The organism is Agromyces sp. NSFZ (assembly GCF_056156205.1).
Window position 1 is genome coordinate 111,676 of record NZ_CM149585.1, and the last position, 56,930, is coordinate 168,605.

Annotated in this window: 50 protein-coding genes (2 of these 50 only partly in view); 26 read left to right on the forward strand and 24 right to left on the reverse strand. The window is 71.5% G+C overall.

Features of this window, described 5'->3' with window-relative positions; translation table 11 throughout:
* Nucleotides 1–403, forward strand: partial view of a TetR/AcrR family transcriptional regulator gene (locus tag ACVFI9_RS00540; protein WP_474764098.1) — the 3' portion only. The gene continues 233 nt to the left of window position 1, outside the view; 403 of the gene's 636 nt are visible here — the last part of the coding sequence; the start codon falls outside the window, past its left edge; the stop codon is at nt 401–403.
* 84 nt (nt 404–487) lie between these two features.
* Here ACVFI9_RS00540 and ACVFI9_RS00545 read toward each other — a convergent pair whose 3' ends face one another.
* The 4 genes from ACVFI9_RS00545 to ACVFI9_RS00560 all read right to left on the reverse strand — a co-directional run bounded on the left by ACVFI9_RS00545 (nt 488) and on the right by ACVFI9_RS00560 (nt 6,343).
* Nucleotides 488–3,304: an immune inhibitor A domain-containing protein gene (locus ACVFI9_RS00545; protein ID WP_474764099.1), complete on the reverse strand. Its 2,817-nt coding sequence runs from the start codon at nt 3,302–3,304 to the stop codon at nt 488–490.
* Between the two features lie 257 nt (nt 3,305–3,561).
* Nucleotides 3,562–4,248: an HAD hydrolase-like protein gene (locus tag ACVFI9_RS00550; protein ID WP_474764100.1), complete on the reverse strand. Its 687-nt coding sequence runs from the start codon at nt 4,246–4,248 to the stop codon at nt 3,562–3,564.
* Nucleotides 4,249–4,332: 84 nt separating this feature from the next.
* Nucleotides 4,333–5,028, reverse strand: a complete 696-nt coding sequence (gene nucS / locus ACVFI9_RS00555; protein ID WP_474764101.1) for an endonuclease NucS — start codon at nt 5,026–5,028, stop codon at nt 4,333–4,335.
* A 58-nt stretch (nt 5,029–5,086) separates the two neighbouring features.
* Nucleotides 5,087–6,343, reverse strand: coding sequence for an MFS transporter (locus tag ACVFI9_RS00560; protein ID WP_474764102.1), 1,257 nt, complete (start codon nt 6,341–6,343; stop codon nt 5,087–5,089).
* Nucleotides 6,344–6,629: 286 nt separating this feature from the next.
* Here ACVFI9_RS00560 and tdh point away from each other — a divergent pair, with 286 nt between their 5' ends.
* The 3 genes from tdh to ACVFI9_RS00575 all read left to right on the forward strand — a co-directional run bounded on the left by tdh (nt 6,630) and on the right by ACVFI9_RS00575 (nt 10,185).
* Complete coding sequence (tdh, locus tag ACVFI9_RS00565) at nt 6,630–7,673, forward strand: L-threonine 3-dehydrogenase (protein WP_474764103.1); 1,044 nt, start codon at nt 6,630–6,632, stop codon at nt 7,671–7,673.
* A gap of 2 nt (nt 7,674–7,675) precedes the next feature.
* The gene (locus tag ACVFI9_RS00570; RefSeq protein WP_474764104.1) at nt 7,676–8,863 is read left to right on the forward strand and encodes a glycine C-acetyltransferase; all 1,188 of its coding nucleotides are present in this window, start codon (nt 7,676–7,678) and stop codon (nt 8,861–8,863) included.
* 248 nt (nt 8,864–9,111) lie between these two features.
* On the forward strand, nt 9,112–10,185 hold the full coding sequence (locus tag ACVFI9_RS00575; protein WP_474764105.1) for a LacI family DNA-binding transcriptional regulator: 1,074 nt from the start codon (nt 9,112–9,114) through the stop codon (nt 10,183–10,185).
* 118 nt (nt 10,186–10,303) lie between these two features.
* Here the strand turns inward: ACVFI9_RS00575 and ACVFI9_RS00580 are convergent, their stop codons facing one another.
* Nucleotides 10,304–11,641, reverse strand: a complete 1,338-nt coding sequence (locus ACVFI9_RS00580) for an MATE family efflux transporter (RefSeq protein ID WP_474764106.1) — start codon at nt 11,639–11,641, stop codon at nt 10,304–10,306.
* Between the two features lie 95 nt (nt 11,642–11,736).
* Nucleotides 11,737–12,111, reverse strand: coding sequence for a YccF domain-containing protein (locus ACVFI9_RS00585; protein ID WP_474764107.1), 375 nt, complete (start codon nt 12,109–12,111; stop codon nt 11,737–11,739).
* 118 nt (nt 12,112–12,229) lie between these two features.
* Between ACVFI9_RS00585 and ACVFI9_RS00590 the strand changes: the two genes are divergently transcribed.
* Nucleotides 12,230–14,257 (forward strand): M13 family metallopeptidase, encoded by a 2,028-nt coding sequence (locus ACVFI9_RS00590; protein WP_474764108.1) that lies wholly within the window; start codon nt 12,230–12,232, stop codon nt 14,255–14,257.
* 46 nt (nt 14,258–14,303) lie between these two features.
* On the opposite strand, the gene ACVFI9_RS00595 is transcribed toward ACVFI9_RS00590, so the two are convergent.
* Nucleotides 14,304–15,125: a DUF4097 family beta strand repeat-containing protein gene (locus tag ACVFI9_RS00595; RefSeq protein ID WP_474764109.1), complete on the reverse strand. Its 822-nt coding sequence runs from the start codon at nt 15,123–15,125 to the stop codon at nt 14,304–14,306.
* A 329-nt stretch (nt 15,126–15,454) separates the two neighbouring features.
* Here ACVFI9_RS00595 and ACVFI9_RS00600 point away from each other — a divergent pair, with 329 nt between their 5' ends.
* Both ACVFI9_RS00600 and ACVFI9_RS00605 read left to right on the forward strand, forming a co-directional pair.
* Nucleotides 15,455–16,360 carry a serine hydrolase gene (locus ACVFI9_RS00600; protein ID WP_474764110.1) on the forward strand — a complete coding sequence of 302 codons (906 nt, stop codon included), beginning with the start codon at nt 15,455–15,457 and terminating at the stop codon, nt 16,358–16,360.
* A 125-nt stretch (nt 16,361–16,485) separates the two neighbouring features.
* A complete protein-coding gene (locus tag ACVFI9_RS00605) occupies nt 16,486–18,591 on the forward strand; it encodes a multicopper oxidase family protein (RefSeq protein ID WP_474764111.1) in 2,106 nt (701 codons plus the stop codon).
* Nucleotides 18,592–18,604: 13 nt separating this feature from the next.
* On the opposite strand, the gene ACVFI9_RS00610 is transcribed toward ACVFI9_RS00605, so the two are convergent.
* A complete protein-coding gene (locus ACVFI9_RS00610; protein ID WP_474764112.1) occupies nt 18,605–20,119 on the reverse strand; it encodes an alpha/beta hydrolase in 1,515 nt (504 codons plus the stop codon).
* Nucleotides 20,120–20,192: 73 nt separating this feature from the next.
* Between ACVFI9_RS00610 and ACVFI9_RS00615 the strand changes: the two genes are divergently transcribed.
* Nucleotides 20,193–21,992, forward strand: a complete 1,800-nt coding sequence (locus ACVFI9_RS00615) for a lipase family protein (protein ID WP_474764113.1) — start codon at nt 20,193–20,195, stop codon at nt 21,990–21,992.
* Nucleotides 21,993–22,013: 21 nt separating this feature from the next.
* Here ACVFI9_RS00615 and ACVFI9_RS00620 read toward each other — a convergent pair whose 3' ends face one another.
* A complete protein-coding gene (locus tag ACVFI9_RS00620; protein WP_474764114.1) occupies nt 22,014–22,421 on the reverse strand; it encodes an NUDIX domain-containing protein in 408 nt (135 codons plus the stop codon).
* Between the two features lie 82 nt (nt 22,422–22,503).
* On the opposite strand from ACVFI9_RS00620, the gene ACVFI9_RS00625 reads away from it, so the two are divergent.
* On the forward strand, nt 22,504–23,805 hold the full coding sequence (locus tag ACVFI9_RS00625; protein WP_474764115.1) for an alpha-hydroxy-acid oxidizing protein: 1,302 nt from the start codon (nt 22,504–22,506) through the stop codon (nt 23,803–23,805).
* Between the two features lie 14 nt (nt 23,806–23,819).
* Here ACVFI9_RS00625 and ACVFI9_RS00630 read toward each other — a convergent pair whose 3' ends face one another.
* Together ACVFI9_RS00630 and ACVFI9_RS00635 are read right to left on the reverse strand one after the other, a co-directional pair.
* Complete coding sequence (locus ACVFI9_RS00630) at nt 23,820–26,405, reverse strand: phosphatidylglycerol lysyltransferase domain-containing protein (RefSeq protein ID WP_474764116.1); 2,586 nt, start codon at nt 26,403–26,405, stop codon at nt 23,820–23,822.
* Between the two features lie 95 nt (nt 26,406–26,500).
* Nucleotides 26,501–26,875, reverse strand: a complete 375-nt coding sequence (locus tag ACVFI9_RS00635; RefSeq protein WP_474764117.1) for a hypothetical protein — start codon at nt 26,873–26,875, stop codon at nt 26,501–26,503.
* A gap of 115 nt (nt 26,876–26,990) precedes the next feature.
* Here ACVFI9_RS00635 and ACVFI9_RS00640 point away from each other — a divergent pair, with 115 nt between their 5' ends.
* A complete protein-coding gene (locus ACVFI9_RS00640; RefSeq protein ID WP_474764118.1) occupies nt 26,991–28,376 on the forward strand; it encodes a glycine--tRNA ligase in 1,386 nt (461 codons plus the stop codon).
* A 71-nt stretch (nt 28,377–28,447) separates the two neighbouring features.
* Here the strand turns inward: ACVFI9_RS00640 and ACVFI9_RS00645 are convergent, their stop codons facing one another.
* Nucleotides 28,448–29,962 (reverse strand): HNH endonuclease signature motif containing protein, encoded by a 1,515-nt coding sequence (locus ACVFI9_RS00645; protein ID WP_474764119.1) that lies wholly within the window; start codon nt 29,960–29,962, stop codon nt 28,448–28,450.
* A 109-nt stretch (nt 29,963–30,071) separates the two neighbouring features.
* On the opposite strand from ACVFI9_RS00645, the gene ACVFI9_RS00650 reads away from it, so the two are divergent.
* Complete coding sequence (locus ACVFI9_RS00650; RefSeq protein ID WP_474764120.1) at nt 30,072–30,722, forward strand: hypothetical protein; 651 nt, start codon at nt 30,072–30,074, stop codon at nt 30,720–30,722.
* A gap of 42 nt (nt 30,723–30,764) precedes the next feature.
* Here the strand turns inward: ACVFI9_RS00650 and ACVFI9_RS00655 are convergent, their stop codons facing one another.
* From ACVFI9_RS00655 to ACVFI9_RS00680, 6 genes are all read right to left on the reverse strand, one after another.
* Nucleotides 30,765–31,448 carry a GNAT family N-acetyltransferase gene (locus ACVFI9_RS00655; protein ID WP_474764121.1) on the reverse strand — a complete coding sequence of 228 codons (684 nt, stop codon included), beginning with the start codon at nt 31,446–31,448 and terminating at the stop codon, nt 30,765–30,767.
* Nucleotides 31,445–32,815 carry a glutamyl-tRNA reductase gene (locus ACVFI9_RS00660; protein WP_474764122.1) on the reverse strand — a complete coding sequence of 457 codons (1,371 nt, stop codon included), beginning with the start codon at nt 32,813–32,815 and terminating at the stop codon, nt 31,445–31,447. The genes ACVFI9_RS00655 and ACVFI9_RS00660 overlap by 4 nt, the downstream gene beginning before the upstream one ends.
* A gap of 59 nt (nt 32,816–32,874) precedes the next feature.
* Nucleotides 32,875–34,497, reverse strand: coding sequence for a bifunctional AfsR/SARP family transcriptional regulator/alpha/beta hydrolase (locus ACVFI9_RS00665; RefSeq protein ID WP_474764123.1), 1,623 nt, complete (start codon nt 34,495–34,497; stop codon nt 32,875–32,877).
* Between the two features lie 48 nt (nt 34,498–34,545).
* On the reverse strand, nt 34,546–35,604 hold the full coding sequence (locus ACVFI9_RS00670; protein WP_474764124.1) for a zinc-dependent alcohol dehydrogenase family protein: 1,059 nt from the start codon (nt 35,602–35,604) through the stop codon (nt 34,546–34,548).
* A gap of 119 nt (nt 35,605–35,723) precedes the next feature.
* Complete coding sequence (locus ACVFI9_RS00675) at nt 35,724–36,437, reverse strand: hypothetical protein (RefSeq protein WP_474764125.1); 714 nt, start codon at nt 36,435–36,437, stop codon at nt 35,724–35,726.
* A 240-nt stretch (nt 36,438–36,677) separates the two neighbouring features.
* Complete coding sequence (locus ACVFI9_RS00680; RefSeq protein ID WP_474764126.1) at nt 36,678–37,637, reverse strand: DMT family transporter; 960 nt, start codon at nt 37,635–37,637, stop codon at nt 36,678–36,680.
* A 132-nt stretch (nt 37,638–37,769) separates the two neighbouring features.
* Here ACVFI9_RS00680 and hemE point away from each other — a divergent pair, with 132 nt between their 5' ends.
* The 13 genes from hemE to ACVFI9_RS00745 all read left to right on the forward strand — a co-directional run bounded on the left by hemE (nt 37,770) and on the right by ACVFI9_RS00745 (nt 49,716).
* Nucleotides 37,770–38,924 (forward strand): uroporphyrinogen decarboxylase, encoded by a 1,155-nt coding sequence (gene hemE / locus ACVFI9_RS00685; RefSeq protein WP_474764127.1) that lies wholly within the window; start codon nt 37,770–37,772, stop codon nt 38,922–38,924.
* Nucleotides 38,921–40,474, forward strand: a complete 1,554-nt coding sequence (hemG, locus tag ACVFI9_RS00690) for a protoporphyrinogen oxidase (protein WP_474764128.1) — start codon at nt 38,921–38,923, stop codon at nt 40,472–40,474. Before hemE ends, hemG begins: the two co-directional genes overlap by 4 nt.
* A 132-nt stretch (nt 40,475–40,606) precedes the next feature.
* Nucleotides 40,607–41,065 carry a YtxH domain-containing protein gene (locus tag ACVFI9_RS00695; protein ID WP_474764129.1) on the forward strand — a complete coding sequence of 153 codons (459 nt, stop codon included), beginning with the start codon at nt 40,607–40,609 and terminating at the stop codon, nt 41,063–41,065.
* Between the two features lie 15 nt (nt 41,066–41,080).
* A complete protein-coding gene (locus tag ACVFI9_RS00700; protein WP_474764130.1) occupies nt 41,081–41,485 on the forward strand; it encodes a phage holin family protein in 405 nt (134 codons plus the stop codon).
* On the forward strand, nt 41,472–41,783 hold the full coding sequence (locus ACVFI9_RS00705) for a DUF3618 domain-containing protein (RefSeq protein ID WP_474764131.1): 312 nt from the start codon (nt 41,472–41,474) through the stop codon (nt 41,781–41,783). Before ACVFI9_RS00700 ends, ACVFI9_RS00705 begins: the two co-directional genes overlap by 14 nt.
* Before the next feature lie 21 nt (nt 41,784–41,804).
* Nucleotides 41,805–42,491 carry a GntR family transcriptional regulator gene (locus ACVFI9_RS00710; RefSeq protein ID WP_474764132.1) on the forward strand — a complete coding sequence of 229 codons (687 nt, stop codon included), beginning with the start codon at nt 41,805–41,807 and terminating at the stop codon, nt 42,489–42,491.
* Nucleotides 42,492–42,689: 198 nt separating this feature from the next.
* The gene (hemQ, locus tag ACVFI9_RS00715; protein ID WP_474764133.1) at nt 42,690–43,427 is read left to right on the forward strand and encodes a hydrogen peroxide-dependent heme synthase; all 738 of its coding nucleotides are present in this window, start codon (nt 42,690–42,692) and stop codon (nt 43,425–43,427) included.
* Nucleotides 43,427–44,716, forward strand: coding sequence for a ferrochelatase (locus ACVFI9_RS00720; RefSeq protein WP_474764134.1), 1,290 nt, complete (start codon nt 43,427–43,429; stop codon nt 44,714–44,716). Before hemQ ends, ACVFI9_RS00720 begins: the two co-directional genes overlap by 1 nt.
* Nucleotides 44,713–45,714 carry a hydroxymethylbilane synthase gene (gene hemC, locus ACVFI9_RS00725; RefSeq protein WP_474764135.1) on the forward strand — a complete coding sequence of 334 codons (1,002 nt, stop codon included), beginning with the start codon at nt 44,713–44,715 and terminating at the stop codon, nt 45,712–45,714. Before ACVFI9_RS00720 ends, hemC begins: the two co-directional genes overlap by 4 nt.
* Nucleotides 45,711–46,529, forward strand: a complete 819-nt coding sequence (locus ACVFI9_RS00730; protein WP_474764136.1) for a uroporphyrinogen-III synthase — start codon at nt 45,711–45,713, stop codon at nt 46,527–46,529. The genes hemC and ACVFI9_RS00730 overlap by 4 nt, the downstream gene beginning before the upstream one ends.
* Nucleotides 46,530–46,805: 276 nt before the next feature.
* Nucleotides 46,806–47,747, forward strand: a complete 942-nt coding sequence (gene hemB, locus ACVFI9_RS00735) for a porphobilinogen synthase (RefSeq protein WP_474764137.1) — start codon at nt 46,806–46,808, stop codon at nt 47,745–47,747.
* Nucleotides 47,748–47,860: 113 nt separating this feature from the next.
* Nucleotides 47,861–49,225: a glutamate-1-semialdehyde 2,1-aminomutase gene (gene hemL / locus ACVFI9_RS00740; RefSeq protein WP_474766344.1), complete on the forward strand. Its 1,365-nt coding sequence runs from the start codon at nt 47,861–47,863 to the stop codon at nt 49,223–49,225.
* Between the two features lie 101 nt (nt 49,226–49,326).
* Complete coding sequence (locus ACVFI9_RS00745) at nt 49,327–49,716, forward strand: hypothetical protein (protein ID WP_474764138.1); 390 nt, start codon at nt 49,327–49,329, stop codon at nt 49,714–49,716.
* 19 nt (nt 49,717–49,735) lie between these two features.
* Here ACVFI9_RS00745 and ACVFI9_RS00750 read toward each other — a convergent pair whose 3' ends face one another.
* The 4 genes from ACVFI9_RS00750 to ACVFI9_RS00765 all read right to left on the reverse strand — a co-directional run bounded on the left by ACVFI9_RS00750 (nt 49,736) and on the right by ACVFI9_RS00765 (nt 53,069).
* On the reverse strand, nt 49,736–50,116 hold the full coding sequence (locus tag ACVFI9_RS00750; protein ID WP_474764139.1) for a DUF1304 domain-containing protein: 381 nt from the start codon (nt 50,114–50,116) through the stop codon (nt 49,736–49,738).
* A 117-nt stretch (nt 50,117–50,233) separates the two neighbouring features.
* Nucleotides 50,234–51,340, reverse strand: a complete 1,107-nt coding sequence (locus tag ACVFI9_RS00755; protein WP_474764140.1) for a winged helix DNA-binding domain-containing protein — start codon at nt 51,338–51,340, stop codon at nt 50,234–50,236.
* A gap of 2 nt (nt 51,341–51,342) precedes the next feature.
* On the reverse strand, nt 51,343–52,173 hold the full coding sequence (locus tag ACVFI9_RS00760; protein WP_474764141.1) for an ABC transporter permease: 831 nt from the start codon (nt 52,171–52,173) through the stop codon (nt 51,343–51,345).
* Entirely contained in the window at nt 52,173–53,069 is an 897-nt protein-coding gene (locus ACVFI9_RS00765) for an ATP-binding cassette domain-containing protein (RefSeq protein ID WP_474764142.1), read from the reverse strand. Before ACVFI9_RS00765 ends, ACVFI9_RS00760 begins: the two co-directional genes overlap by 1 nt.
* Before the next feature lie 188 nt (nt 53,070–53,257).
* On the opposite strand from ACVFI9_RS00765, the gene ACVFI9_RS00770 reads away from it, so the two are divergent.
* Nucleotides 53,258–53,869 (forward strand): MBL fold metallo-hydrolase, encoded by a 612-nt coding sequence (locus ACVFI9_RS00770; RefSeq protein WP_474764143.1) that lies wholly within the window; start codon nt 53,258–53,260, stop codon nt 53,867–53,869.
* Here the strand turns inward: ACVFI9_RS00770 and ACVFI9_RS00775 are convergent.
* Nucleotides 53,866–54,639, reverse strand: a complete 774-nt coding sequence (locus tag ACVFI9_RS00775) for an isocitrate lyase/PEP mutase family protein (protein ID WP_474764144.1) — start codon at nt 54,637–54,639, stop codon at nt 53,866–53,868. The two genes, ACVFI9_RS00770 and ACVFI9_RS00775, sit on opposite strands and share 4 nt — an antisense overlap.
* Before the next feature lie 5 nt (nt 54,640–54,644).
* On the reverse strand, nt 54,645–55,880 hold the full coding sequence (locus tag ACVFI9_RS00780) for a cysteine desulfurase-like protein (RefSeq protein ID WP_474764145.1): 1,236 nt from the start codon (nt 55,878–55,880) through the stop codon (nt 54,645–54,647).
* 69 nt (nt 55,881–55,949) lie between these two features.
* Here ACVFI9_RS00780 and ACVFI9_RS00785 point away from each other — a divergent pair, with 69 nt between their 5' ends.
* Nucleotides 55,950–56,930, forward strand: partial view of a serine hydrolase domain-containing protein gene (locus tag ACVFI9_RS00785; RefSeq protein WP_474764146.1) — the 5' portion only. It continues 120 nt past the right edge of the window; the window shows 981 of its 1,101 coding nt (coding positions 1–981); its start codon is at nt 55,950–55,952; its stop codon lies off the right edge, out of view.

Consider the following 56,930-nt stretch of genomic DNA (forward strand, 5'->3'; position numbering starts at 1 on the left):
AGCTTGGCGCGAGCAGGTGCACGCCCACGCCGACGCCCTGCGCGAGAGGCTCGCCGAGCACGTCGGCGCGATCGTGCTCGTCACGAGCGGTCCCCTCGACGGACGGCACGCCCTCCGCCTCAACGAGTCGCTCGTCGCCGGTTTCGTGGGCGACGGGATGCCGCACGCCGACGCCGCGCGGGCGGCGCACGCGGTGCGCGCATACGTACTCGGGGTGGCCGCGCTCGACGCCGCTCGGCGGGCGGGCGACGACGAGGAGTCGTCCGCTGCGGCTGGGGAGAACACCCTCTGGTCGGATGCCGCGGCGTTCCCGCTCACCGAGGCGGCAGCCGGGGCCGCCGGCGACGCGTTCGGCTGGGGCCTCGACCGGCTGCTCGACGGGCTCGAACGCCACGCCGCCTGAGCACGGCCCGGGGCGCGACTCGGAAACGACGAGGCGCCGACCCCATGAGGGGCCGGCGCCTCGCCGTTCGCGCTGCGGGTCAGCTCATCCCGCGGTCGGCGCGGTGATCCGGATCACCGCCGCACGGTTGCCGTCGAGGGTCTCCAGCACCTGCACGACGGTGCCGTAGCCGACTCCCGCATCGGCGGGGTTGCCCGACCCGAACGGCCCGAGCCCGACGTCGAGCCCGTCGTAGGCCGGCAGGCGGTTGCCCTGCAGGTCGTACAGCGGCGTCGAGTACTGGGCGTTGCCGACCGACGGCACCACGGCCGAGGCGTCCCGGTCACGGTAGTACAGCTGACCGGTGGACTCGCGCAGGGCGAAGCCCGGGACCCAGCCCTGGTCGTCGGTGAAGGTGCTCACCGGCGACTGCGGCGCGATGTCGGTGCAGTACTCGACCGTGACGTCCGCCCCCGTGAAGCACTCCGTGAAGGGGTACGTCTCGGTGAGCCCGAACGCCGCGTTCGACGACTGCGCACGAGAGGGCATCGCGTTCATGGTCGATGGGTCTTCGTCGGCCGCCGCCCCCGTTCGCTGCAACGGGTTGAAGTGGCTGTCGACGATGAGCAGGCCGCCCTTGGCGCCGTAGCTCGGCAGGGCGGTCTCGTTCGCCGTGATCTGGTTGGAGTTGCCGTACGTCGTGTCGCGGTACCACACCAGGGCGCCGGGCGCGTTGTACGCGAGCTTCTCGACCTTCCACGCGTCGACGCTGTACACCGAGTTGTACGCGTACTTCAGGCCCTCGTCGAAGCCGTCGAAGTTGCGCCACTCGACCAGGTAGTACTGCGCCTTCACCGAGGTGCCGGTGTCCATGCGCCAGCCGGGCCCGGTCGTCGTGGTGAACGAGGCGACCTCGGTGGTCCAGCCGTTCTCTCCGCCCTCGACATCGTCGGTCCAGACCTCGGTGCCGCCGCTCGTGAGCGAGAAGTCGTCGCTGAACCATCCGCGGTCCTGGTACGCGGCGTCCGTCGCGAGACGCAGGCGCAGCTCGATGTCCTGGCCCGCGTAGGCCGTGAGGTCGACGTACTGGTGCGCCCAGCCGTGCGAGTCGCCCGTGAGGCCATACCTCTTGCCGCCGTAGTCGGCCATGCGACCGTTCGGGTCGGCGTAGCCGTCGGGCGTGGAGGCCTCGGTGCCGTCCTCGGCGTAGACCTTCAGCTCGGTCCAGGTGGACCCCCCGTCGGTCGAGACCTCGACGAAGCCGTAGTCCCAGTCCGCCTCGATCACGTAGTCGTTCCACATCCAGAACTTCGCGTCAGCCGGGACGTCGGCGATGGTGCGGCCCAGGCGGAGGTCCGCCCAGTCCTGGTCGGCCCCGGTGTACCACGCGTTCGCGCCGCTGTGCGGCTCGGTGAGCGTGACGACCTTGTCGGGGAGGTTGATCTTGACGCCGTCCTGCGTGCCCTTCTTCGGCCGCGAGGTCTGGCCGACCTTCACGTCACGCGTCTCGGCGCCCGGGTTCAGCACGAGCGGGTCGGCCCAGCCGAGCACCCACTTGTCCCACAGGCCCATGTGCGTCGGCATCGACTGGAAGATCGGGCCCGAGTGCGACCCCGAGGACATGAGGTCCCAGAAGTCGACGTCGGAGCTGCCGGCACCCGAGGTGTCGTACAGGTCGGGGAGGCCGAGGTCGTGGCCGTACTCGTGCGCGAAGACGCCGACGCCGGAGTCCTCGGGCTGCACGATGTAGTTCGAGAGCATGAGGTCGGTGCCGGGAATCGGCGCGCCGCCGGCGACCGCCGACGAGTGGGCCCAGATGGCGTAGGTGCCCTGTTCGCCACCGCCGCCGGACTTGTCTTCGCCGGCGTGCACGAGCACGACGTGGTCGATGACCCCGTCGGGCTCGAGGAAGTTCCCGTCGTCATCGTGGTCGCCCTGGTCCTCGATGTCGTACTCGTCCCACGGGAAGTCGGGCTGCGCATCGGCGAGCGCCGCGACCGCGTCGATGGGCAGCTGGCCCGGGCCGAGCGGGTTGTCGGGGTGACCCTGCATGTCCTGGATCGCGCCGGCCTCGTACTCGCCCGCCTCGTTGAGGAAGCAGAGGCTCGCACCGTAGTACGCCTCGGAGTGCGGCACGGTGACCCACGGGGTGGCCTCACCGGTCACGGTGTAGGCGCCGCGCGACATCTCCTCGTACATGGCCTTCATGGTGTAGCCCGAGATGTCGATGCCGGGCTTGCCGTCGGGGCCGGTGAGGTCTGGGCGCACACGCTCGGTGATGCCTTCGTCGGTGAAGAGCATCTTGTTGAAGTGCTCCGACGAGAAGTCGGGCACCCACATCGTGTTGTTGTCCTCGAGCGCGTACGAGGCCGGGTCGGGGATGTTGTTGTGGAGCGGGCCGCTCTGCAGGTTGCCCGGCTGGCACTCGCTCGACCCGAACTCCTTCGGCACCTGCAGGCCCGTGAAGTCGTCGCTCGCCGTGTCGTCGAACTCGACGAGGATCGTGAGGAGCTTCGCCTCCTGGGTCGACGTGGAGCCCTTGAGGTTCTTCAGCTCCTTCGGGCTCTTCCCGGTCTCGACCGACTTCGCTTCGAGCTTGGCGAGGCCGCGCGCCGCGACGGGGTTGCCCTGGCTGAACTTGCGGTCGAGGGCGTCGGCCTTCTCGAGGGCGGCGTTGCCCCCCTCGCCGCTCCGGCCGGACGCGATCGATCCCACGATCTCGTCGGTGCCGAAGGCGACTTCGGCACGTGGCGAGACGTAGTTCATGTAGTACTCCGAGTCGCTGATCACCGGGGTGGTGACCGGACCCGTTGCGACGGCTGCCCCGCTCGCACCCGCAGTCGCCAGACCGGCGGCCACGAGCGCGAAGACTGGGATCGCCGCCACCGCGCGCCTGCGCGCGCGTGTGGTCGTTCCAGACATGCATCTCCCTCCGAGTGCCTTCGCGGGGTCACCGCTCGGCACGAACGAACGCCCGCCTGATGGCGGCGGACGTACCCGGAATCCTCTCCCGCGTTTCGGCAGCTATGGAAGAGCTGTGAAGAAGTTCGGGTCGATCACGCATGTCCGTTGCGTAGGGTCGCCAATTTTCGTCGTCGGATGCCCCGGGGCGCTCGGATTCGACCGTTCGGCGCGCATGCACGGGCGCGAGCTTCGTCCGAGGGCGCGCGCGATCGTGCTCAGCCCAGGAGCAGGCCCCGCAGCTGGTCGGTCGAGTGCACGGTCGCGATGGCGTCGCCGGCCTCCTCAGGACCGCCGTAGCCCCACTCGACCATGATCGTGGGCACGCCGTTGGCGAGCGCGCCGAGCGTGTCGTACCCGCGGTCGCCGACCATGACCGCAGTACCAGTGTCGACGCCGAGGGCCTGCAGGCGGCGCAGCGCCTCGGCGACGACGTCGGCCTTGGTGCTGCGCTCCTCGTCGTCGCTGGCGCCCGCGATGACCGTGAAGTACGGGCTCAGGCCGTGGTGGTCGAGCACCGCCTTCGCCATGGACTCGGGCTTCGACGTGGCGAGGGCGACGGGAACGCCCGCGGCGTGCAGCCGCTCGAGCAGGTGCGCGACGCCGGGGAACACGGGGGAGCGGAGCACGTGATCGCCGTAGTGGTCGCGGTAGACGTTGAGCGCCTCCCAGGCCTCGGCGTCGGTGAATCCCGCCGTCATGCGCAGGCTGTCGAGGAGCGGCGGACCCACGTAGGAGCGCAGCACCTCCTCCGACGGTGCCTCGAGTCCCATCTCCGTGAACATGTGCGCGAGCGACGCCGTGATGTCCGACGCCGAGTCGACGATCGTGCCGTCGAGATCGAACAGCACGGCCGACCACGTGCGCGGCGGCGCAATGGTCTGGGTGGGGAGGGTGGAAGTCACCGTGACATCCTATGGGTACTTTCCCTGAGACTTTCTCAGGGAAGAGCACGCTCTCACGGCGTCGTCACGATGGCAAGGGGTTGCTCAGAAGAGGCGCGCGTGGCCGCTCTCGATGCCCCGCATCGCGTCGTAGTCGAGCACCACGCAGCGGATGCCGCGGTCTTCGGCGAGCGTGCGCGCCTGCGGCTTGATCTCCTGCGCGGCGAACACGCCGGTGACCGGCGCGAGCCGCGGGTCGCGGTTCATGAGCTCGAGGTACCGGGTGAGCTGCTCGACGCCGTCGATGTCGCCGCGGCGCTTGAGCTCGACGGCGACCGACGCGCCCGAGGCATCCGTCGCCAGGATGTCGACCGGGCCGATGGCCGTCATGTACTCGCGCCGCACCAGTCGGTGGCCCTCGCCGAGGAGCTCGATCTGCTCGGCGAGCAGCTGCTGCAGGTGCGCCTCGACCCCGTCCTTCACGAGGCCCGGGTCGGCGCCGAGCTCGTGGGCGGAGTCGTGCAGCACCTCGTGGATCGAGACCACGAGCTGGTCGGCCGTCTTCTTGTGCGTCACCTTCCACACCTCGGCGATGCCGGCGGCGCGCTGCTCGTCGTCGGGCTCGGCGGCCTCGAGCGTGCATGGAGGGCTCATCCAGTTGAGCGGCTTGTAGCTGCCCCCGTCGGAGTGCACGAGCAGCGAGCCGTCGCCCTTCACCATGAGGAGCCGGGTCGCGAGGGGCAGGTGGGCGGAGAGGCGCCCCGCGTAGTCGACGGAGCAACGGGCGATGACGAGGCGCACCTGTCGAGTGTACGGCGAGCGGCCGACGAGGGCGGATGCCCCGAGCGGATGCCTCGGCTCAGCCCCTGGTCTCGGCTCGCGGACCCGACTGCTCGCGGGCGGCCGGCGCCGCGATCCCGGCGATCGCCATGAGCACCAGGATCACGAGGAGCGCGTTGAGGATGCCGAACTGCTGCCCGAGGAATCCGAGGAACGGCGGCCCGACGAGGAACGCGCAGTACCCGATGATCGCCACCGCACTCACGCGGGCCGCCGAGAGGCGCCGCTCGGGCACGTCGGCCGCAGCCGACATGCCGACGGGGAACCCGAGCGAGGCGCCGACGCCCCAGAGCACGGTGCCGACGATGAGCATCCACGGCTCGGTGCCGTAGATGAACAGCGCGAGCCCGGCCACGCCCGTGGCGGCGAGCACCCGAAGCGTCGGCACCCGGCCGAATCGGTCGATCACCGGGCCGCCGAGCACCCGCGCGGCCGTCATGGCGATGGTGAAGACGGTGAACACGGCCGCGCCGACCGTGGCGTCGTACCCGTGTCCGTCGACGACGGCGAGGGCGAGCCAGTCGTTGGCGCTGCCCTCGGCGAAGGCCATGCCGAGCATGATCACGCCGATCAGCAGGAGCCGCGGGTCGGCCCACACCGCGAGGCTCTCGCGCAGGCGTTGCGCCAGCGGCGGCCGGGGGGCGTCGGATGCCTCGTCGTGCGGCACCGGCTGCGCCGGGACGAAGCGCACCGCCACTACCGAGACGATCGCCACGACCAGCGCCATGCCGGCGAGGTGCCACGAGAGCGGGATGCCGATGGCGGATGCCGCGGCCGCGAGTCCGGCGCCGGCCACCGTGCCGAAGCTGAAGAACGCGTGCATGAGCGGCATGAGCGTGCGTCCGATCTCGCGCTCGGCCTCGGCGCCCTCGACGTTCATCATCACGTCGACGGCGCCGTTGCCGAAGCCGAAGAGGGCGAGCCCGACGACCACGAGCAGCACCGAGGGCGTCGCCGAACCGCCGAGGCCGACGAGCACCATGCCGACCGACACGATGAGCATCACGCCGGCCATCGCGACTCGAGGGCCGAGGCGCCCGAGCAGCAACGGCGCGACCACGAGCCCCACGATGGAGGCGATCGATCCGCTGAGGATGACGAACCCGACGCCCTGCGTGGTGAGCTCGGTGTGGTCGCGGATGGTCGGGATGCGCGCCATCCAGCTCGCGAGGCCGAAGCCCGAGACGAAGAAGACCGCGAAGACGGCATTCCGCCAGGCGACGAGTTCACGGCGGGTGCGTTGCATGTTCGCGCTCTCACGCTGTGTTCCGGTCATCTGTCCTGCTTCGTCGTGTCGCCTGTCGGATGCTTGTCGAATCGATTCGAGCCGTCCGACGCCAGAACCCTACCGGTCGCCACCGTCGGCCGCAAGACGCCCCGGCGGGCGGGCGCGCGGAGCGGCCGACGGATGCCACGGGCCCGTCGCTGTTGTGGTGACGGCGGCCGGGACATCCGTCGCTAGCATGAAGGCACTGGCGCTCGGCGCGCCCGGACACGACCCGGGAGCCGACCCAGAGCCGGAACACCCCCCGGCTCGAGTACCAGAGACGACGAGGTTATCGATGAAGGCCCTCTTCAAACCCGCGCCCGGCATCGGCCTGGAGTACGTCGATCGACCCGAACCCGAGCCCGGCCCGGCCGACGTGAAGATCCGGGTGCTGCGCACGGGCATCTGCGGCACCGACCTGCACATCGAGCAGTGGGACGACTGGGCGGCGTCCGAGATCCGCACGCCGCTGATCCCCGGCCACGAGTTCTACGGCGAGGTCGTGGAGGTGGGCGAGCTCGTGCATGACGTCGCGGTCGGCGACCACGTCTCGGGCGAGGGTCACATCGTGTGCGGCATGTGCCGCAACTGCCGTGCCGGCCGCCGGCAGATGTGCATCAGGACCAAGGGCGTCGGGCTGCATCGCGACGGCGCGTTCGCGGAGTACATCGTGATCCCCGGCGAGAACGTGTGGGTGCACCACTCGCCGGTCGAGCCCGAGGTGGGCGCGATCTTCGACCCGTTCGGCAACGCCGTGCACACGGCGCTCGCCTTCTCGGTCGTCGGCGAAGACGTGCTCGTCACGGGCTGCGGTCCCATCGGCCTGATGTCGATCGCGGTCGCGCGGCACGTGGGCGCCCGGTTCATCGTGGCGAGCGACGTGAGCCCGGCGCGACTCGAGCTGGCGATGCAGATGGGGGCGGATGCCACGGTCGACGTGTCCCGCGAACGCATCCGCGACGTGCAGCCGCGCCTCGGCATGCGCGAGGGCTTCGACGTCGGCTTCGAGATGTCGGGCTCCGCCGCCGCGCTGCCCGAGATGATCGAGAACATGAACCACGGCGGGCGCATCGCCCTGCTCGGCCTGCCGAGCGAGCCGTACGCGATCGACTGGGGCAAGGTCGTGACGCACATGCTGACCCTCAAGGGCATCTACGGTCGCGAGATGTTCGAGACGTGGAACTCGATGAGCGCGATGCTGCAGACGAGCGCGGAGCTGCGCTCGCGGGTCGCGTCGATCATCAGCGATCGCTACCCGGCGCGCGAATGGCGCGCCGCGTTCGACGCCGCGGAATCAGGCGGGGTCGGCAAGGTCATCCTCGACTGGACGGAGGTCTGAACATGTACGGAACGGTGAAGGCGCAGCTGCGCGCGGAGCTCGACGAGATCGAGGCCGCCGGGCTCACGAAGCGCGAGCGGGGCATCCACGGTCCGCAGTCCTCCGAGATCGAGGTCGGCGGACGCGAGGTGCTGAACTTCTGCGCGAACAACTACCTCGGGCTCGCGAACGACCCGCGCATCGTCGCCGCCGCGCACCGCGGCCTCGACGAGTGGGGCTACGGGCTCGCGAGCGTGCGGTTCATCTGCGGCACGCAGGAGCTGCACCTCGAGCTCGAGCGGCGCGTGTCCGAGTTCCTCGGCTACGACGACACCATCCTGTTCTCGTCCTGCTTCGACGCGAACGGCGGTGTCTTCGAGGTGCTCTTCGGGCCGGATGACGCGATCATCTCCGACGAGCTCAACCACGCGTCGATCATCGACGGGATCCGGCTGTCGAAGGCGCAGCGGTTCCGCTACCGGAACCGCGACCTGGTCGACCTCGAGGCGCAGTTGGAGGCCGCATCAGGCGCACGCCGCCGCGTCATCGTGACCGACGGCGTGTTCTCGATGGACGGCTACCTCGCGCCGCTCGCCGAGATCTGCGACCTCGCCGACCGGTACGACGCACTCGTCTTCGTCGACGACTCGCACGCGGTCGGGTTCGTGGGGGAGCACGGCCGGGGCACGCCCGAGTACTGCGGGGTGGAGGGCCGGGTCGACATCACGACCGGCACGTTCGGCAAGGCGCTCGGCGGGGCATCCGGCGGCTACGTGGCCGCCCGCCAGGAGATCGTCGACCTGTTGCGCCAGCGCGCACGGCCGTACCTGTTCTCGAACACGCTCGCGCCGATGATCGTCGCGGGCACGCTCGAGGCGCTTCGCCTCGTGAGCGAGTCGGGCGACCTGCGCGCGCGTCTCACCGCGAACGCGGCGCTGTTCCGGTCGCTGATGACGGAGGCGGGCTTCGACCTGCTGCCGGGCTCGCACCCGATCGTGCCCGTGATGTTCGGCGACGCGGCGCTCACGGCGCGCATCGCCGACGCGCTGCAGGAGCGCGGTGTGTACGTCACGGCGTTCAGCTATCCCGTGGTGCCCAAGGGCAAGGCGCGAATCCGCGTGCAGCTGTCGGCCGCGCACTCCGAGGACGAGATCCGGCGCTGCGTCGCCGCATTCGTCGGGGCGCGCGACGCGGTGGTCGCGGTGGCGTGAGCTCGGCCGGCCGGCACGCCCTGTGGGGCGGGGCCGGCGGCCGCGGCGGGCACGCGGGCCGGCGCGGCGGGCACGCGGGCGGCCGCGGCGGGCACGCGGGCGGGCGCGGCGGGCGGGCACGTCCTTGGGGCGGGTCCGATCGCGCCCCAGACCCCGAGTCCCGAGTTTCTGCGGCCGCACCCGCACATTCTCGGGATTCGCCAGCGGGCACGCCCGCCTCGAATCGATTCGACCGTAGAATCGGAGACGTGACCCGCGAACCCGCCACGACCACCGGTGCGATCTCGCGCCCGACCCTCGCCGACGTCGCCGCGAAGGCTGGGGTCTCGGCGTCGACCGCCTCGCTCGCCTTCAGCGGCTCGGGTCCGGTGTCGGATGCCACGAAGGAGCGCGTGCTCGCGGCCGCGGCCGAGCTCGGCTACGGCGGGCCCGATCCCCGCGCTCGTTCGCTGCGGCAGGGACGCTCGGGCATCGTCGGCGTGGTGCTCGCCGAGCGCGTGCGCGCTGCGTTCCTCGATCCCGTGAACATCCAGATGCTCGACGGGATCACCGAGGGCATCGCACCGCTCGGCGCCGGCCTGCTGCTGCTCACCGACCTCGGGGAGGAGGGCGGCAACGCCGTCGGCATCGAGAGTGCTCCGGTCGACGCCGTCGTGCTCATCGGTTGCAGCCCCCGCCTGGGCCGCTCCGTCGAGGTGCTCCGGCGTCGCGGCATCCCGGCGGTCGCCATCGAGGGCGCCGTCGCCGACATCCCGGAGATCTCGATCGACAACCGGGAGGCGACACGCCGGGGCGCCGAATACCTGCGCGAGCTGGGGCACACGGAGGTCGCGATCGTGACGCTCCCGTTCGACGCCGCTCGAACGCGCGGCCCGCTCACGGCCGAGCTCGAACGGGGGAGCACCGCCGACACCGCGAGCGAGCGGCTGCGCGGCGCGCGCGACGTGTTTCCCGAGATCACCGGCCGTGTGGCCGCGACGAGTTCCGTCGAAGAGGGGCGCGAGGCCGCGAAGGTGCTACTCGCCGACGAGGCGCACCGGCCCACCGCGATCATCGCCCAGAGCGACCTGCTCGCCGCCGGTGTCGTGCTCGCCGCGGAGGAGCTCGGGCTCACGGTGCCCGGGGACGTCAGCGTGCTCGGGTTCGACGGCATCCGCGTCGACGGACTGCGACACGACCTCACGACGCTCGTGCAGCCGTCGGTCGCGAAGGGACATGCCGCGGGCGAGGCGGTCGTCAGACTGCTCGGCGGCGAATCGCCCGCCTCCCGCCGGTTCACCAGCACGCTCCATCTCGGCGACACCACCGCGCCGCCGCGGTGAGTGCGGCGCCGCCGCGGTGAGGGCGGCGCCGCCGCGGTGAGGGCGGCGCCACCGCGGTGAGGGCGGAGCCACCGCGGTGAGGGCGGAGCCACCGCGGTGAGGGCGGCGCCACCGCGGGTCAGGCTCGCGCGCCCGTCACCATCCACGCGGTGCCGCGCGCCCGCCACCCCAGCGTCACGGCGCGCGCCCCGAGGTAGCCGATCGCGTATGCGACCATGAGCCACGCCGGACCGGCTGCACCCGGCGGGGCGACGGCCGCCACCCACAGCGCCATGGGAACGAACACGATGAGGTTCACGAGTCCCGTCCAGGCGAGGTACCTGGCGTCGCCCGCTCCGATCAGCACGCCGTCGAGCACGAACACGACGCCCCCGAGCGGTGCCGAGATGCCGAGCACCACGAGGGTCGCGGGCAGGAGCGCGGCCACCTCGGACGAGCTCGTGAACACCGCGGGCAGCAGCCACGCCGTCGCGACCAGGGCCGCGCCGAGCACGGCACCGCTCGCGGCGCCCCATTGCAGGCACCGGCGCAGCACGGCGCGCACGGAGCTCACGTCGCCGGCTCCGAGGCCCAGACCGATGAGGGCCTGGGCAGCGATCGCGAGCGCATCGAGCGCGAACGCGATCGTGAAGTACAGCGTCATCGCCACCTGGAACGCGGCGAGCTCATTCGAGCCGAGCGAGGTGGCCGCCCACGTGGCGAGGAGCAGCGCGCCGCGGAGGCTCGCGGTGCGCAGCAGCAGCCATCCGCCGGAGGCGGCGCCGCGCAGCACGCCGGCGTGGTGCGGCCACGGGCTCGCGCCGACCCGCGCGGCATGGCGGGCGATGACCACCACGTACACGGCCACCATGCCCCACTGCGCGACGACGGTGCCGATCGCCGAGCCGGCGATGCCCCAGCCCGCGACGTAGATGAAGACATAGTTGAGCGCGATGTTCGCCGCGAACCCGATGCCCGCCACCCAGAGCGGGGTGCGCGTGTCCTGGAGTCCGCGCAGCAGGCCGGTCGCGGCGAAGACGACGAGCATGGCGGGAAGCCCGGCCATCGAGATCGAGAGGTACACGGATGCCTCGGCCGCGACCTCCTCGGCGGCGCCGAACGCGCCCACCAACGCGGGCGCGGCGAACCATCCGGCGACCCCGAGCACGGTGCCGAGTCCGAGTGCGAGCCAGACGCCGTCGATGCCGGAGGCCACGGCGCCGCGTTCGTCGCCCGTGCCGAGCCGGCGCGCCACGGCGGGGGTCGTCGCGTAGGCGAGGAAGATCATGAGCCCGATGATCGTCTGCAGGATCGCGCTCGCGAGGCCGAGCCCGGCGAGCGGCGTGGCACCGAGATGGCCGACCATCGCGGTGTCGGCGAGCAGGAACAGCGGCTCGGCGACGAGCGCGCCCAGCGCGGGCACGGCGAGGCGGAGGATGTCGCGGTCGACGGCGCGACGGGAGGCGGTGGTGCTCATCTCGTCAAGAGCCTAGGCGCGGCATCCGACAGCGCGGTCTCGAGACGGAGCTGCGCGCCTCCTCGACCGGCGGGGCCTGCGGTCGCGGCATCCGCTCAGCGCTTGTCGACGACCTCCTTGCCGAGCGGCGCGAGCGAGACGGGGATGAGCTTGAAGTTCGCGATGCCGAGGGGGATGCCGATGATCGTGAGGCACATCAGCACGCCGGTCAGCAGGTGCTCGAGCGCGAGCCACCACCCGGCGAAGATCACCCAGATCACGTTGCCGAGGAACGACCAGACTCCCGACGTCGGCTTCGAGATCACCTCGCGGCCGAACGGCCAGACGGCGTAGTTCGCGATGCGGAACGACGCGAGTCCCCACGGGATCGTGACGATGAGCACGCACATGATGAGGCCCGCCACCACGTAGCCGATCCACAGCCAGATACCGGCGAGCACGAACCAGATGACGTTCAGCAGGGTGTTCATGTCGGTCCCCATCCAACCACGTCGGCCATGGCCTCGGGAGGTGCCCACCCTGCGAGTGCGCCGAGAGGCGCGCGCCCGGGGCATCCGTTCGCGGGCACCGCCCACGTAGGCTGTGGGGATGACGAAGCGTCCCTCAGGCATCGCGGTGGATGAACTCGACGAGGGGGTGCGTCCCCAAGACGACCTCTTCCGGCACGTCAACGGCAAGTGGATCGAACGCACCGAGATCCCGGCCGACAAGGCCCGCTACGGGTCCTTCCTCGTGCTGCACGAGGAGGCCGAGCAGGCCGTGCGCGAGATCATCGAGGAGGCCCAGCAGGCCGAGCCCGGCACCGAGGCGCGCAAGGTCGGCGACCTCTACGCGAGCTTCATGGACGAGCAGCACGTGAACCTGCTCGGCGCGACGCCGATCGCGGGGCAGCTGGTCGACGTGGCGCTGATCGGATCCATCGAGAACTTCCTCGGCACCCTCGGGCGGCTCGAGCGTCACGGCGTCTCGGGATTCGTGCAGCTCTACGTCGACAACGACCCGGGCGACCCCGAGCGCTACCTCGTGTTCGTCGAACAGGGCGGCATCGGCCTCCCAGACGAGAGCTACTTCCGCGAGGAGCGCTTCGAGAGCATCCGCGAGGCGTATCGCGCGCACCTCGAGCGCATGTTCGGCCTCGCCCAGCTCGACGATGCGGCCGGGCGCGCGGCTCGCGTGTACGAGCTCGAGGCCGACATCGCCGAGGTGCACTGGAACAACGTCGACACGCGCGACAGCCACAAGACGTACAACCTGTACCGATGGGCGGATGCCGCAGCCGCGTTCGCTCCGCGCCCTGAGCCTGTCGAATCGGCCGCGTCGAAAGGCTCAGCGACCCGTGTCGACCTGCAGGTGTGGCGCGACTCCATGGGCGTGCCGGAGGGAGCCTTCGACGAGCTCGTGCTGCGCGAGCCGTCGTTCGTCGAGGGGCTCGGTGCGCTGCTCACCGAGGATCGCCTGCCGGCCTGGAAGGACTGGCTCGTCTGGCAGGTGATCCGCTCGAGCGCGGCGTACCTCTCGAACGACTTCGTCGAGGCGAACTTCGACTTCTACGGCCGCACGCTCAGCGGCACGCCCCAGTTGCGCGAGCGGTGGAAGCGCGGCGTCTCGCTCGTCGAGGGCGCCATGGGCGAGGCCGTCGGGCGCATCTACGTCGAGCGGCACTTCCCGCCCGCGGCCAAGGCCGCCATGGACGACCTCGTCGCGAACCTCGTCGAGGCGTACCGGCAGTCGATCTCCGCGCTGGAGTGGATGGGTGACGCGACCCGCGAGCGGGCCCTCGAGAAGCTCGAGAAGTTCACCCCGAAGATCGGCTACCCCGTGAAATGGCGCGACTACTCGTCACTCGAGATCGACGCGTCCGACCTCATCGGCAACGTGCGGGCAACCGCCGAGTTCGAGTTCAACCGCGAACTCGGCAAGATCGGCAAGCCCATCGACCGCGACGAGTGGTTCATGACGCCGCAGACGATCAACGCCTACTACAACCCCGGCTTCAACGAGATCGTGTTCCCGGCGGCGATCCTGCAGTATCCCTTCTTCGACGCCGAGCGGGATGCCGCGGCCAACTACGGCGCGATCGGTGCGGTCATCGGTCACGAGATCGGGCACGGGTTCGACGACCAGGGCTCGAAGTACGACGGCGACGGACGCCTGATCGACTGGTGGAGCGAGTCCGACCGGGCCGCATTCGAGGAGCGCACGAAGGCGCTCATCGACCAGTACGACGCGCTGAAGCCGGCACAGCTCGACGGCGACGACCACCACGTGAACGGCGCCCTCACCATCGGCGAGAACATCGGCGATCTCGGCGGACTCGCGATCGCCTGGAAGGCGTACCGGCTCTCGCTCGGCCCTTCGACGGGCTCAGGGGCCGAGCCGCCGGTCATCGACGGCCTGACCGGGGCGCAGCGGTTCTTCCTGTCGTGGGCGCAGGCCTGGCAGATGAAGGGTCGCGACGAGGAGGTCATCCGCCTCCTCGCCATCGATCCGCACTCGCCGAACGAGTTCCGGTGCAACCAGATCGTGCGCAACATCGAGGAGTTCTACGATGCGTTCGACGTCACCGACCGCGACGCCCTCTGGATCGACCCGGCCGAGCGCGTCACCATCTGGTAGGCGCGTCGGGCGGGCCGGAGCGCGGTCCGGGCCGGGGCGGAGCGGCTCAGTTCGTGATCTCGATGTCGCCGATGCCCGAGGTGAAGTCGTAGTGACGGGTCGCCGAGGGATCGTTCGCCACCTCCAGCTCGAGGTCTCCGATCGAGGTGTCCGCGCTGACCGCGTAGCGACCATCGGGCAGGTTCGCGATCACCTGGCCGGCCTCCGTCTCGACGTCGATGCCGTCGGGCAGCGACTCGAGCTCGAGCGTGACGTCGCCGATGCGGGACTGCACGGCCAGCGCTCCGTCGGTGCTCAGGCGGGTGACGTCGACATCACCCGCGGTGGTGCGCGCGTCGACGGATGCCGCGACGCCGTGCAGCTCGATATCGCCGACGTCGCTCCGAGCGGTCACCCCGCCGAAGTCGCCGGCCACGCGGATGTCGCCGATGTCGGTGCCGACGTCGAGGGTCACGTCGCCCTCGAGGGACTCGGGCAGGGCGAGTTCGAGGCGCGGGCCGCGCGCGTCGAGCCATGGCCACCACTGCGGCCACCCCACCTCGCGCACGTGTCGGAGCGAGACGTGCAACGTGCCGCCGCGCACCTCGTGGTCGAGGTCGAGCCGGGCGCGCGAGTCGCCCTGGCGGAGCGTGAGCTCGCTGCGGTCGAGGGCGTGGAAGGTGATGTCCACGTCGGCGAGGTCGCCGTCGAGCACCACGGAATCGAAGCGCTCGTCGATCTGCCACGTGCCCGAGGCATCCGGGCGGGTGACGGCGCGGACGGCACCCACGGTGAGCCAGACGATCAACGCGGCGATCACCACTCCCGCGACGATGAGGCCGACCGTTCGGCCGGTTCGGGAGGGGTTCGGGGGCACGGTCGTCGTCATGATCGCTTCCTGCTGCAGGCCGCCGAAGCGGCGTTCGATGGGATGTCTCCCACGCTAGGGACGCCGGTCGGGACGCGGGAGCCGGGCAGCCGCCCGCTCGCTCGGGGGTTAACCCCCGACGCGCTCGCCGGGTGCGTTCGGAGCGGCATCCGAGCGTTCTACACTGGCTTCGGAGTGACTCCCGATGACGCCCGTCGGTTCGATCCGGCCGAGCGGGCGACGATCTGGCAGCCCACCCGCCGCAACCGTCCAGTCCGTAAGTTTCGTGCGCGCCGCAGACCGCGGTGGGGGAGCGCCGACCGTCCGAGGAAGATCGTGCAACCACCGTGGTGACGTCGTCGCAGGAATCGGAGCGACGGGCGCGCCACGCGTCGATTCGGCACGGTCGGCACCGCACCGAGGACGCCAACGAGAACTTCGCGCGCGGGTTCAACGTGCTTGGCGAGCTCGCGCTCGCCGGAGTGCAGGTGTCGGCCCGGGCCACCGATCTCGCCACGGGCAAGGTGCTCTTCTCGGTCGATGACCACGTGGTGATGCCCACGGCGTCCATCGGCAAGGTGCTGCTCCTCGTCGAGGTGGCCACCCGCCTGTCGGGCACCACTCCCGAGTCGTTCACCGTGCTCGACCGGGCGCCGCGCGACGCGGTCGGCGACTCCGGCATCTGGCAGCACCTGCAGTCGCCGTCGCTGCCCATCGCCGATCTCGCGGCCCTCATCGGCGCGACGAGCGACAACCTCGCGACGAACGTGCTCATCCGCTACGTCGGGCTGGAGGCCGTGCGCTCCCGCACGGAGGCGCTCGGCCTCACGCGCACCGCACTCCTCGACCTGGTGCGCGACCACCGCGGCCCCGACGACGCCCCGCAGTTGTCGATCGGCTCGGCGAAGGAGCTGACCTGGCTGTTCGCGTCGCTCGCCCGCGGTGAGATCGTGAGCCCCGTGGTGTCGCAGCGCGTCGTGGGCTGGCTCTCGCTCAACGCCGACCTCTCGCTCGTCGCGAGCGCGTTCGGACTCGATCCGCTCGCGCACCGCATGCCCGACCACAACATCCTGCTCATGAACAAGACCGGCACCGACGGCGGTGTCCGCAGCGAGGTCGGCGTGCTGCGCGGGCCGCGGGCGGGTGTCGCGTATGCCGTCTCCATGTACTTCGCCGACACCATGCTGTCGTCGCGCCTGGCCGTGCTCGACGGCATGCGCCAGGTGGGGCTCGACCTGCTGGAGTACGTGCACTGAGCGGATGCCGCGGTCAGGTGTCACCCGGAACGGGTACTTGAGGCATCCGCCGTTATCACGGCAAACTGAGCAGGACTCGACTTGTGCGCGACGGTGCGCGCGAGGCCCGAGACGGGGGTGGATCCATGGACGATCTTCGTGCCGGCCGGCCGATCAGCCGCCGCGCCTTCATCGCAGCAGCCGGAGCCGTCGGGGCCGGATTCGTGCTCTATGCCGTGCTCCCGGGGGGTGAGCGTGTCGCGGTGGCGCAGATCCCGGGCGGCACGCTGTTGCCCGAGGCGGTGCCGAAGTTCCAGACGCCGCTGCTCATCCCGCCCGTCATGCCTCGGGCCGGCACGCTGGTGGAGCGTGGCGGCAAGAACATCGACACCTACGAGATCTCGATGCGCCAGTTCTCGCAGCAGATCCTTCCGGCAGGACTTCCGCCGACGACGGTGTGGGGCTACGGTGCCGTGACCGCGGCCAAGAAGGGCGGCCTCCTGCTCCACAACGCGCCATCGCTCACGATCGAGGCGAAGTGGAACCGTCCCGTCCGCATCACGTGGATCAACGAGCTCATCGATGCGCAGGGGAATCACCTGCAGCACCTCCTGCCCGTGGACCCGACGCTGCACTGGGCGAATCCGCCGGGCGGCGTCGAGGGTCGCGACTCGCGGCCGACGTTCGAGACGACCCCGGGCCGGTACGAAGGTCCGGTGCCGATCGTCACGCACGTGCACGGCGCGGTGGGCGTGGGCGATGAGAGCGACGGGTACGCCGAGGCCTGGTACCTGCCGGTCGCCGGCGACATCCCTGCGGGGTATGCGACCGAGGGGACGTGGTACGAGTTCTTCGCCGGAAAGGCCGAGGCGAAGTTCGGTGCGGAGTGGGGGCCGGGCTACGCGACGTTCCAGTACCCCAACGACCAGCGGGCGTCGACGATCTGGTACCACGACCATGCGCTCGGCATGACGCGCCTCAACGTCTACGCCGGTCCGGCGGGGTTCTTCCTCATTCGCGGCGGCCCCGATGGCGACGACGCCGTGGTCGACGGTCGCTCGGGTTCGACCGCGGTGCTTCCAGGGCCCGCGCCCAAGGAGAATGACACGTTCCCGCCGAACAAGACGTACTACGAGATCCCGATCGCCGTGCAGGACCGGGCGTTCAACGACGACGGATCGCTGTTCTACCCCGACAGCCGGGCATTCTTCGACGGCATCGTGGGCGAGTACGTCCCCGAGGGCGAGTTCTCGCCGATCTGGAACCCGGAGTTCTTCGGCAACATGCTCATCGCCAACGGCAATACGTGGCCGTACCAGGTCGTCGAGCAGCGGCGCTATCGGCTGCGATTCCTGAACGGGTGCCAGTCCCGGTTCCTGATCCTCGACTTCACCGGCATCCCGGGCGTCGAGGTCTGGCAGATCGGCAACGAGGGCGGCTTCCTCGCCGCACCGGTCGACCTCACGGGCGATCACGGCGGACGACTCCTCATGGGGCTCGCCGAGCGGGCCGACCTCATCGTCGACTTCACGAACGTGCCGGTCGGGAATCACGTGCTCGGAAACGTCGGACCCGATGACCCATTCGGTGGCGGGGTTCCCGGCGTGGACTTCACGGCCGCCGACCCCGACTCCACGGGGCAGGTGCTCGAGTTCCGCGTCGTGCCGGCGGTCGCTCCCGACCCGACGACGCCGCCGCAGTTCCTGGTGCTGCCGCCGATCACCCCGCTCCCGCCCGAGACGATGCATCGCCCGCTCGCGCTCATCGAGAAGATGGGCATGGGCCACGACGCGAACGGCGATCCCGTGGAAGGACCGGTCGAGGCACTCCTCGGCGAGGTGGTCGACGGGGTGCTCGTGGAGCGGCTCTGGATGGATCCCGTCACCCAGAACCCCGAGATCGGCGCCACCGAGATCTGGGAGTTCGTGAACACGACGGGAGACGCGCATCCCATGCACGTGCACGAGGTCGCCTTCGAGGTGGTGGATCGGGAGGGACTGCTGAGGGATCCCGAGGACCCTGACGACCTGCTCACGCCCCTCCAGCCCGACGGCGTGGTCACCCCGCCCGAGCCGTGGGAGACCGGTCGTAAGGACACGGTCATCGCGTATCCCGGACAGGTCACGCGCGTGAGGGCCACCTTCGACAATGCGGGCCAGTTCGTCTGGCACTGCCACATCGTCGAGCACGAGGACAACGAGATGATGCGTCCGTACCGGATCGGACCGGAGCAGCCCGGTCAGCCGGAGTGACGAGGGCTGCCGGTCACCTCGACCGGCGGGCTCGATCCTCTGCCGGCGGCGACGTCAGCATCGCGATGCCGTCGAGCACGGCGAGGGCGGTCTGGTGCGCGCCGAGGATGCGGAAGTGCCCGGCGACCGGCACGCGCACGTTGGTGGCGCCGTCGAGCACGCTGCCGTCGGGCACGTGCGGGTCGTAGGTGCCGAAGACCGACACGATGCGCGAGTTCACGCTCGCCGCGCTCCCGAGCATCACGATCGTCTCGTCGGACGGGAGGAGCGCCCGGATGCTCGAGTCGCGGAACAGCCGCGCCAGCCGCGCGCCGCCGAACGGCGTGCACACCGCCACGAGCCCACGGACGCCCAGCGCTTCGGCACGTCCGTCGAGCAGCAGGTGCTTGCCGATGAGGCCACCCTTGCTGTGCGCGACGATCACCCGGCCGGCAGGGGGAACGCCGACCCTGCCGAGTGCCCGCTCGACGCGCGCGGACGTCTCGACGATGGGCCGGCGGTTCGATCGCATGCCGTGCACCACCACGACCCGGTGCCCCGCGGCGTTCAGGGCATCGCCGAGTTGACGCAGGAACGACCAGTGCTCGTACACGCCGGGCAGCAGCACGACCTCGGCCTTGCCGGCCTCGCCGGTTCGCCAATTCGCGGGCTCGCGACGGGCGCCGAACACGCCGAGCTGGTGCACGACCGCGTAGGCGTAGTCGCGAGCGAGCCATCCCATCCTGCGCAGTCGGCCGATGCGGGTGGCGGCGAGCGGGTCCTCGGGAGCGCTGATGGTTCGTCCGGCGCCCTCCCCACTCGCGTGGCGCACGATCAACTCGCCGACCTGCCTGCCCGACACCACCATGGTGTCGTGGCCACGACCGGGCACCTCCGCGAACCGGCCGCTCGGCACGAGCGAAGCGGCCTCCTCGGCCCAGTACCGGGGCACGATGTGGTCGTGCTCGCCGCGCACCACGAGGGTGTCGGCCTCGATGCGCGGCAGCGTGAGCTCGATGCGATGCTCGAGCATCGGTCGCAGGTTCGCGGCGTACCAGCGCGGCCCGGCCTCAGCGTACGACGCGAGCCCGACCGCCAGCGTCCTCGGGTTCACGAATGCGATGTCCTGCAGGAACCGCAGCGTCTGCAGGCCGAGCGAGCGCTCCCTCGGATTCACGGTCGGGCCGATCAGCACGATGCGGTCGACGAGCTCGGGATGCCGCGCCGCCGCCTCGGACACGACCTGCGCGCCCGTGGAGTGGCCGATGAGCACGGGCCGGTCCAGTCCCTCGGCAACAAGCAGCTCGGCGAGCAGATCGCCCGACTCCGCCATGCTCAGCGGCTGCGGCGGCTCCGGTGCATCGCCGAATCCCGGCAGGTCGAGGGCATAGACCGTGCCGCTCTGCTCGAGCACGTCGCCGAGGCCGTCCCAGTACTCGTGCGCCATGCCGAGCCCGTGCACGAGCACGTAGTCTGGCCCATCGGCGACGGCCGACTCGCGGATGAGCACCACGCGGTCTCCGCTCCGGAACTCGCGGGTCGTCGCCATCACGGCAGTCTAGGCGCGCGCAATGCGACCTGACCGGCAGGATGGGGGTGGATCCGCGAGCGAGGGAGGCCGGATGCCGCAGGGGAACGCCTGGCGCCGGGTTCGGGCAGTGCCGGGCCTGCTCGTGCGCGCTCCGTGGTGGCTCCGGATCGTCGTGGGCGTCGCGGCCGTCGTGCTCGGCGTGCTCCTCATCACGCGCCCGCTGTCGTCGCTCGCCGTGCTCGCCGTCTACATCGGCCTCTCCCTCGTCGTCTCGGGGGTCACCGACGCGCTCGACGCGAGGGATTCGGCGACCCCGGCGCTCGGCGTCGCGCTCGGCGTCGCCTGGGTGCTGCTCGGCGTCGCGGTGCTCGTGTGGCTGGGGCGTTCGATCGACCTGCTCGGGCCCACGCTGGCCGTCGCCCTCATCGTCGGCGGGGGGATCCGCCTGCTGCGGGCCGTACGCGGCACGGTCGACGAGCGCCTTGCGACGGCGCTGCTCGCGGTGGCCGACCTGATCTTCGGCGTGGTCGCGCTGCAGTGGCCCGATGCGACGCTCATCGTCGTGGCCGTGCTGTTCGGCGCCCGAACGGTGTTCTTCGGCGTGCGCGAGGTCTGGCGCGGCCTCGCGACGGCGAGGGGCGGAGGGGAGGGAGCGGATGCCGCCCGCCTGCGCCCTGGCCGCCTCGCGCGCTTCGGCCGCGTGACCGCCGCCGTCGCCGCGCTCGCCGTCGCCGTCGTCGCCGCGTTCGTCGGCTCCGAGCTTCGCGCCGGTGCGCCGATCATGGATGCGTTCGCGACGGTCGGCGGGGTGCCCGACGAGCCCGGCCGGCTCATCCGGTCGGAGCCGTTCCGCACGGGCATCCCCGACGACGCGGTGGCGTGGCGCATCCTGTACACGACCACCGATCACACGGGCGAGCCGGCGCTCTCCAGCGGCATCGTGGTGCGGTCGGCCGAGGGCGGCCCCGACGGCCACGGCGAACGCCGACCGGTCATCGCCTGGGCGCACGGCACTACGGGCTTCGCCGAACCGTGCGCCCCGTCGATCGTGCCCGACGCGCTCGCCGCGGGTGCGCTGCCGGCCCTCGACCGCATCATCGCGGAGGACTGGGTGCTCGTCGCCACCGACTACGCGGGCCTCGGCACGCCCGGTCCGCAGCCCTACCTCATCGGCGAGGGCGAGGGCCGTTCGGTGCTCGACGCGGTGCGCGCGGCGCGCGAGCTGGAGACCGTGGAGCTCTCCGACGAGACGGTCGTCTGGGGTCACTCTCAGGGCGGGCACGCCGCACTCTGGACCGGCGAGATCGCCACGGAGTACGCCCCGGATGTCCCGCTCGCGGGCGTCGCAGCCATGGCGCCCGCGAGCGATCCGGTCGGCCTCACCGAGCACCTGCCGAACGTGACGGGCGGCAGCGTGTTCGCCTCGTACGTCGCCGCGGCCTACACGGCGGCGTATGGCGACGTGCGCAGCACCGACTACGTCACGCCGGCCGCACAGCGGCTCGTGCGCGAGATGTCGACGCGGTGCCTCTCGGAACCGGGCGTGCTCGTCTCGGTGCTCGCGGCGCTCTCGATCGAGCGCGACCGACCCGTGTTCGACCGGGATCCCACGACCGGGCCCTTCGGGGCGCGGCTCGAGCAGAACACGCCGCGTGGCGCGATCGACGCGCCGCTCCTCGTCGCGCAGGGACTCGCCGATCCGCTCGTGGAACCCTCGGTGCAGGACGCCTACGTGCGGGCGCGCTGCGACGCCGGGTTCGCAGTCGACTACCGCGGCTATCCCGGCCTCGGCCATCTCGAGCTCGTGGACGACGCGTCGCCCCTCATCGACGAGCTGATCGAGTGGACGAATGCCCGGCTCGCAGGGGCGGATCCGATCTCGACCTGCTGACCGCCCGACCCACCGCGTCGGTCAGTCGATGATTCCGGATGCCGCGAGCCGACGCAGCACCTCGGCACCCGCGGGCGGGCAGCGACGGGTGTCGGCCGTCGTCACCCAGTGCAGCGAGCTCACCTCGGCGGACGCGGCGGGGGAGGCATCCGTCTCGGCCCGGAACACCCGCATGCGCACGAGCCGGCCGTCGGGCTCGCCGTGCGCCTGGACGACGACCTCGAAGAGCTCCTCGAGCGCCTCGGGATCGAGGACGAGCGCGACCTCCTCGAACGCCTCGCGCGCGGCGGCTTCGGCCGCGGACTCGCCCTCGTCGACCTTGCCGCCCGGCATGTAGTAGACCTCGCGGTCGCGAGCGGTCACCATGAGCACCTGCCGGTCGCGCACGAGTGCGATGGCGGCGACGATCAGGTCGGGCAGGTGCGGCATCCGTTCCACCCTAGATGGCCGTGGCGGGGGCTACGCTGACTCGCAGCCGGTCGCGAGGAAGCGAGCGAGCGAAGGAGCGAGCATGAGCGACGAGAACCGCGGGTACGTGCGAGCCGTGCAGTCCGAGGTGTTCCGGGCGGGGGTGAGCGGGCGCAAGCCCTCGGTGCCCATCGACCCGGCGGCGCTCGAACGGGCCGCCCGCAAGGCGATCCCGGGCGAGGCGTTCGCGTACCTCGCCGGCGGCGCCGGCTCTGAGGCGACCATGGCGGCCAATCGCGCCGCATTCGACCGTTGGCGGATCTGGCCGCGCGTACTGCGCGACGTGGGGAACCGCGACCTCTCCATCGAGTTGTTCGGTCGACGCCGCGCGACGCCGTTCCTGCTCTCGCCCATCGGCGTCGCGGAGCTCGCGCACGCCGACGCCGACGTCGGGGTCGGCCGGGCCGCCGCCGAGCTGGACGTCCCCTACGTGCTCTCGAACCAGGCGTCGCGGCCCATGGAGGAGGTCGCCGCAGCGATGGGCGACGCCGCCCGGTGGTTCCAGCTGTACTGGAGCGCGTCGGACGAGCTCAACGCCTCGTTCCTGCGGCGTGCCGAGGCGGCGGGCTGCGAGGCCGTCGTGGTGACGCTCGACACGCATCTGCTCGGCTGGCGCACGCGCGACCTCGACGCGGCGTTCCTGCCGTTCACGCGCGGACAGGGCATCGCCCAGTACACGAGCGACCCGGTCTTCGCCGAACTGGTGCGCGAGCGGGTGCGTCGAGGCGGCGGCGGGGGTGCACGGCCGCGCGTGACGCCGACGCTCCTGGCGTCGGCGCTCGCGATCGCGCGCTCGGGCTCGGGCACCCTCCTCGTCGAGGGCGGCGTGCGCGACGCGTTGCGCTCCCCGCTGCCCCGCGCGGCCGTCGAGACCTTCCTCGACGTGTTCGCCGACCCGACGCTGACCTGGGACTCGCTCGCGAAGCTCCGCGAGTGGACCGCGCTGCCGGTGCTCCTGAAGGGCGTGGTGCACCCGGATGACGCGAGCCGGGCCCTCGACCAGGGCGTCGACGGCCTCGTGGTGTCGAACCACGGCGGTCGCCAGATCGACGGCTCGGTCGCGACGCTCGACGCGCTGCCGGAGGTCGTGGAGCGCGTCGCAGGCCGCGTCCCCGTCGTGCTCGACAGCGGAGTGCGCGGCGGCGCCGACGCATTCAAGGCGCTCGCCCTCGGCGCCACGGCCGTGGGGATCGGCCGGCCCTACGCGTACGGGCTCGCGGTGGCCGGTGCCGACGGGGTGCGCGAGGTGGTGCGCAACCATGTCGCGGAGCTCGACGTGACGATGGCGCTCGCGGGGCATCGCTCCGTCGGCGAGATCGGACGGGACTCGCTGCGAGCCGCCTGAGGCGGCGGCATCCGTCACCCCTTCGCGGTCGTGCCGCTCGCGCTCGCGGCTGCACCGCTCGAGAGGGTGCGCGCGAGCGCCACCGCCTCCTTCGGCGACATCTCGGGCAGGTACGCCCTGCCGATGGCGAGGGCGATGCCGGGCAGTGCGAGGGGGTCGGGGTAGGCCATCGAGATGGTCTCGTAGTCGGGATTGAACTTCGCCTTGAAGCGGAACAGGGATGAGAAACCGTAGGCGGGTTCGAGCGTTCGCGCGAGGAACTCGAGCAGTCGGGTCATGACGGTCGGCTCGGGCGGTGCTTCGCCGGCGGCCAGCGGTTTGGTCGCGAGCGGCGCGCCCGAGAGGCTCAGCAGTTCGGCGCCCTCCGCCTTCATGTGCAGGGCGGCGGACGCGATGAGGAACTCCATGATGCCGTTCATGCTGCCGTCGGCGCGGCGCATGAAGTCGATCGTCCAGCCGATGACGCCGCCGTCTCGGTAGACGGGGAGCCAGCTGGTGACGGCCTGCATCCGGCCGTCGGGATCGACCGCGAGCATGAGGCGCACCTCGGGGTCCTTCAACTCGTCCAGGCCGCCGAGCGTGAAGCCCATCTCCGGCAGTTCCTTCTCGGCGACCCACTCCTCCGAGATCGCGGTGATCTCCGCGACCGTTGCGAGGGGCAGGTCGTCCCACGTCGTCCAGACCGTGGTCATGCCCGCATTGATGCCGCGGTTCAGCGCCTGCCGTACCTTCTGCCAAGGCTTGCCGGTGAGTTCGAGACCCGTGGTGCGCACGATCGTCTCCTCGCCGACCGACATGTGCTGCCAGCCGAGCTCCTCGAACACGGGCAGGTGTTCCGCGTGGACGCTGTAGAAGACCGGAGTCCAGCTGTTCGCGTCGCAGAAGGCGGCGAACTCCCGGACCACCCGGCCCACGTCACCGGGTGAGCAGATCGGGTCCGACAGTGCGATCGCGACGCCGTTGATCACGCGATAGGCCACGGCGCCCTCGCGGTCCTCGCTGAACCAGTAGGCATTGCCCGGCCAAGTGGCCATGAACCCCAAGGTGCCGGCACCGGTGCGCCGCAGGAGCGCCCGCATGCGGAGGTAGTCGGCGAACCCCGTCTCCCGCTTCGTCCGCCGCATGAGCAGCACGGCAGCCACGATGAAGATCGCCCAGAACACCGGCCCGACGACCTGGTACAGGAATCCCGTGACGTCATGGCCGGGGAGCACGATCGGGTCGACCACGGCGAGGAAATGCGGCGGCACGAACCGCTTGAACGTGTCGAGGAGCACGTCCCACGGTGTCGCCGCGGGCCAGTACTCGCCGATCGTCGCGAGCCCGACGATGAAGTACAGCGCGCCCAGTGCGAGGAGAGCGCCGAGGACCGTCGCGACGAAGGGGCCGAGGGCCGTTCCCGGCGTTCGCAGCTGGAAGTGTCGCCTCGTCACCACGAGCATGGCGATGATGCCGATCGGCAGGGCGAGGCTCGCGACGATCCACGCGATGAGCTCGCCGACGTCGAACACCGACCAGGTGCCGTCATCGACGTCGGCGGTCGTGACCGTCACCTCGTACGCGGTGCGAGCGAACAGCAGGATCGCCGCGTTCACGGCGATCGCCAGTCCCCAGGCGAAACGGCGCCCGGCGCGCAGGCCCAATGCTGCGACGAGGAGCAGGAGCACCGGCACGAACGACAGCAGGAACATCCCGAACCCCTGCGCGCTCATGAGGGCGAGCTGCCTGAGGCACGGCTCGCCGAGCGGGCTCGCCACGGCGTCGCACTGCGAGGCGACCGTGTCGAGGTCGATCGGCTCGTCGGCGAAGAGGTACGAGCCGAAACTGAACGGCGTGAGCTCGGTGCGGTTGACGAGCGCGACGATCGGTCCGAGCGCCGTCACGGCGACGATCGCGGCGACGAGCGTGCGAGTCTCGGCATGCGAGCTCCGGTGGGCGCGCAGCGTCGAGGCATCGCCGGCGAGGAGCGCGCCGAGGAAGATGCCGGTGATCGCGGCGATGAGCCGGTACACGTTCGACGAGTCGCCGTCGTACAGCACGAAGACGAGGATGGCGGCGAGCGTCACGATGCGGATGCGGCGGCGCCACAGCACCCCCAGGAACGCCGTCGCCGACATCAGCGCGCCGACCACGCCGGTGAGCGGATCGAGCGTCAGGTCGGACGCCGTGCCGGTCGCCCACCACTCGCCCGCGAGGGAGCCGAGCCATTGCAGCAGTGTGCCGAGGGCGACGGCCACGATGCCCGTCGCGCCGAAGGCGCCCATCGTGCGCAACGATCCCATCGCTCGTTCCGCGATGCCCAGCAGGGTCACGGCTGCGAGCAGGCCGACCACGAGCTGGAACGGGTCGGACGGGATGAACAGCGCCGTCACGACCGTCCACCACTGGGCGTTCTCGACGGTCGTGGTGACGCCGGCCGCCCACGTTCGTGCCGTTGCCTCGGAGGCGCCGCCGAAGAGGGTTCCGGTCACCGTCGCCGTCGCGATGAGCGCGGCGCCGAGGGCGAGGCTGAACGGGACGCGACGGATGAACACGCCGAACGCCTCGGCGTTCGAACGCACGCGGCCCGTGGGCTCGGCGTCGACCCCGTCACTCGGCACGTCGCCCATACTGCTCGTCGCGGTCACGATGCCGCGAGTCCCAGTCGTGGGTACAGCAACGCGGACCCGGCTCCCAGCATCGCTCGATGCCGGATTCAGGAGAAGGCGGCGGTGCCGAGCAGCGCGGTGACCACGAACACGGGGATCGCGACAACGGCGATGAGCTTCCGCCACCACCTCGAGTGCCACAGGTTCCAGATGGCGAGCATGATGCCGGCGGATGCCGCGGGCAGCCACCACCACGCGGCATCCGGGATCGGGCGATCGAACAGGTCGAGCAGGTTCGCGGCGATCCAGAGCCCTGCGCCGCCGATCATCGCGCCCACGATGAGCAGCACGATCACCGTGAGCACCCAGGACCAGCCGTCACCGCGCCCGAGCAGGTAGACGACGAAGGCGGCCGCGATCACGTACATCGCGATCACGAACGGGCCATTCGCCACGTCGAGATCGAACAGGAGATCCCACACCTTCGCCCCCCTCGGCCCCGGCGTCGTCTTGGGGCACAGCGTAGCGCCCGTAGGATGGTGACACCGTGTCGTTTCCGGGCAATCCCCCGATCTCATCAGGACCATTGGAGCCACCGTGGCCGCACCCAGCCGTCTCGAATCCGTCATCGCACTCGCCCAGCACCGGGGCTTCGTCTTCCAGGCGGGCGAGATCTACGGCGGATCCCGGTCTGCGTGGGACTACGGTCCCCTCGGCGTGGAGCTGAAGGAGAACATCAAGCGGCAGTGGTGGCGCTACATGGTCACCAGCCGCGCCGACGTCGTCGGCCTCGACTCGAGCGTCATCCTGCCGAAGCAGGTGTGGGTGGCATCCGGTCACGTCGGGGTCTTCACCGACCCGCTCGTCGAGTGCCTGCACTGCCACAAGCGCTTCCGTGAGGATCACCTGCTCGAGGCGTACGAGGACAAGAAGGGCCGCGCGCCCGAGAACGGCATGGGCGACATCGTCTGCCCGAACTGCGGCACGCGCGGCCAGTGGACGCCGCCGCGCGACTTCAACATGATGCTGCAGACCTTCCTCGGTCCGGTGCAGGACGAGTCGGGCCTGCACTACCTGCGTCCCGAGACCGCGCAGGGCATCTTCACGAACTTCGCCAACGTGCTGCAGGCGTCGCGCATGAAGCCGCCGTTCGGCATCGGCCAGATCGGCAAGTCGTTCCGCAACGAGATCACGCCGGGCAACTTCATCTTCCGCACCCGCGAGTTCGAGCAGATGGAGCTCGAGTTCTTCGTCGAGCCGGGCACCGACGACGAGTGGTTCGACTACTGGGTCGACTACCGGTGGAAGTGGTACACCGACCTCGGCATCGACCCCGAGAACCTGCGACTGTTCGAGCACCCGCAGGACAAGCTGTCGCACTACTCGAAGCGCACGATCGACATCGAGTACCGCTTCGGCTTCATGGGCGGCGAGTGGGGTGAGCTCGAGGGCGTCGCGAACCGCACCGACTTCGACCTCTCGACGCACGCCGAGCACTCCGGCAAGGACCTCTCGTACTTCGACCAGTCGAAGAACGAGCGCTGGATCCCGTACGTCATCGAGCCGGCGGCGGGTCTCACCCGGTCGCTCATGGCGTTCCTCGTCGACGCGTACGACGTCGAGGAGGTGCCGAACGCCAAGGGCGGTGTCGACACCCGCACGGTGCTGCGCCTCGATCCGCGCCTCGCTCCCGTGAAGGCGGCGGTGCTGCCGCTCAGCCGCAACGAGCGCCTGTCGCCGCTCGCGCGGGAGATCGCGGCGACGCTGCGGAAGTACTGGAACGTCGACTTCGACGACGCCGGTGCCATCGGTCGCCGGTACCGTCGCCAAGACGAGATCGGCACGCCGTTCTGCGTCACGGTCGACTTCGACTCGCTCGACGACAACGCCGTCACGGTGCGCGAGCGCGACAGCATGCAGCAGGAGCGCGTGCCGATCGCCGAGCTCGAGGGGTACCTGGCGTCGCGCCTGATCGGCGCGTAGGGGTCGCCGAACGCGAGGCGTCGTCGGGCGCGTTGCCGCGGACGCACTCCTCCCCGAGACCAGGCAGAGTCCTACCCCGCGAGCAGGGCCGGTTCTCGCTCGCTCGCGTCTGCGGCACGTCGCGATGAGCTGGTCGGCACGACCGACTCGGGCAATCGGGCCGGATCGACCGGGTTCAGGATGTCGGACGGGGTCTTCGATCTCATCAACCGAGGAGTGCGGTCGGGATCGACCCCCCGTGGCGGGATGAGCCAGTACACGGCGCCCTCGCGGCGCACCTCCCACCCCTCGTTGTGATAGCGGAGGTGATCTCCGCGGCAGAGCAGGATGCCGTCGGCGAGGTCGGTGCGACCCTCGTCGCGATGCCAGTGATCGATGTGATGCGCCTCAGTCCAGGAGGGAGGCCGCGTGCAGTCGGGATCCATGCAGCCGCCGTCTCGCACGCCGAGGGCGACCTTCTGCCGTTCGGTGAAGAGCCGTTCGTCGCGCCCGAGGTCGAGACAGGCTCCGTCGTCGCTGAACTTCAACGGCACATCGCCCTCGCACAGCCCGGTGTGGACGTCGGTGAGCGGGATGCGGTCGGGGTGGCCCTCGATCATGCCCGTGCCTTCGCCGGTCGCAAGCGCATGGGCGTTCACGATGATGCGGACCGAGGGCTTGCGCTCGTCGAGGAGCCGCCCGGGATCGACGCTCGCACCGGCTCGCAGCAGCTGCACCAGACCCTCTGCGGCCTCGCGCTCGCGCGCAGCCCGCGCGGCGGCGTAGTTCGCGTCGCCGCGCGCGGCGTCGCCGAACCCGCGACGGGTCTTCGTGTCGAGGCGACGCGGATGCGTGAGCTGGTCGAACACCGCCTTCACGAGCATGCCGCCATGCGGTTCGAGCTCGAACTCGCCCCGCACCATGCCATCGGGTTTCACCCAGAGCCGCCAGTACTGATCGTGTCGCTGCCGCTCGGCTCGCGCGACGACGCTCGCAGCGTCGACTCGGTCGCGCGCCTGCCTCGCGGCACGGCGTGCGGCGTCTGCATGCAGTGACCGGCACTCGTCGAGCAGGGCCGGCAGCAGTGCGGCCAGCGCCGCCTCGTCGGCATCTCCACCGGGTTCGCCAAGGCCGGACCGGATCGCGGACGCCACCTCGACGGACACGACGCCGCTCGCGACGGCGGTGCCCAGTGCGGCGAACCACGGCGGGGGAGAGGCGGGGGCGGTTTCGGCGAGGAGGGGGTCAGAGCGACGCTGCGCCTCGAGTGCGACCGCGGCATCCGTTTCGGCGATCATCTGCCCGACGCGCACGAGCGCGACCGCCTCGCGCTTCGACGATCGCGTGATCGACTGCACCAGCTGACCGGTGCCCGCATGCCCGGAGCGCCGGGCGAGTCCGCGCACCCCGAACGCCACCCGCGATCGCCGGGCGACCTCGGCGACGGCGATCGCCTGACAGCGCTCGACCTCATGCCGCAGCGCCGTGAGCTCCTCGACGGCGACGAGGAGCGCGGCGTCATCGAGCGGGACGAACGTGCCCGACGACACCTCGCGCCCGACGAGGCGACTGGCGACATCGGCCAGGTCGGACGGGGAATCGGGCATGTCTGATTCTCGCCAGAGCTACCGACACTCGAACGCATGTTCCCACAGGTGTGGAGAGGTTGTGGAATCCGGGGTGCTGGGGAGGATCGGTCGCACATAGGGTGCCGTCATGCAGGTGATCAGCGTGGGCGACGGGGGCTTCTTCGACGACGAGGATGCGGCGGCCGCCAACCGCCCCGAACCCGAGCAGTTCCGCCCGCCCGCATGGCTGGAGGCGCCCGACGACGAACTGCCGGCGCGCCTCCTGCACGACGCGGTGCTCGCGCGGACCGCAGGGACGGTCGTTCTCCTTCGCGAGATCCGCGTGTTCAGCGTCGGCTTCGAGGTGCACGTCGACTGGTTCCTCCGCCGTCGCGATGAGGACTCCTGGGAATGGCGGCAGCTCACCGACTCCGCGATGGGAGGTCCCTGGCACGCTGCCCGCCGTCAGCCCGGAGAACGGGACACGCGCCTGCGATTCGGACTCGCGCTGCCGGACGGAAGCAAGGTGCACGCAGCTGACTTCTCGTTCGCCGAGCCGCACGCTGCGGCACCCGAACCGCCGACGATCATGCCACGGCACGGCGGAGGCAGTGGCGGAGACCGCACGTCGACCGGCTCGAACGGCCTCTGGGTGTGGGCACCGGATCCGCTGCGCGGCGATCTCACGCTCGTCGCCGAGTGGGCTCGGCTCGGCATCCCGATCACGACCACGACGCTCGACGGCGACGCGATCGTCGCGGCGTCACGTCACGTGCGGCCGCTCTGGGAGACGTTGTAGCCGCAGCTCTCAGCTCTCAACTCCACGCAGCCGCACCCCGCTTCAGCCCCGCGCGGCCGCCCACTCCCGACGCAGCACACCGTAGATCGCGGTGTCCTGCCACTCGCCGTCGTGGTACTCCTCCTCGAGGATGGTCGCCTCGCGACGCATCCCGAGCCGTTCGCAGAGTGCGGCGGATGCCCCGTTCCGCGCGTCGAGGAACGCCTGCACGCGGTGGGGATTCAGCGTCTCGAACGTGAAGTCGAGCAGCGCCTGCGCCGCCTCGCGCGCGAACCCGCGACCCTGGAAGTCGGGATGGAGCACCCACCCGAGCTCGAGCTGCGCGTGCTGCACGCTCGAGACGCGGATCATGAAATCCCCGATGATGCGGTCCCGCCCGGCATCGTCGGTCGCCGGCGTGCCGGGCAGCACGGCGGCGAAGAACACGAAGTCGCCGTCGGCGGCGAGCATCCGACCCGCCGCGCGCTTCGCCGTGTGCTCGTAGCCCTCGGCGCGCTCGCGCTCGGGCCATGGCAGGTAGCGGATCACCTCGGCCAGGCGCTGGTACTCGTAGACGTCGGCAGCGTCGGATGCCTCGAGCGGACGCAGCACGAGACGCTGGGTGCGCAGCGGCTGCTCGACGAGCCGCCTCGCGTCGTAGGGGAAGCGCAGGGCCGGCGGTCCGTCGGCGGCGGCAGCGGCCACCCGATCGGCGTCGGGGCCGGATGCCGCGCGCTCGGCGCTCACGACGCAGCGCCTGCGGCTCCGGCGGCCCCGGTCTCATCCGATTCATTGGCACGAGCGACGCGTTCGGTACGTTCGGTCTCGTGGGGCTTCACCCCGAACAGCGCCTCGAGGCCGTCGATCCAGGCCGTCTGCTCGCCGGCCCGGGCGAGCTCGCGCGAGCGCACCATGGGCGTGTGCAGGAGCACGCCGGCCATGTGCCGCAGCGCCGCCTCGGTGCGGCCGTCGTCGTCACCGCGCGACCTGGCCCGGGCGATCTCGCCGTCGAGGATGTCGTACACGTGCCGTCGCAGTGCGACGACCGCGGGGGCGAGGTCGCGTTCCTCGCCGAGGTCGCCGAAGTCGCGCGCGTCGCGGTTCACGATCTCGCGCGCGGCATCCGTGGCCCCGAACTCCTCGAGCGGCGCGTGGATCTTGATGGTCTCGAGGTCGAGCAGGTCGACGCCGGGTACCTCGACGACGTCGGGCGCGACGTTGCGGGGGAGTCCGAGGTCGATCACGAGCTGGCGCACGTCGCGCACGGGTGCGCCGCCGCCGGGCAGCAGGGCGACGGATGCCTCGAGCTGCTCGCGTCCGACCGCGATGAGCGTCTTGTCGACCACGTGGTGCTCGGCCGTGGTGCAGGTCACGATGATGTCGACGTCTGCGGCGGCCGTGGAGAACTCGCCGCGCGGCACCGCTTCGATGCCGTGGCTCGCGGCGAACTTCGCGCCACGGCCCGACGGGGAGTGCACCCGCACGTCGGTGACGCCGCGGTCGCGGAGCGCGGCGAGCGAGGCGCCGGCGAAGCGGCCGGTACCGACGAGCAGCACGCGGGTCGTGGCCCAGTCGGTGACGCGGCTCTCGGCGAGGTCGAGTGCGAGGCGCACGAGGGAGCGGCCCTCGCCGCCGATGCCGGTCTCGTTCTTCACCCGGCGCGAGGTCTGCGAGGCGCGCTGGAAGAGCCGCTCGAGGGCGGGCGTCGTGGTGCCCTCCTTGCGCGCGCGTTCGAGCGATCGCCGAACCTGCCCCGCGATCTCGCCCTCGCCGACGACGACCGATTCGAGGCCGGAGGCCACCGAGAAGAGGTGGCCCGCGACGGCGTTGCCGTGCACGAAGCCGAAGGTGGCGCGCAGCTCATCGGCCTCGAGGCCCGCGACCGTGCCGACGGCCCGGATCGCCTCCTGCACGGCGGGCACCGGGGACTCGCCTTCGGGAGCGTCGAGGTCGAGGTACGCCTCGAAGCGGTTGCACGTGGCGACGACGACCGCACCATGCACGGCGTCATGACCCTCGAGGATGCGCGGTGCTGCGTGTTCCGCGTTCGCCGAAAGACGCTCGAGCAGGTCGAACGCGGCATTCTTGTGACTCGCGGTGAGGCAGATGAGCACGATGGGATTCTACCCGCCGTCGAATGCGGCTCCGAACGAGGAGACCGATGATGACGGCCTCAGCCGACCTCCGCGAGGAACCGGTTCATCTCGGAGATGAAACGGGGCCACGCCGGCTCGGTGGCGAGCATCAGGTGGTTGTGCCCGTCCAGGGAGACGAATCGACTCCCGGGGATGGTCGAGGCGAGCAGTTGCCCCTCGCTGACCGGTGGCCCGAGGTCGCCGCGGACGTGGACGACGAGCGTCGGACAGGCCACTCGCCTCGCAGCGTCCGTGACATCGATCATGCTGAAGCCCCGCATGAAGCGCGCGGCGTTCGCGGGCGAGGTGGTACGTCGTTGCAGCTCGTTGAACTCGTCCCACTGCTCACGCGTGCCCTCGGGCATGAAGCGTGCGGCGAACACCTGCCGGAACGTGGGCTCGTCCCGGCCCCAGCCGAGTTCGGCCAGATCGGGCAGGAGCCGAGCGAAGCGGATCTCGTCGTCATTGCGGGCCCGAGCCGCCCTCCCGCGCAGGTATCCGCCGTACAGCACGAGGGCGCTGACCCGCTCGGGATGCCGGGCGGCGTACTCGACGGCCACCGCCGCCCCCTGCGAGACACCCAGCAGCGGGAAGCGGTCGTACCCTGCGGCGTCCACCACCGTAGCCAGGTCCTCCACCCACGTGTCGAGCGTGAAGGCGGTCGTGTCCCAATCCGACAGCCCGCAGCCGCGTTCGTCGTATCTCAGCACGCGGTAGTCGCTCGTGAGCGCGTGCAGCCAGTGCCGCCAGAGCATGCTCTCCCAGTCGTATTCCAGGTGCGAGAGCCAGTTCGCGGCCTTGACCAGGGGAGGACCGGAGCCGACGACGGCATAGGCGAGTCGCACCGAGTCGGAGGCGTGGCAGAAGCGCACCTCCTGCGTGGGCAGGTGGTCGGGTCGCGTCCGCCCGATGGCTCGCGGAGGAAGCGCGAGCGCCGCGCGATGCACCGCTGCAGCGTCGTCGCCGGGCTCGATGCCGAGCTCCTCGTCGAGCACCGCCGCGAGCTGCTCGTACTCGGAGAGCGCAGCGGCCCGGTCGCCGCGCTCGACGTGCGCACGCATCAGCGCGACGCGCGCCTCCTCGTCGGTCGGATCCTCGGCGACGAGCTGCAGCCATCGCTCGCCGACGCGGAGCAGCTGTCGATGCAGGTGGGTGACCGCCTCCCGTCGGGCGACGGTCCACGACTCGTATCGGTCCTCGGGGAGGAGTTCCCCGGTGAACAGCACGAGCGCCTCGTCCACACCCGTGCCGCTCTCCAGCGCCGCCCGGGCTGCGGATTCGAACCGGGTGACGTCGACCTCGACCTCACGGCCGGGCAGGAGGGCGAGCGTGTCTCCGACCCACGCGAAGGCCTCGCCGCCGAGGGCCCGACGCGCGAAGTGCGCCGCCTTGTGCAGGCGAGGCGCGGCGTCGGCGAGGGGGACATCCGGCCAGAGCATCTCGATCAGCTGCTCCCGATGCAACCGCCGGTCGGGCGCCAGCGCCAGCACCTTGACGAGGTTCGCGGCCGATCGTCGCCGCCAGTGCGCCGGATCGACCGTTCGCCCGCCGAGCGCGACGGAGAACGTGCCGAGCATGACGATGCGATCGACCGTCGGATCGCCGGGGTGCGGCGGCCGAGCGAACTCGTCGTCGTGACGCGCGGCGGGGCTGGGCACCACGGCTGCATCCTACTCGCGCCAGGCGAGCCCTCCTCGATCGGCGATCGATCAGCGAGTGATGAGCACCTTCAGCGCATTGTGCTGCGCCGCGTTGCCGAACACCTCGTACGCCTCGATCACCTCGTCGAACGTGAAGGTGTGGGTCACGAACTTGTCGGCCGGCAGCTTCTTGGCCGCGACGAGCTTGAGGAGCATCCCGAGCGTGTTCGTGTTCACGAGTCCCATGGCGATGTCGATGTTCTGGATCCAGAGACGGTCGAGCGGCAGCTCGACGCCGCGCCCGTGCACGCCGACGTTGGCCACGTGACCGCCTGGTCGCACGAGCTCCGTCGCCATCGTGAAGGTGCTCGGGATGCCCACCGCCTCGATGGCCACGTCGACGCCGAGGCCGTCGGTGGTGGTCGCGAGCACCTGCTCCTTCCAGTCGCCGGCGCCGGAGTTCACGGTGTCGGTGGCGCCGAACTCGCGGGCGCGAGTGAGGCGCGCGTCGTCGAGGTCGATGGCGACCACGCGCGAGGGACCGTAGAGCCGCGCCGTCATGACCGCGGCGAGGCCGACGGGCCCCGAGCCGATCACGGCGACGACGTCGCCGGGCTTGACCTGCCCGTACTGCACGCCGATCTCGAATCCGGTGGGCAGGATGTCGGAGAGCAGGATGCCCTCGGCGTCGCTCACGCCCTCGGGAACCTTGTACACCGAGTTCTCCGCGAACGGCACGCGCACGAACTCGGCCTGGGTGCCGTCGATGAGGTGGCCGAAGATCCACCCGATGCCCTCGGCGCCCTCGGGGCTCAGGCAGTGGCTGTACAGCCCCTGCCGGCAGTTCGAGCAGAGCCCGCAGGCACTGATGCAGGCGAGGATGACGCGGTCGCCCACCGCGAGCTGCGTGACGCCGCTGCCGACCTCGGTGATGACGCCGATGCCCTCGTGACCGAGCACCCGGCCGGGCTGCACCGCGGCGACGTCGCCCTTCAGGATGTGCAGGTCGGTGCCGCAGATGGTCGTCGCCTCCATGCGCACGATCACGTCCGTCGGATGCTGGATGACCGGGTCGGGCACGTCCTCCCAGCCCATCTTCCCCGGACCCTTGTAGACCAGCGCCTTCATGTGCTTCCCCCGTTCCGGCTCCTCGGTCGCGCCGAGGATCCGGCGTGACCGCACCAGTCAACGACCCCGCGGCGCGGGCAGGAGGGACGAACGTCCCGTCGAGGGCCTGACGCCCCCGCTCAGCGCCGGGCGCCGGCCGCCTCGGGACGGATCACCGGGATGGGCGCCGTGAGCGGCGGCAGCTCGAGGCCCTCGGCGGCGAGGGCGGCGCGGTGCTTCGCCTTCCAGCTGCGTACCACGGCGAAGAACGGCGCGTCGCTCATCGCGTACCGGCCGAAGCGCCCCGCCGAGAGGAGCACCGGCAGCTCCACGCTCGAACCGTTGTGGCGCACGCGCAGCACGAGCACGTGCTCGACCGAACCGCCCACGACCATCGAGTCGGCGCGGATGTTGCGCACCTCGCGCCACGGGAAGTGCACCGCGCGGCGGGGCCGGCCGGCGCCGTTCCAGAACGCGACGCCCAGCTCGTCGACGACGATCGAGTAGCGCGCGCCGAGGCGCACGGCACCCGTGTCGTCGAGCTCGTTCAGGCGCTGCACGAGCAGTCGGTTCCGGATGCCGCAGCTGAGCTCGCCGCGCACCGTCGACGCGAGGGCGTTCCGCCGCGCACGAGTGGCCGCCGAACGGCCGAGCTGCACGACGAGCGAGATCACGACCGTGAGCACGCCGACGGCCGCCAGGCCGATGCCGATGCTCGTCGTGGGTACCGCGGGAAGGCGGGGCATGAGCCGCTCGAGCTCGGGGGACGCGGCGGCGAGGCCGGCGATCACGGCGATGGACGCCAGGCCGACGAGCACGGTGACCGTGACGCGATGCGGGGTGGCGGCGTTCATCGGGCGGATCCGTGGGGGCGGGACATCCGGGCTCGTCGATGAGGGATGGGCGGCTGACTCGACACGATGTGCGACATGTCTTCTTCTCCGTGGGTGCGGAGGCGTGCCGCGGGCCGGCACGTCGTCATGCGGGGGAAACACGACGGGACCCACCGTACCGCGCAGGACATCACTTACGACAGAGGGAAACGCGCGTCGACGGGACATCCGGCGAACGATTCCGCACTCCGCGAGGACTCCTCAGATCTCCTTCGAGAAGGCGGGCTCGCCCACCGGCGCCTCCTGATCGGCGGATGCCACGACGGATGCCGCGGGCCGCCGACGCGACAGCGCGACCCCGACCACCGCGATCACGCCGCCGACGATCGCGAGCACGGCGGGCACCTCGGCGAACAGGATGAGGCTCAGCACGATGGTGACCGGTGGCACGATGTAGGTCGAGACGCCGAGCTGGCCGGCCGGCATCCGCGAGAGTGCGTACGACCACGTCGTGAAGCCGAGCGCGGTGGGGATCGCGCCGAGCCACGCGGCGCCGAGCCATCCTTCGACCGGGGCCGAGTGGAGGCCGGCCACGAGCTCGCCGGTGAACGGCGTGCAGACGAGCATCCCGATGACGGCGCCCGTCCAGACCACCTGCGCGTTCGGCAGCCGGGTGAGCACCGGCTTCTGGAACAGCACGCCGGCCGTGTAGGCCAGGGCCGCGATGAGCGCCCAGAGCACGCCGATCCCGGCGCCGACCACCGAGCCGCCGGAGCCGAGGCCGATGAGCACGACCCCCACGAAGGCGACGCCCGTGCCGATGAGGAGCCATCGGGGCAGGCCCTCGCCGAGGAGGACTCCGGCGCCGAGGGCGATCATGATCGGCGCGATGTTCACGATCATCGACGTCGTACCCGCGTCGAGGGTCTGCTCGGCGAGATTGAGCAGGATGCTGTACCCGCCGAACCACAGGGCGCCGAAGCCGATGAGGAGCAGCCATTCACGTCGGGTCGGCGCGACCCAGCGGTTTCGCAGCAGTAGGGGCGTGAGGAGCACGGAACCGACGATGAGCCGCGCGAGCGCGAGCGCGCCGGGGGTGAAGTGCGGCGCCGTGCTGCGAACGACGATGAACGCGCTCGCCCAGGCGAGGATCGTCACGGCGATTGCGAGGTAGACGAGCGGGGAGACCGAGGCTGCGCGTGGTGGAGTGGTGGTGCTCACAGTGCGACGCTAGTTCGGTGGGCAGATGCCCCGGATCGATGTGGCAGCGGATTGCGGGAGGAAGGCGGAAACACGACGGTCGCGGTCGCTCCGCTGCTCGTGCGCGGCATGCCCCCAGCCCGATGGGCGACAATGTCACGCGTGATCCTCTCCCCCCAGCACCCCCTGTCCGCCGGCCTCACGGGCGATTCACGGCTCATCCGCGCCTACCGAGGGGAGCGGAGCGACACCACCCCGGTGTGGTTCATGCGCCAGGCCGGCCGGTCGCTGCCCGAGTACCGCGACCTGCGCGTCGGCACGCGCATGCTCGACGCCTGCCTCGACCCCGCGATGGCGAGCGAGATCACGCTGCAGCCGGTGCGTCGCCACAGGGTCGACGCCGGCATCTTCTTCAGCGACATCGTGGTACCGCTGAAGCTCGTGGGCGTCGACGTCGAGATCCAGCCCGGTCGCGGCCCCGTCTTCAGCAGGGGCTATGCGGATGCCGCGGCCGTCGCCGAGCTCACGAGCATCGACCCGGCGCGGCTCGACGAGGCATCCGGCCCCATCACCGAGGCGGTCGAGCGCACGATCGCCGAGCTGAACTCGACGGCCCCTTCGGCGGGCTCAGGGCAGGCTGGCTCGGGCACCGCGACGCCGCTCATCGGATTCGCGGGCGCACCCTTCACGCTCGCCGCCTACCTCGCCGAGGGCGGACCCTCGAAGGACCACCTCGCCGCTCGCACGCTCATGCACGCCGATCCCGGCGCGTGGCGCGCCCTCATGGACTGGACGGCCGAGCTCACGGGCCGTTTCCTGCGCACGCAGGTGCTGGCCGGGGCATCCGCCGCCCAGCTCTTCGACTCCTGGGCGGGCGCGCTCTCGCTCGCCGACTACCAGACCCACGTGGCGCCCGCCTCGGCGAAGGCGTTGTCGTTCGTGCACGACCTCGAGTACGAGACGACGGCCGGCACCCGCCGTGTGCCCGTCGTGCACTTCGGGGTCGGCACGGGCGAGCTGCTCGGCGCCATGCACCGCATCGGCGTCGACGTCGTCGGGGTCGACTACCGCATTTCCCTCGACGTCGCCGCACTCCGGGTCGGACGGGGCGTTCCGCTGCAGGGCAACCTCGACCCGGCGCTCCTCGCCGCGCCGTGGCCCGTACTCGAGGCCGCGGTGCTCGACGTACTGTCGCGCGGGCGGTCGGCTCCGGCCCACACCTTCAACCTCGGGCACGGCGTGCCGCCCGAAACGGACCCGACCGTGCTCACCCGCGTCGTCGAGCTCGTGCACGAGGCCGGCGTATGAGCGAGGGCGATGCTCCCGAGCCGGCCGAGCCGATCGGCCCGGCCGGGCTCCCGGTCGAGCGTCGCGCCGCGGACGTCGTCGTGGTCGGCGGTGGCATCGCCGGCCTCGTCGCGGCGTTGGAGTGCGCCAAGGTGGGGTTGCAGGTCACCGTGCTCGAGCGACGCGACGGCATCGGCGGATGCGTGGGCCGCATCGCGCTCGACGGGCTCTCGCTCGACAGCGGCGCCGAGTCGTTCGCGACGCGGGGAGGCGCGGTCGCCGAGCTGCTCGAATCGCTGGGGCTGTCCGACGAGATCGAGAAGCCGAACCCGGCGGGCGCCTGGCTCGTGATGCGGGGCGCGAACGGCACTCCGGATGCCGCGCCGATGCCGCGCACCGGCATCCTCGGGATCCCCGCCAACCCGCTCGGCGACGACGTGCGCCGCATCATCGGCTGGCGCGGCGCGATCCGCGCCTACACCGACCGGGTCATGCCGATCCTGCGCATCGGCCGGTACACCAACCTCGGCCATCTCGTGCGCTCGCGCATGGGCCAGGCCGTGCTCGATCGCCTCGTCACCCCGATCTCGGCCGGCGTGTACTCGAGCGACCCGAACGTGCTCGACCTCGACGTGGTCGCGCCGGGCCTCAATGAGGCGATGACCCGGGCGGGCTCGCTCTCGGGGGGCGTCGCCCAGCTCGTCGAGTCGCGCAAGGCGGGCAGCGCGGTGCTCGGCCTGCGCGGCGGCATGCACCGGCTCGTCGACGCGCTCGCGTCCGAGCTCGACCGGTTCGGCGTGGAGGTCGTGACCGGCGCCGAGGTCACCTCGCTTGCGCGATCGGGCGTCGAGGAGGGCGCGCAGCGCACGTCTCGAGACCCGGATGCCCCCGCACCCGGCTGGATCGTCGACGCGACCCGCGCCGACGACGCGCCGCTCCGCTTCGACGCGACCTACGTGATCCTCGCCGCACCGTCCGACGCCTCGCGCCGGCTCCTCGACGAGGCGTCGCTCGGCTGGTCCACGGCCGCGGACTGGCCGCACGCGGCATCCGTCGAGCTCGTGACCCTCGTGCTCGACGCGCCCGCTCTCGACGCCGCACCGCGTGGAACGGGCGTGCTCGTCGTGCAGGGCACGCCGGGGGTCACCGCGAAGGCGCTCACCCACTCGAGCGCGAAGTGGCAGTGGCTCGCGGATGCCGCGGGCGGCCGTCACGTCGTACGCCTCTCGTACGGGCGGGCCGGCGAACCGAACCCGCTCGACGGACGCACCGACGACGAGGTCGCCGCGCTCGCGCTAGCCGACGCCGCCGCGCTGCTCGGAACGACCCTCGACGCCGACATGGTTCGCGCCTCGGGCCGCACCGCCTGGCGCGACGCGCTCTCGCACGCGACGATCGGCCAGCGCGATCGGGTGCGCACCCTCGAGGACGTGCTCGCCGCCGAGCCCGGCATCGAGGTGATCGGGTCATGGGTCGCCGGCACGGGACTGGCGTCAGTCGTGCCGCACGCCCTCGAGGCGGCCCGTCGCATCCGGCACCTGGCGGTGCGCCCCGGCGACGTCGGCCCATGATCGGGCGGCGCCGCGCATAGCCAGAACGGCATATTGGCCGCGCAACCCCCTTGCGTGCCGTTTCCCGGGGTCTACGCTGGAAAGGTCGCCGTGGCGATCACAGGCGCTGTACAGGGGAGATGGGGTGCACACATGAAGGGCAAGATCCTCTTCGTCGTCGGGCTCGGGGCGGGGTACGTGCTCGGAGCCCGTGCCGGCCGCGAACGATACGAGCAGATCCGCAGGGCGGCGCTGAACGTCTGGAACCAGCCTCAGGTGCAGCAGGGCGTCGACACCGTGAAGGACTTCGCGAAGACGCGCGTCGGCGACCTCAGCGGAACCGTGCTCGATGGCGTGAAGGGCCTCATCGGCAACGCCACGAAGAGCTCCGGATCCACGACGTCCGGAACGACGACGACCACGACGACCACGACCGCTTCGAAGCCCGCCGCTTCGACCGCCTCGAAGCCCGCCGCTTCGACCGCTGCGAAGCGCAGCTCGACGTCGCGCGGCCAGAAGCCGACCCCGCCGACCGGCACGGCGACGAATCCGGCCACGTCGCCCACCGAGTCCGGGTCCGGCGCCGGGTCTTCTGCGGCCTCGGGCGCCTGACCTGCGGAGGGGAACATGGTCCTGCCGTCGAATGACGAACGTTCGCTGTTCACACTGATCGGGGAGTTGCCCGACCGGGTCTCCGACCTCGTCCGTGCCGAGATCGACCAGGTCAAGGCCGAGCTCAGCTACAAGGCCAAGCACTTCGGCATCGGCGCCGGCCTCATCGCCGCGGCGGCCTTCGTCGGGATCTTCCTGCTCGGCACGCTGATCGCCACGGGCATCCTCGCGCTCGCGCTCGTGCTCCCGGCCTGGGCGGCCGCCCTCATCGTGTCGGGCGTGCTGCTCGTCATCATCCTCATCCTCGTGGGCATCGCGGCCCTCAACTTCAGGCGCGGCAGCGAACCGCTCGAATCGATCGAGAGCCTGCGCCGAGACCTCGACATGGTGAAGGGAACGGGCGAGTATGACCGCGACTGACGCCGGCCGCCAGCTGGCCACGCGCGACGCGAAGACGCGCGAACGCAACCTCACGCGCCTCGAGGCGAAGGCGAACTCCGAGCGCGCGCGCGCCGAGTTCGCCCGCACGCTGAACGCCCTCGAAGACAAGCTCAACGTGCCCAGGCAGGTGCGCATCAAGACCGCCCGTGCGAAGGTGCAGCTGCGCCGGTTCGCCGACGAGCAGCCGGCCGTGGCCGTGGCCGTCGCGGTCGGCGTCGTCGCCGTGGTCGGCGTGACGGTCTGGCTCGTCGTGCGGTCCGCCGTCGACGGCAAGTGACGCGATCGAGCGGATGCCGCGATGTCGCCGCTCGACGCAGGGCGCCGGTCGTCGGCCGGCCGACGCCCGGCGGTGCCGGCCCCGACGGCGGTCGACCGCGTCACCGATGCGCTGCGCGCTGAGATACTGAGCGGCGCCCTCGCCGCCGAAGAGCCCCTCCGTGAGGAGGCGGCATCCGAGCGATACGGGGTCTCGCGGCACACCGTGCGTGCCGCGTTCCAGCGCCTCGTCACCGAGCGGCTGGCCGTCGCGGTGCCGTATCGCGGCGTGCGCGTGGCGAGCTTCGATCGGCCCACGATCATCGCCCTGCACCAGCTGCGGTCGGCGCTCGAGGTCGAGGCGGTGCGGATCGCGGGGGAGCGGTACGGGACGAGTTGGCCCGACGCCGTCCTGGCCCCGGCTCGGGAACGGATCGAGCGGATGGCGGCGCTCGCGGACGAGCCCGAGGTCGACTGGCTCGAGGCGGAGCGCATCCACGCGGAGCTCCACGGCGCGTTGGTCGCGGCATCCGCGAGTCCTCGCATCATGGAGGCGCACGCGGCGCTGGGCAGCGAGCTCCTGCTCTTCCTCCTGCACGTGCGGCCGCACTACACGCTCGAGTCCCTCGTCGAGGAGCATCGGGCCCTGCTCGCCGACGTGCAGGCCCGCGGGCCCGACGCCATTCGAGCGCACCTCGAGCACTCGACCGCACTGCTGCTCGGCCGTTGACCGTTCAAGACCACCGCCCGGCCGCGGAAAAACACATGAACATCCACGTCATGGGGCCGCCATGGAGGTTGAAGGGCGGATTCTCATGTGTTCTTCCACATGTCGGAGCCGTACCTCGGACGGCGCCCGCGAGCGACCGACACCGGGGCATCCGTCAACGCTTTTGGACGTTCAGGGAGGAAGGGGGAGACTAGAGGTATGTCTTCCCCCGCTGCCGAAGCGGCAGCCGACGCGCTCCAGACCGAATCCGACGCCGAGCAGTCTCCCGAGGGCTTCACGGTGTTCGCCGTGCTCCGCCGGGACCCTGCACGCCCCGACGACCTCGACGGCCACGACGTGCCGCGCTTCGTGCGCGAGCTCGACGACATCATCCGGCTCGTCGAGAACGAGGGCGTGACCCTCCGCGGCATCTACGACGTGTCGGGCCTCCGCGCCGACGCCGACGTGATGCTGTGGCTGCACTCCGCCACGGCCGAGAGCCTGCAGTGGGCGCTGCGCGAGCTGCGCCGCAGCCGGCTGCTCCGCTCGCTGCTCCCGACATGGAACGCCATGGGCGTGCACCGCGACGCCGAGTTCAACAAGTCGCACGTGCCCGGCTTCCTCCGGGGTGTCGAGCCGAAGCAATGGCTCACGATCTACCCGTTCGTGCGCAGCTACGAGTGGTACCTGTTGCCGCCCGAGGAGCGTGGACGCATGCTCGCCGAGCACGGACGCAAGGGTGCGGCCTTCAGGAGCGTCACCGCCAACACGGTCGCATCCTTCTCGCTCGGCGACTACGAGTGGCTGCTGCCGCTCGAGGCCGACGAGCTCACCGACCTCGTCGACCTGATGCGCGACCTGCGTGAGACCGACGCGCGCCGCCACGTGCGCGAGGAGGTGCCGTTCTACACCGGCCGCCGCATCACGACCGCCGAGCTCGTGGAGGTGCTGCAGTAGTGGCGGCCGTGAACCTCGGCTCGACCGGCGCATCGAGCGCCGGTCATCCGGATGCCCCGGGCACCACGCACCGCGGACGCAAGCCCGAGCCCGCGGCATCCGCACCCCTCGCACCGGGCGCGGTCGTACCCGGCGCGACGCCCGCCGCGCAGGCCGGACCCGAGCACGTCTCCGAGCCGACCGCGTACGACGCGATCCTGCTCGCGGGCTTCGGCGGCCCCGAGGGTCAAGACGACGTCATCCCGTTCCTGCGCAACGTCACGCGTGGTCGCGGCATCCCCGACGAGCGCCTCGAGGAGGTGGCTCACCACTACCGCCACTTCGGCGGCGTCAGCCCCATCAACGAGCACAACCGGCAGCTCAAGGCGGCGCTCGAGGCCGAGCTCGCGAGCCGCGGCATCGATCTGCCGGTGATCTGGGGCAACCGCAACTGGGACCCGTACCTGAACGACGCCGTGGCCGAGGCGAAGGAGCGCGGCTTCCGCAAGCTCATCGCGATCGCCACGAGCGCGTACAGCTCGTACTCGAGCTGCCGCCAGTACCGCGAGGACTTCGCCGACGCGCTCGCCGACATCGGGCTCGGCGACGATCCCGACGCGATCCAGATCGACAAGGTGCGCCAGTTCTTCGACCACCCCGGGTTCGTCGCGCCGTTCGTCGAGGGCGTGCGCGATGGGATCGCGCAGCTGCTCGCCGAGCACCCCGGTCTCGAACGGTCGACCGCGATCGAGGTGCTCTTCGCGACGCACTCGATTCCGACGACGGATGCCGCGAAGTCGGGTCCCTCCGAGCGTGGGTTCGGCGAGGGCGGCGCCTATGCCGCGCAGCACCGCGCGGTCGCCGAGGTCGTCATGCGCGAGGCCGGCGTCCCCGACGTGCCGTGGCAGCTCGTGTACCAGTCGCGCTCGGGGCCGCCCACCCAGCCGTGGCTCGAGCCCGACGTGAACGACGCCATCGCCGAACTCCCGGGAGCGGGCCGCAAGGCGGTCGTCATCGTGCCGCTCGGGTTCGTGAGCGACCACATGGAGGTCATGTGGGACCTCGACGAGGAGGCCATGGAGACGGCCGAGGAGCACGGCCTCGCCGCCGTGCGCGTGCCGACCCCGGGCACGCACCCCGCCTACGTCGCGGGGCTCGTCGACCTCGTCCTCGAGCGCGTCGAAGGCACGCCCCGGGCCGAACGCCCGGCCATGACGTCGCTCGGTCCCTGGTACGACGTCTGCCGCCCCGGATGCTGCGAGAACGCGCGACTCGGCTTCAAGCCGGCCCTGGCGGGGATCGCGCCATGAGCGCCACGACGGGCGCGGCCTCGGGCACAGGCACGGGCACGGGCACGACGGGCACGATCCGCGTCGGCACCCGCGCGAGCGCGCTCGCGATGGCGCAGACCAGGCAGGTCGCCGAGCGCATCGCCAAGGCGGCCAAGGCCGAGATCGAGCTCGTCCCCGTCACCACCGAGGGTGACACGTCGCGCGCGTCGCTCGCCTCGCTCGGCGGCACCGGCGTCTTCGCCGCCGCGCTCCGCGAGGCACTGCTGCGCGGCGAATGCGACGTCGTCGTGCACTCGCTGAAGGACCTTCCGACGGCCGAGCACCCCGGCCTCCGGCTCGGTGCGGTGCCCAAGCGCGCCGACGCCCGCGACGCGCTCTGCGCCCGCGACGGACTCACGCTCGAGACGCTGCCCGAGGGGGCCCGCGTGGGCACCGGCTCGCCGCGGCGCATCGCGCAGCTGCGAGCGGCACGGCCCGACGTCACGGCGGTCGACCTCCGCGGCAACATCGACACCCGGCTCGGCAAGGTCGAGTCCGGCGAGCTCGATGCCGTGCTGCTGGCCGCGGCGGGTCTCGGCCGGATCGGGCGCATGGATGCCGTGACCGAACTGCTCTCGCTCGACGACTGGCCGACCGCCGCCGGACAGGGCGCCCTCGCCATCGAGGTGCGTCGTGAACGCGGCGACCGCGCGCTGGAGCGCGCGCTCGAGGCGATCGACCACGGCACCAGCCGCGCGACCGCGCTCGCGGAGCGCCTGGTGCTCGCCGGGCTCGAGGCCGGATGCGCGGCACCGGTCGGCGTCACGGCGTTCGTCGACGACGAACTTCTGTTCCTCAGCGCGAACGTGTACAGTGCCGACGGGACGCGCAGGCTCACCAGCTCGCATGCCGCGACCCCCGACAGCCGCTCGGCCGCCGATCTGGCGGATGCGGCACGCGACGTCGCCGATCGTGTCGTCGCGGAACTCCTCGGCAATGGCGCCGCCGAACTTGCACCACCTGAGGAGTCGCGATGAGCGAATTCGAAGCGGAAGCGCTGACGGGTGCCATCAACCTGCCGTACCACGACGGCAAGCCGCTGGCCGGATGGCGCGTGCTCGTGCCGCGTGGCGGTCCGTGGGGTGACGGCGTCGCCGCCGCGCTCCGCGCGAGGGGCGCGACGCCGATCGTGGCGCCGCTCATCAACTTCGCGCCGACCGACGACCAGCCGGCCCTCGAGGCGGCCCTCGCGAAGCTCGCCGCCGGCGGATTCGACTGGGTCACGGTGACGAGCGCGACGACCGTCGACGTGCTGTCGTCGTACGGCGCCGTGATCCCCGAGAACACGAAGGTCGCCGCCGTGGGCGAGACGACCGCGGCCGCGCTCGTGGCGGCCGGGTACAAGGCCGACATCGTGCCGTCGGAGGACAACTCGGCGCGCGGCCTGCTCGAGGAGTGGGAGGCCGCCACCGACGGCCAGCGCGGGCTCCGCGTGCTCGCCCTCCGCTCGGCCATCGCGAAGCAGATCCTCTCGGTCGGCCTCGCGCGCGCCGGCCACCAGGTCGAGGCGGTCGTCGCCTACCGCACGATCGGCGTCCCGGTCGCGCCGAAGGTCGTCGAAGACGTGCGCGCCGGCCGGGTCAACGCCGTGCTCGTGACGTCGGGCAGCGTGGCCGAGCAGGTGCAGCAGCAACTCGGCCCGATCCCCGAGGTGACGCTCGTCGCCGCGATCGGTCCGCAGACGAAGAAGGATGCCGCGAAGGTCGGCCTCCGGGTCGACGTCGTCGCTCGCGAACGCACCGCCGAGTCGCTCATCGACGCCGTGGTGGAGGCCGCGACCGCGCACGCCTGACGGGGTCTCATCCTCCCCACCCCCTCTCCTCCCCACCCCCTCTTTCGCCGACTGTTGACGTTCCGACCCGGATGGCCGCGGCGGACGTCATCACTCGGCAGTGGACGTTCACACTCGGTGAGAAGGAAGAGGGTCGACGAGGGTCGACGAGGGTGGAGGAGGGTCGAGGGGGTTCGAGGGGTCGGCGAGCGTCCAGCCGGCCACGCGTAGGCTGTTCGGGTGAGTTCCGCGCCCCTGCCCCGCGTCCGACCTCGGCGCCTCCGGGAGACTCCCGCGATGCGCCGCCTCGTCTCCGAGACCCGCCTCGATCCGGCCGAGCTCGTGCTGCCGATCTTCGTGCGCGAGGGCGTGAGCGCCCCCGTGCCGATCACGTCCATGCCGGGTGTCGTGCAGCACTCCCTCGAGAGCCTTCCCGAGGCGGTGGCGGATGCCGCGGCCGCGGGTGTCGGCGGGGTGATGCTGTTCGGCGTTCCCGAGCACCGCGATGCGCGCGGCTCGGGAGCGACCGACCCCGACGGGATCCTGAACGTGGCCACGCGGGTCGCGGTCGAGGCATCCGCGGGCCGGCTGCTCGTGCAGACCGACCTGTGCCTCGACGAGTTCACCGACCACGGCCACTGCGGCGTGCTCGACGATCGCGGTCGCGTCGACAACGACGCGACGCTCGTGCGCTACACGGCGATGGCGCTCGAGCAGGCGCGCGCCGGCTCGGAGCTCCTCGGTCTCTCGGGCATGATGGACGGCCAGGTCGCTGCCGTGCGCGACGCGCTCGACGACCAGGACTTCACGGATGTCGCGATCCTCGCGTACTCGGCCAAGTACGCGTCGGCGTACTACGGCCCGTTCCGCGACGCCGTCGAGTCGACCCTCGAGGGCGACCGCCGCTCGTACCAGCTCGATCCGGGTAACCGGCGTGAGGGGTTGCGCGAGGCGATGATCGACATCGAGGAGGGCGCCGACATCGTCATGGTGAAGCCCGCCGGCAGCTACCTCGACGTGCTCGCCGACGTGGCCGCGGCATCCGAGGTGCCCGTCTGGGCCTACCAGGTTTCCGGCGAGTACAGCATGATCGAGGCCGCTGCCGCGCACGGCTGGATCGATCGCAAGCGCGCCGTGATCGAGTCGGTCCGCGGCATCCGCCGCGCCGGAGCCGACGTGGTGCTCACCTACTGGGCGCCCGAGCTCGCCGGCTGGATCCGAAACGGAGACCTCGCGTGAGCCCCGCGGTGGAGGTCCCTGAGCCTGTCGAAGGGGCCAGCCCTGCACGGCTCGCTTCGACGAGGTCGGCGAACGCCACGAACGCGGAGCTCTTCGCCCGCGCGCAGGCGGCGATCCCCGGCGGCGTCAACTCGCCCGTGCGCGCGTTCCGGTCGGTCGGCGGCACGCCGCGCTTCCTCGTGTCGGCCCGCGGTCCGTACGTCACCGACGCCGAGGGGCGCGAGTACGTCGACCTCGTCGCGGGATGGGGCCCGGCGATCCTCGGCCACGCCGACCCGCGCGTCATCGAGGCGGTGACGGATGCCGCGAGCCGCGGCCTCTCGTTCGGCGCGTCGACGCCCGCCGAGACCGAGCTCGCCGAGCTCGTCGAGCAGCGTGTCGCGCCGGTCGAGCAGCTCCGACTCGTCTCGACGGGCACCGAGGCGACGATGAGCGCCATCCGGCTCGCGCGCGGCTTCACCGGCCGCGACGTGCTCGTGAAGTTCTCGGGCCACTACCACGGCCACTCCGACGGGCTCCTCGCCGAGGCGGGCTCGGGTCTCGCGACGTTCGCCCTGCCGGGATCCGCCGGAGTTCCGGCCGCGATCGCGGCGCTCACGCTCGTCGTGCCCTACAACGACCTCGACGCGCTGCGCCTCGTCTTCGCCGAGCACGGCGACCGCATCGCCGCCGTCATCGTCGAGGCCGCCGCCGCGAACATGGGCGTCGTGCCGCCCGAGCCGGGCTTCAACCGCGCGCTCGTCGATCTCGCGCACGAGCACGGCGCGCTCGTGATCTCCGACGAGGTGCTCACTGGCTTCCGCGTCTCGGAGGCGGGCTGGTGGGGCCTCGAAGCGCGGGGCGCCGGCGTCCGCGCCACTTCGGCGGCCGCTGCGCCAGTTGAACTGGCGCACGGGGTGTCGAACGGGCGCAGCGGCGTCGGCAGCACCGACACCGCCTACACGCCCGACCTCATGACGTTCGGCAAGGTCATCGGCGGCGGCATGCCGGTGGCCGCGCTCGGCGGCCGCGCCGAGATCATGCAGCAGCTCGCACCCCTCGGCCCCGTGTACCAGGCGGGCACGCTCTCGGGGAACCCGGTCGCGGTCGCGGCCGGTGTCGCGACCCTCAGGGCAGCGGATGCCGCGGTCTACGCGCGGCTCGATGCCACCGCCGCCACGATCAGCGCCGCCGTGTCCGATGCCCTCGCAGCCGAGGGTGTCGCGCACCGCGTGCAGCACGCGGGCAACCTCTTCAGCTTCGTGTTCGGCGAGGAGGCGGCGACGAACGGCGTGCGCGACTATGCGGGCGTGCAGCGTCAGGAGGCGTGGCGGTACCCGCCGTTCTTCCACGCGATGCTCGAGGCGGGCGTGTCGTTGCCGCCGTCGGTGTTCGAGGCCTGGTTCGTGACGGCGGCGCACGACGAGGCCGCGATCGGCCGGGTACTCGACGCGCTTCCGGCCGCCGCGCGCGCCGCGGCATCCGCTCGCCCGGACTGACCGCCCGTCCGGAATGACCGCCCGCCCAGACGCGTAAACCGTTACGCCATTGTGGGTTCCGCCACTCTGCGCTCGTCGGTCGGCTCGGGCAGGATGGAACCATGTCCCACCTTCGCGTGCACAAGGACCGGATCGAGGTTCACCTCACTCCGGCCGAGAAGTCGCTCGCGCTGCGCTCCGACGACATCGTGGTGCAGCGCGATGACATCCGGTCGGCGACGATCGCCGACGATCCGTGGGTGTGGGTGCGGGGCATCCGCAGGCGGGGCACCGAGATCCCACTGGTCGTGGCGGTGGGCGTCTGGAAGTACCACGGCGGTTCGGACTTCGTCATCATCAAGGGCAAGCGCCAGGCGGTCGTGCTCGAGTTGAACGCCGGCGAGTTCACGCGCATCATCCTGAGCACCAACCACGCCGCGGCGCTCATCGATCGGCTGAAGCTGACCGACGAGGCCGAGCCCGGGTCCGAATCCGAAGCGACCACCGAATAGTCGCCGCCGAACAGCAGCCTCAGGCGAAGAGGAAGAGCGCGAACCCGATGAGCGGCAGCGTGCCCTGGATGAGCGCGGCCCTCACGTAGCCGCGGCCGGTCGTGGTGAGCACCGCCGCCGCGAGCACCATGCACGCGGTCGTGAACAAGACGAGCGTGGTGCCCGCCGTGACGGCGCCCGACCAGAACAGCACGAGCCCCAATGCCGCGCCGAGGCCCAGGAAGAGGTTGTAGAACCCCTGGTTGTAGGCCATCGGTCGCGTGGCATCGGCATGCGCCTGGTCGGCGACGCCGAATCGCTTCCACGTCGCGGGACGTGTCCACCACACGCTTTCCATGAGGAAGATGTAGCCGTGCAGGAGCGCGGCGAGGGCGACGAAGATGCTCGCGATGACGGCCATGGCGCGATCGTAGCGGGATCGAGGCTCGGGGCCGGGTTTCGAGACGGCGCTGGCGCGCCCCCTCGACCCGCGGCGAGGCCGCCCTCCTCAATCCGCCGGCGGCGCTGGCGCGCCTCCTCAACCCCCGAGGCGCTCGACCGTGACGGGCACGTCGAGGAAGCGCCCGAGCTCGGCGACGGATGCCGCGAGCGCGCGTTCCTCCGCAGGCGAGAACTCGCGCCACGGCGCCAGCTTCACCGTCGCCGCCCGCGCCGCGACGACGGGCGCCCACCGGCCGACGAGCAGGCCGTCGACGACGAGCGCGTGCATCGGGAACTCGGGAGCCGCTCTGGGCGAACGGTCGGGCGGGAACAGGTAGTCGCGGGGCGGCGCGTAGCCCATGATGTACTCGTCGTACGCCTGCAGCAGGTCGACGCTCGGGCCCGGGGCATCGGTCACCGCACGATCGGATGCCGCGTCGACGCGGTGCGGCGTACCCTCGACGTCGACCGTTTCGAGGCGGCCGCCCGCGCGGCTTGCGGCATCCGCGAACGCCTGCCTGGCATCGGTGAGCGTGAATCCCGACCAGGCGGCGAAGTCGCGCTCGGTCGCCGGACCGCGAGACGCGATGAACCGCTCGGCCAGTTCGGCGAGGGCATCCTCGCGGGTGCGTGGCGGCGACGGCGGGACGCGCTCGTCGAACGCCGCATAGGTGCGCTGCTTCCCGGCGTTCGCCCCGCTGATCGCCACGCGCTCGAGCTCCGCGAGCATGAGCAGGTAGGTGAAGGCGAGGCCCGTCATCGGCATGCCGGCGTCGTCGAGGGCCGCCGTCAGGTGGGCGCGGGTGCGATGGCCGCCGGCCAGCGATTCGGCCACCACGTCCAACGCCCGCGCCGCGTCCTCGCCCTCCACGCCCGTGCGGCGGTAGTACAGGGCGTTCTGCCGGTGCACGCGTTCGGCGGAGAGCTCGATCAGCCACCGGGCATCCGCGGGATGCACGTAATGCCAGGTGGGGCGGAGCACGTGGGTGCGGAGCAGGTCGCCCGCGTCGATCGAGGCCGCGACGGCCGCGGCATCCGGTCGCCGGTCCTCGGGAACGCGCTGGGCGAGCCCCCACTGCGAGGGCAGGAACTCCTGCGCCTGCACCGCGACGAACCGGCGCACCACCTCGGGAGCCGAGGCGTCGAAGGGTGCGCGCACTCCCTGCACGCGCAGCCGGGCGGACCGCAGCGTCGCGAGGTCCACCGCTACGTCACGTCCCGTCGCCAGGTCGTGGCGCCGCCGATCACGGTGGCGGCGACTGCGAGACCGAGGAGTACGAGTCCGCCCTGCCACCACTCGAGGGACGCCGACGAGCCCATCGACATCATGTTGTAGAGCGAGGCGCCGACCAACGCGTCGCTCGCGGCGCCCGGAAGGAATCGGCCGATCTGGGCGGTGATGTCGCTGAACGATGCCGCGAGCCGGAGGATCGGCTCCACGAACTGCGTGAAGGCGATGACGATCACGATCGCCGCGACCTGGTTCGGCACGAGCGCGCCGAGGCCGACGCCGATCGCACCCCAGAGCGCCATGGCGAGCACGCCCCGGCCGATGAGTGCCCACGTGTCGCTCTGGTCGAGTCCGGTCTCGAGGCTGAACGCCGCCAGCGCGGCGGCACCGGAGCCCACCGAGGTCGCGAAGGCGGCGACGCCGAGCCCGGCCCCGAGGACGAACTGCGACACCAACTTGCCGGCCAGCACGACGGACCGGTGCGGCTCGGCGAGGAACGTGGGTGTGAGCGTGCGGTGACGGAACTCGCTCGTCACCGCGAGCGTGCCGAGCAGCACGGGGAAGACGTACCCGATCGAGGAGGCGAACGTGTAGATGAGCGGGGGGAGATCCATGCCGGGAGGGATCCCGGTGTTGCCGCCGGTCGCCGCCGCGGCCTCGGGGTTGCGCACCGCCCACCCGAGGAACGCGCCGAACCCGCCCGCGAGCACGAGCACGTAGCCGACGAGCAGCAGGCCGAGCAGCCACCACATGCGCGTCGTGAAGACCTTCTGGAACTCGGAGGCGATCGAGCGGAGGAACGACATCACTCCTCACCTCCGCCGACGAGCGAGAGGAACGACTCCTCGAGTCCGGATCTCAATCGATGCAGGGCGTTCAACTCGACACCGCCGAGGAAGGCCGCGTGGCCGACGCGAGCCGGGTCGGGTTCGTCGACGATGAAGCCGCCGCGGCCCTCGGTGTACGACATCCCCGCCTCGTCGAGTGCTTCGGAGAGCTTCTCGCGGTCGGGCGAATCCACGATCGTGCGCGGGGCGGCCTCGAGTTCGAGGCTCGAGAGGGTGCCGCTCTTCACCAGTCGCCCCTTCGAGATGATGACGACGTCGTCGACGCTCTGCTGCACCTCGCTCAGCAGGTGCGAGCTCACGAGCACCGTGCGGCCCTCGCGCGCGAGCGACCGCAGGAACCCGCGGATCCACTTGATGCCCTCGGGGTCGAGCCCGTTGATGGGCTCGTCGAGCACGAAGACGCCCGGATCACCGATGAGCGTGTAGGCGAGCGAGAGTCGTTGCCGCATGCCGAGGGAGTAGCCGCCGACGCGGCGGTCGGCGAACTCGGCGATGCCGACCGTCTCGAGGACCTGCTGCACGCGCTCGGCCGGCAGCCCGGCCGCCGTCGCATACACCTTCAGGTGATTCCGCGCCGTGCGGCCGGGGTGGAAGGTCGCTTCGAGCGCGGCGCCGACCGTCTCGAGCGGGCGCGGCAGGTCGTGGTACGGCGTCCCGCCGAACGTCGCGGTGCCGGCGGTCGCTCGCACGAGGCCGAGCAGCACCCGCAGCGTCGTCGTCTTGCCCGCGCCGTTCGGACCGAGGAATCCGGTCACCCGACCCGGCTCGACCGTGAAGCTGAGATCGTCGACCGCGGTGACCGGCCCGAACTGCTTGCTGAGCCCCTCGATCACTATCGGGATGCCGCCCGGCATGCGCGCTCCTCACGTCGGGGGGCGAGCAGAGCCGCGATGGGCCGCGCCCCGCCCGGCCCGGGCGGCCGCGCCGCCTCACGGCCACCCTAGCGAGCCGCACCGACGCGGGACATCCGTCGCGCGGGTGATTCGCCGAGCGGGAGCGCGCGGGGACCCGACTCACCGTAGGACGCTCGTACCATGAGTCCGTGGCCCGGTTGCGGTTGCGGCTCCTGGGCGTCGGCGCGATGGCCTCGCCGCGCTACGCGCCCGCGGGTCTGCTCGCCCTTGCGCCGTCCGGCTCGGTGATGCTCGACGGCGGGCTCGCCGCCGTTCCCGACCAGACGGCTCGACCGGTGCGTGCGTGGCTCGTGACCGACCTGCGCGCAGAGCTCATCGCCGACATCCGGCGCCGGGCGTCGGCGCTCGGGCTCCGGCCCGAGGTGGCATCGTACTCGGCCGCCGACCTCGCGATCGAGCCGTGCCCCCTCGAGCACACGAGCCACGAGACCTGGGGGTACCTGATCCGGTGGCAGGGGCGCACCGCCGTCTGGGCGCCCGAGTTCTGGCGCTTCCCCGACTGGGCGGCGGGCGCCGAACTCATGTTCGCCGATGCTGCGGGATGGTCGCATCCCATCCGCTTCCGCGGCGGCGTCGGCGGGCACGCGGCGGCATCCGACACGGCCGAGGCCGCCCGGGCCGCGGGCGTTCGGCGTCTCGTCTTCGCCCACCTCGGCCGGCCGACGATCCGGGCGCTCGACGCCGGACACGTGCCGCCGTTCGGCGAGATCGGACGCGAGGGCGGCGACTACCTGCTCTAGTTCAGCGGTCGGATGTCGCGGGGCAGCACACCCCCGCCGTAGAGCCCATCCGCGAGATCCTGCAGGGCGCCGAGCACGACCCGCTGCGTGTACGGGCCGTACGAGAGGCGCGCGACGCCGAGCTCCTGCAGGCGCGCCGGCTCCGGGATCTCGGGAAGCCCGATGAGGCTCACCCGGCGCTCGCCGATGCCGTCGACGAGTTCGGCGACGACGTCCGCGCCGAAGTTGCCCGGGACGAACACGCAGGTCGCTCCGGCGTCGAGGTAGGCGCGGCCGCGCTCGATGGCGCCGGCCACCCAGACGTCGCGCGGGCGGTCCTTGCCGCGCAGGAACGCGTCGGTGCGGGCGTTCAGGGCGAACGGCACGCCCTCGGCGTCGGCCGCGGCCACGGCGGCCTCGACCGCGGCCACGGAGTCGGCGAGGGGCTTCAGCTCGTCCTCGAGGTTGGCGCCGGCGACGCCGAGTCCGATGGCGCGGCGGATCGTCTCGCCAGGGTCGCCGTAGCCCGCCTCGAGGTCGGCGCTCACGGGCACGTCGACCGCGCTCGCGATGCGTCCCACCATGTCGAGCATCAGGTCCACGGGAATCTGCTCGCCGTCGGGATAGCCGTACGTCGCGGCGATGGAGTGGCTCGCGGTCGCGATCGCGCGCGTGCCGGGCAGGGCGGCGACGGCTCGGGCACTGACGACGTCCCAGACGTTCACGACCTGGAGGAGTTCGGGGGCGTCGTGCAGGCGGCGGAGTTCGGCGGCGGTCTCGGCGAGGGTCATGGGGTTCAGCCTAGGACGGCGGTCGATCGACCCGCGAGGACGGCGGCGAGCCCGTCGAGGAGTCGCTCGACGTCATCGGCATCGGTGTAGGGCGCGAGCCCCATGCGCAGGCCGCCCGCGTCGCCGAGGCCGAGGCGGCGCGACGCCTCGAGGGCGTAGAAGTTGCTCGACGGAGCGAGCACGTTGCGCTCGGCCAGCGACCGCGTCACGTCGGATGCCGCGTGGCCCTCGAAGGTCGCGAGCAGCGTGGGCGTGCGCCTCGACGCCCGCGACCACACGGTCGTGCCCGGCAGGGCAGCGAGTCCGTCCTCCAGCTTCGTGCGCAGGGCCTCCTCGTGCGCGTGCAGTGCGGCGTACGAGGCCACGAGGCGCTCGCGACGTGACGAGGCGGCGTCGGCAGCACGGCCGTCGAGACCGGCGAGCACGTCGACCGCGGCGGTGACGCCCGCGAGCAGCTCGTAGGGGAGCGTGCCGAACTCGAAGCGCTCGGGCACCACGTTCGTCGCCGGCAGCAGCTTGTCGGGCATGATCGTCTCGAGCAGGTCGGGCCGGGCGGCGAGCACACCGCAGTGCGGACCGAGGAACTTGTAGGGCGAGCACACGAAGAAGTCGCTGCCGAGCCGCGACACGTCGGGCAGCTCGTGGGCGGCGTAGTGCACGCCGTCGACGAACGCGAGCGCGCCGACCTCGTGCGCGGCCGCCGCGATCGCCGGCACGTCGGGCATCGTGCCGATGAGGTTCGACGCGGCGGTCACGGCGACGACGCGGGTGCGCTCCGAGAGCAGGGCGGTCACGGCATCCGTGGGCAGTTCCCCCGTCTCGGGGTCGAAGTCCGCCCACCGCACCGTGGCTCCGGCGTGCTCGGCCGCCTGCACCCAGGGACGCACGTTCGCGTCGTGATCGAGGCGCGTGACGACCACCTCGTCGCCGACGTTCCAGTCGCTCGACAGGTTCCGCGAGAAGTCGTAGACGAGCTGGGTCGCGCTCCGGCCGTGCACGACACCGCGCGGGTGGGCGTCGAGCAGGTCGGCCATCGCGAGCCGGAACCCGTGCACGGCGGCCTCGGCGCGCTCCTCGGATTCGCCGATCGTGCCCCGGTTCGACAGCGGACCGGTGAGCACGGATGCCACGGCGTCGCCCACGCTTCGCGGAGTCTGGGTGCCTCCCGGCCCGTCGAAGTGCGCCCACCCGCTCTCGAGCGAGGGGAACTGCGAACGGATGCGCGCGACGTCGTAGGCCATGGCGAGAGCCTACTTCGGCCCGTGCACGGGGGTCGTGACCGCCCCGGTGCGGAGCCATACGATGGGCCGATGCGCCACGCCGCCCCCACTACTCGCCTGCTCGGAACGATGCTGATCGCCGGATGCCTCGGGCTGACGGGTTGCGTCGCCGGAGGCGGTTCGACGAGCGCCCCGCCGTCGGCCGCGGCCGGGCCGGGTGGCGAGGACCGCACGGGCGATGCCGAACTGCTCCGGCTCATCCGACCGTCGTTCATCGATCCGGGCGATCGGGCGGCCGTGGCCGTGATCGACGGCGACGACGTGCGGACCGCATTCATCGACGCCGATGCGGCGACCGCGTTCGAGATCGGCTCCATCACGAAGGTCTTCACGGGCGAGCTGCTCGCGCAGGCGATCGAGCGCGGCGAGGTGCAGGCCGACGACCCCGTCGGGCAGTACCTCGACCTCGGCGATGCCCCCGTGGCATCCGTCACCCTCCGCGACCTCGCCGCGCACCGCTCCGGCCTGGCCACCTTCCCCTCCGACGCCGAGTTCGTCGAGCGGGTCACGGCCGACTACGAGGCGGGGCGCGACCCGTTCGACGAGAGCCTCGACGACGTGCTCGCCGCGGCCCGTGCCATGGAACTCGCCACTCCCGGGACGTTCTCGTACAGCAACATGGGCGCCACCCTGGTCGGCCAGGCCGTCGCCGCGGCGGCCGGAACCGACTACCCCGCACTGTTGTCCGAGCGCCTGCTCGACCCGCTCGGACTCGCCGGCGCCTCGGTGCCGCTCGACGATTCCGCGGTTCCCGACGGACATGCCGGAGGCACCGATCCCGAGGGCGACCCCGTCGAACCGTCGACGCTCGCCGCGTACGCGCCGGCCGGGGGCATCCACGCGACCATCGGCGACCTCGTGGCGTTCGCGCAGGCCGTGCTCGACGGGCTGCTCACGGGAAGCGCCGCGCAGACCGACACCCTCGAGGTGGGCGACGGCTCGACGATCGGCTACTTCTGGAACGTCCGCGAGACGGGCGACCACCGGATCGTGTCGCACAACGGCATGACC

What these genes read in the sequence shown, in the direction of transcription:
- ACVFI9_RS00545 (WP_474764099.1), bottom strand. Translation starts at nt 3,304, where the DNA reads ATGTCTGGAACGACCACACGCGCGCGCAGGCGCGCGGTGGCGGCGATC.
- ACVFI9_RS00560 (WP_474764102.1), bottom strand. Translation starts at nt 6,343, where the DNA reads ATGACCGGAACACAGCGTGAGAGCGCGAACATGCAACGCACCCGCCGT.
- tdh (WP_474764103.1), top strand. Translation starts at nt 6,630, where the DNA reads ATGAAGGCCCTCTTCAAACCCGCGCCCGGCATCGGCCTGGAGTACGTC.
- ACVFI9_RS00570 (WP_474764104.1), top strand. Translation starts at nt 7,676, where the DNA reads ATGTACGGAACGGTGAAGGCGCAGCTGCGCGCGGAGCTCGACGAGATC.
- ACVFI9_RS00580 (WP_474764106.1), bottom strand. Translation starts at nt 11,641, where the DNA reads ATGAGCACCACCGCCTCCCGTCGCGCCGTCGACCGCGACATCCTCCGC.
- ACVFI9_RS00585 (WP_474764107.1), bottom strand. Translation starts at nt 12,111, where the DNA reads ATGAACACCCTGCTGAACGTCATCTGGTTCGTGCTCGCCGGTATCTGG.
- ACVFI9_RS00590 (WP_474764108.1), top strand. Translation starts at nt 12,230, where the DNA reads ATGACGAAGCGTCCCTCAGGCATCGCGGTGGATGAACTCGACGAGGGG.
- ACVFI9_RS00595 (WP_474764109.1), bottom strand. Translation starts at nt 15,125, where the DNA reads ATGACGACGACCGTGCCCCCGAACCCCTCCCGAACCGGCCGAACGGTC.
- ACVFI9_RS00605 (WP_474764111.1), top strand. Translation starts at nt 16,486, where the DNA reads ATGGACGATCTTCGTGCCGGCCGGCCGATCAGCCGCCGCGCCTTCATC.
- ACVFI9_RS00610 (WP_474764112.1), bottom strand. Translation starts at nt 20,119, where the DNA reads ATGGCGACGACCCGCGAGTTCCGGAGCGGAGACCGCGTGGTGCTCATC.
- ACVFI9_RS00615 (WP_474764113.1), top strand. Translation starts at nt 20,193, where the DNA reads ATGCCGCAGGGGAACGCCTGGCGCCGGGTTCGGGCAGTGCCGGGCCTG.
- ACVFI9_RS00620 (WP_474764114.1), bottom strand. Translation starts at nt 22,421, where the DNA reads ATGCCGCACCTGCCCGACCTGATCGTCGCCGCCATCGCACTCGTGCGC.
- ACVFI9_RS00625 (WP_474764115.1), top strand. Translation starts at nt 22,504, where the DNA reads ATGAGCGACGAGAACCGCGGGTACGTGCGAGCCGTGCAGTCCGAGGTG.
- ACVFI9_RS00645 (WP_474764119.1), bottom strand. Translation starts at nt 29,962, where the DNA reads ATGCCCGATTCCCCGTCCGACCTGGCCGATGTCGCCAGTCGCCTCGTC.
- ACVFI9_RS00650 (WP_474764120.1), top strand. Translation starts at nt 30,072, where the DNA reads ATGCAGGTGATCAGCGTGGGCGACGGGGGCTTCTTCGACGACGAGGAT.
- ACVFI9_RS00670 (WP_474764124.1), bottom strand. Translation starts at nt 35,604, where the DNA reads ATGAAGGCGCTGGTCTACAAGGGTCCGGGGAAGATGGGCTGGGAGGAC.
- ACVFI9_RS00675 (WP_474764125.1), bottom strand. Translation starts at nt 36,437, where the DNA reads ATGAACGCCGCCACCCCGCATCGCGTCACGGTCACCGTGCTCGTCGGC.
- hemE (WP_474764127.1), top strand. Translation starts at nt 37,770, where the DNA reads ATGTCACGCGTGATCCTCTCCCCCCAGCACCCCCTGTCCGCCGGCCTC.
- hemG (WP_474764128.1), top strand. Translation starts at nt 38,921, where the DNA reads ATGAGCGAGGGCGATGCTCCCGAGCCGGCCGAGCCGATCGGCCCGGCC.
- ACVFI9_RS00695 (WP_474764129.1), top strand. Translation starts at nt 40,607, where the DNA reads ATGAAGGGCAAGATCCTCTTCGTCGTCGGGCTCGGGGCGGGGTACGTG.
- ACVFI9_RS00700 (WP_474764130.1), top strand. Translation starts at nt 41,081, where the DNA reads ATGGTCCTGCCGTCGAATGACGAACGTTCGCTGTTCACACTGATCGGG.
- ACVFI9_RS00705 (WP_474764131.1), top strand. Translation starts at nt 41,472, where the DNA reads ATGACCGCGACTGACGCCGGCCGCCAGCTGGCCACGCGCGACGCGAAG.
- ACVFI9_RS00710 (WP_474764132.1), top strand. Translation starts at nt 41,805, where the DNA reads ATGTCGCCGCTCGACGCAGGGCGCCGGTCGTCGGCCGGCCGACGCCCG.
- hemQ (WP_474764133.1), top strand. Translation starts at nt 42,690, where the DNA reads ATGTCTTCCCCCGCTGCCGAAGCGGCAGCCGACGCGCTCCAGACCGAA.
- hemC (WP_474764135.1), top strand. Translation starts at nt 44,713, where the DNA reads ATGAGCGCCACGACGGGCGCGGCCTCGGGCACAGGCACGGGCACGGGC.
- ACVFI9_RS00730 (WP_474764136.1), top strand. Translation starts at nt 45,711, where the DNA reads ATGAGCGAATTCGAAGCGGAAGCGCTGACGGGTGCCATCAACCTGCCG.
- hemB (WP_474764137.1), top strand. Translation starts at nt 46,806, where the DNA reads ATGCGCCGCCTCGTCTCCGAGACCCGCCTCGATCCGGCCGAGCTCGTG.
- ACVFI9_RS00745 (WP_474764138.1), top strand. Translation starts at nt 49,327, where the DNA reads ATGTCCCACCTTCGCGTGCACAAGGACCGGATCGAGGTTCACCTCACT.
- ACVFI9_RS00750 (WP_474764139.1), bottom strand. Translation starts at nt 50,116, where the DNA reads ATGGCCGTCATCGCGAGCATCTTCGTCGCCCTCGCCGCGCTCCTGCAC.
- ACVFI9_RS00760 (WP_474764141.1), bottom strand. Translation starts at nt 52,173, where the DNA reads ATGTCGTTCCTCCGCTCGATCGCCTCCGAGTTCCAGAAGGTCTTCACG.
- ACVFI9_RS00765 (WP_474764142.1), bottom strand. Translation starts at nt 53,069, where the DNA reads ATGCCGGGCGGCATCCCGATAGTGATCGAGGGGCTCAGCAAGCAGTTC.
- ACVFI9_RS00775 (WP_474764144.1), bottom strand. Translation starts at nt 54,639, where the DNA reads ATGACCCTCGCCGAGACCGCCGCCGAACTCCGCCGCCTGCACGACGCC.
- ACVFI9_RS00780 (WP_474764145.1), bottom strand. Translation starts at nt 55,880, where the DNA reads ATGGCCTACGACGTCGCGCGCATCCGTTCGCAGTTCCCCTCGCTCGAG.